This is a genomic window from Microbacterium sp. DWRC1-3 (assembly GCF_049896645.1).
GTDB lineage: Bacteria > Actinomycetota > Actinomycetes > Actinomycetales > Microbacteriaceae > Microbacterium > Microbacterium maritypicum.
Genome location: NZ_JAFCUS010000001.1, coordinates 2427364 through 2482251 on the forward strand (window position 1 = coordinate 2427364; position 54888 = coordinate 2482251).

General features: G+C 68.7%; 57 protein-coding genes (1 of these 57 only partly in view). 31 read left to right on the forward strand and 26 right to left on the reverse strand.

Annotated features, from left to right (window positions below; genetic code table 11):
* Positions 1-31 precede the first annotated feature (31 nt).
* A complete protein-coding gene (locus ACP699_RS11795) occupies positions 32-856 on the reverse strand; it encodes a shikimate 5-dehydrogenase (protein WP_268776192.1) in 825 nt (274 codons plus the stop codon).
* Between the two features lie 623 nt (positions 857-1479).
* Between ACP699_RS11795 and ACP699_RS11800 the strand changes: the two genes are divergently transcribed.
* Complete coding sequence (locus ACP699_RS11800; protein ID WP_017203899.1) at positions 1480-1686, forward strand: cold-shock protein; 207 nt, start codon at positions 1480-1482, stop codon at positions 1684-1686.
* 134 nt (positions 1687-1820) lie between these two features.
* On the opposite strand, the gene ACP699_RS11805 is transcribed toward ACP699_RS11800, so the two are convergent.
* Complete coding sequence (locus ACP699_RS11805) at positions 1821-2486, reverse strand: HAD hydrolase-like protein (RefSeq protein WP_055875546.1); 666 nt, start codon at positions 2484-2486, stop codon at positions 1821-1823.
* A gap of 145 nt (positions 2487-2631) precedes the next feature.
* Between ACP699_RS11805 and ACP699_RS11810 the strand changes: the two genes are divergently transcribed.
* Positions 2632-3024: a response regulator gene (locus ACP699_RS11810; protein ID WP_426171273.1), complete on the forward strand. Its 393-nt coding sequence runs from the start codon at positions 2632-2634 to the stop codon at positions 3022-3024.
* An 11-nt stretch (positions 3025-3035) separates the two neighbouring features.
* On the opposite strand, the gene nucS is transcribed toward ACP699_RS11810, so the two are convergent.
* Together nucS and ACP699_RS11820 are read right to left on the reverse strand one after the other, a co-directional pair.
* Positions 3036-3731, reverse strand: a complete 696-nt coding sequence (gene nucS, locus ACP699_RS11815; protein WP_055871644.1) for an endonuclease NucS — start codon at positions 3729-3731, stop codon at positions 3036-3038.
* A 57-nt stretch (positions 3732-3788) separates the two neighbouring features.
* Positions 3789-4664 (reverse strand): GAP family protein, encoded by an 876-nt coding sequence (locus tag ACP699_RS11820; protein ID WP_426171275.1) that lies wholly within the window; start codon positions 4662-4664, stop codon positions 3789-3791.
* 115 nt (positions 4665-4779) lie between these two features.
* Between ACP699_RS11820 and ACP699_RS11825 the strand changes: the two genes are divergently transcribed.
* Both ACP699_RS11825 and ACP699_RS11830 read left to right on the forward strand, forming a co-directional pair.
* A complete protein-coding gene (locus tag ACP699_RS11825; protein ID WP_426171277.1) occupies positions 4780-5976 on the forward strand; it encodes a sensor histidine kinase in 1197 nt (398 codons plus the stop codon).
* Positions 5973-6620, forward strand: a complete 648-nt coding sequence (locus ACP699_RS11830; RefSeq protein ID WP_055875555.1) for a response regulator — start codon at positions 5973-5975, stop codon at positions 6618-6620. The genes ACP699_RS11825 and ACP699_RS11830 overlap by 4 nt, the downstream gene beginning before the upstream one ends.
* A 3-nt stretch (positions 6621-6623) precedes the next feature.
* Here ACP699_RS11830 and ACP699_RS11835 read toward each other — a convergent pair whose 3' ends face one another.
* Positions 6624-7862, reverse strand: a complete 1239-nt coding sequence (locus ACP699_RS11835; protein ID WP_426171280.1) for an MFS transporter — start codon at positions 7860-7862, stop codon at positions 6624-6626.
* 60 nt (positions 7863-7922) lie between these two features.
* On the opposite strand from ACP699_RS11835, the gene ACP699_RS11840 reads away from it, so the two are divergent.
* Entirely contained in the window at positions 7923-8984 is a 1062-nt protein-coding gene (locus tag ACP699_RS11840; RefSeq protein WP_017829974.1) for a LacI family DNA-binding transcriptional regulator, read from the forward strand.
* Between the two features lie 21 nt (positions 8985-9005).
* On the opposite strand, the gene ACP699_RS11845 is transcribed toward ACP699_RS11840, so the two are convergent.
* On the reverse strand, positions 9006-10505 hold the full coding sequence (locus ACP699_RS11845; protein ID WP_426171283.1) for a hypothetical protein: 1500 nt from the start codon (positions 10503-10505) through the stop codon (positions 9006-9008).
* Positions 10506-10624: 119 nt separating this feature from the next.
* Between ACP699_RS11845 and ACP699_RS11850 the strand changes: the two genes are divergently transcribed.
* The 6 genes from ACP699_RS11850 to mnhG are packed head-to-tail and all read left to right on the forward strand — an operon-like array spanning position 10625 to position 16982.
* Entirely contained in the window at positions 10625-13594 is a 2970-nt protein-coding gene (locus ACP699_RS11850; protein WP_151487366.1) for a Na+/H+ antiporter subunit A, read from the forward strand.
* Positions 13594-14193: a Na(+)/H(+) antiporter subunit C gene (locus ACP699_RS11855; RefSeq protein WP_426171285.1), complete on the forward strand. Its 600-nt coding sequence runs from the start codon at positions 13594-13596 to the stop codon at positions 14191-14193. Before ACP699_RS11850 ends, ACP699_RS11855 begins: the two co-directional genes overlap by 1 nt.
* Positions 14190-15740: a Na+/H+ antiporter subunit D gene (locus tag ACP699_RS11860; protein ID WP_017829978.1), complete on the forward strand. Its 1551-nt coding sequence runs from the start codon at positions 14190-14192 to the stop codon at positions 15738-15740. The genes ACP699_RS11855 and ACP699_RS11860 overlap by 4 nt, the downstream gene beginning before the upstream one ends.
* Positions 15740-16330: a Na+/H+ antiporter subunit E gene (locus tag ACP699_RS11865; RefSeq protein ID WP_017829979.1), complete on the forward strand. Its 591-nt coding sequence runs from the start codon at positions 15740-15742 to the stop codon at positions 16328-16330. The genes ACP699_RS11860 and ACP699_RS11865 overlap by 1 nt, the downstream gene beginning before the upstream one ends.
* Positions 16327-16596, forward strand: coding sequence for a monovalent cation/H+ antiporter complex subunit F (locus ACP699_RS11870; RefSeq protein ID WP_017829980.1), 270 nt, complete (start codon positions 16327-16329; stop codon positions 16594-16596). The genes ACP699_RS11865 and ACP699_RS11870 overlap by 4 nt, the downstream gene beginning before the upstream one ends.
* Complete coding sequence (mnhG, locus tag ACP699_RS11875) at positions 16593-16982, forward strand: monovalent cation/H(+) antiporter subunit G (RefSeq protein WP_046748040.1); 390 nt, start codon at positions 16593-16595, stop codon at positions 16980-16982. The genes ACP699_RS11870 and mnhG overlap by 4 nt, the downstream gene beginning before the upstream one ends.
* 15 nt (positions 16983-16997) lie before the next feature.
* On the opposite strand, the gene ACP699_RS11880 is transcribed toward mnhG, so the two are convergent.
* The 5 genes from ACP699_RS11880 to ACP699_RS11900 all read right to left on the reverse strand — a co-directional run bounded on the left by ACP699_RS11880 (position 16998) and on the right by ACP699_RS11900 (position 22951).
* Positions 16998-17759: an alpha/beta fold hydrolase gene (locus ACP699_RS11880; RefSeq protein ID WP_141385580.1), complete on the reverse strand. Its 762-nt coding sequence runs from the start codon at positions 17757-17759 to the stop codon at positions 16998-17000.
* Between the two features lie 60 nt (positions 17760-17819).
* A complete protein-coding gene (locus tag ACP699_RS11885; protein WP_426171573.1) occupies positions 17820-20486 on the reverse strand; it encodes a penicillin acylase family protein in 2667 nt (888 codons plus the stop codon).
* Positions 20487-20812: 326 nt separating this feature from the next.
* Positions 20813-22258 carry an argininosuccinate synthase gene (gene argG, locus ACP699_RS11890; protein ID WP_055871670.1) on the reverse strand — a complete coding sequence of 482 codons (1446 nt, stop codon included), beginning with the start codon at positions 22256-22258 and terminating at the stop codon, positions 20813-20815.
* Positions 22259-22320: 62 nt separating this feature from the next.
* A complete protein-coding gene (locus tag ACP699_RS11895) occupies positions 22321-22737 on the reverse strand; it encodes a PIN domain-containing protein (RefSeq protein ID WP_426171290.1) in 417 nt (138 codons plus the stop codon).
* A complete protein-coding gene (locus ACP699_RS11900; RefSeq protein WP_426171292.1) occupies positions 22721-22951 on the reverse strand; it encodes an AbrB/MazE/SpoVT family DNA-binding domain-containing protein in 231 nt (76 codons plus the stop codon). The genes ACP699_RS11895 and ACP699_RS11900 overlap by 17 nt, the downstream gene beginning before the upstream one ends.
* An 84-nt stretch (positions 22952-23035) precedes the next feature.
* On the opposite strand from ACP699_RS11900, the gene ACP699_RS11905 reads away from it, so the two are divergent.
* Together ACP699_RS11905 and ACP699_RS11910 are read left to right on the forward strand one after the other, a co-directional pair.
* Entirely contained in the window at positions 23036-23521 is a 486-nt protein-coding gene (locus tag ACP699_RS11905) for a hypothetical protein (RefSeq protein WP_055871676.1), read from the forward strand.
* A gap of 136 nt (positions 23522-23657) precedes the next feature.
* The gene (locus ACP699_RS11910; RefSeq protein WP_055871679.1) at positions 23658-24365 is read left to right on the forward strand and encodes a ZIP family metal transporter; all 708 of its coding nucleotides are present in this window, start codon (positions 23658-23660) and stop codon (positions 24363-24365) included.
* 33 nt (positions 24366-24398) lie between these two features.
* On the opposite strand, the gene ACP699_RS11915 is transcribed toward ACP699_RS11910, so the two are convergent.
* On the reverse strand, positions 24399-24806 hold the full coding sequence (locus ACP699_RS11915; RefSeq protein ID WP_055875585.1) for a pyridoxamine 5'-phosphate oxidase family protein: 408 nt from the start codon (positions 24804-24806) through the stop codon (positions 24399-24401).
* 203 nt (positions 24807-25009) lie between these two features.
* Here ACP699_RS11915 and ACP699_RS11920 point away from each other — a divergent pair, with 203 nt between their 5' ends.
* Positions 25010-25981 carry an alpha/beta hydrolase gene (locus tag ACP699_RS11920; RefSeq protein ID WP_288968867.1) on the forward strand — a complete coding sequence of 324 codons (972 nt, stop codon included), beginning with the start codon at positions 25010-25012 and terminating at the stop codon, positions 25979-25981.
* Between the two features lie 70 nt (positions 25982-26051).
* On the forward strand, positions 26052-27047 hold the full coding sequence (locus ACP699_RS11925) for a hypothetical protein (RefSeq protein ID WP_235562655.1): 996 nt from the start codon (positions 26052-26054) through the stop codon (positions 27045-27047).
* A gap of 30 nt (positions 27048-27077) precedes the next feature.
* On the opposite strand, the gene ACP699_RS11930 is transcribed toward ACP699_RS11925, so the two are convergent.
* Genes ACP699_RS11930 through ACP699_RS11960 form a run of 7 tightly spaced genes read right to left on the reverse strand, consistent with a single transcriptional unit; the run spans position 27078 to position 33277 of the window.
* Positions 27078-28181: a DUF4064 domain-containing protein gene (locus tag ACP699_RS11930; protein ID WP_235563326.1), complete on the reverse strand. Its 1104-nt coding sequence runs from the start codon at positions 28179-28181 to the stop codon at positions 27078-27080.
* Positions 28178-28921, reverse strand: a complete 744-nt coding sequence (locus tag ACP699_RS11935) for a hypothetical protein (RefSeq protein WP_055875598.1) — start codon at positions 28919-28921, stop codon at positions 28178-28180. The genes ACP699_RS11930 and ACP699_RS11935 overlap by 4 nt, the downstream gene beginning before the upstream one ends.
* A complete protein-coding gene (locus ACP699_RS11940; protein WP_426171297.1) occupies positions 28918-29967 on the reverse strand; it encodes a VWA domain-containing protein in 1050 nt (349 codons plus the stop codon). The genes ACP699_RS11935 and ACP699_RS11940 overlap by 4 nt, the downstream gene beginning before the upstream one ends.
* On the reverse strand, positions 29964-30950 hold the full coding sequence (locus tag ACP699_RS11945; protein WP_229778768.1) for a VWA domain-containing protein: 987 nt from the start codon (positions 30948-30950) through the stop codon (positions 29964-29966). The genes ACP699_RS11940 and ACP699_RS11945 overlap by 4 nt, the downstream gene beginning before the upstream one ends.
* Positions 30941-31432, reverse strand: coding sequence for a hypothetical protein (locus ACP699_RS11950; protein ID WP_055875608.1), 492 nt, complete (start codon positions 31430-31432; stop codon positions 30941-30943). Before ACP699_RS11950 ends, ACP699_RS11945 begins: the two co-directional genes overlap by 10 nt.
* Positions 31419-32306 carry a DUF58 domain-containing protein gene (locus tag ACP699_RS11955; protein ID WP_314475957.1) on the reverse strand — a complete coding sequence of 296 codons (888 nt, stop codon included), beginning with the start codon at positions 32304-32306 and terminating at the stop codon, positions 31419-31421. The genes ACP699_RS11950 and ACP699_RS11955 overlap by 14 nt, the downstream gene beginning before the upstream one ends.
* Before the next feature lie 5 nt (positions 32307-32311).
* Positions 32312-33277, reverse strand: a complete 966-nt coding sequence (locus tag ACP699_RS11960) for an AAA family ATPase (RefSeq protein ID WP_055871986.1) — start codon at positions 33275-33277, stop codon at positions 32312-32314.
* Between the two features lie 260 nt (positions 33278-33537).
* On the opposite strand from ACP699_RS11960, the gene ACP699_RS11965 reads away from it, so the two are divergent.
* Together ACP699_RS11965 and ACP699_RS11970 are read left to right on the forward strand one after the other, a co-directional pair.
* On the forward strand, positions 33538-34113 hold the full coding sequence (locus tag ACP699_RS11965; protein ID WP_017829999.1) for an RNA polymerase sigma factor: 576 nt from the start codon (positions 33538-33540) through the stop codon (positions 34111-34113).
* Positions 34079-35227 carry a CU044_5270 family protein gene (locus ACP699_RS11970; protein ID WP_127481414.1) on the forward strand — a complete coding sequence of 383 codons (1149 nt, stop codon included), beginning with the start codon at positions 34079-34081 and terminating at the stop codon, positions 35225-35227. Before ACP699_RS11965 ends, ACP699_RS11970 begins: the two co-directional genes overlap by 35 nt.
* Before the next feature lie 6 nt (positions 35228-35233).
* Here the strand turns inward: ACP699_RS11970 and ACP699_RS11975 are convergent, their stop codons facing one another.
* A complete protein-coding gene (locus ACP699_RS11975) occupies positions 35234-35536 on the reverse strand; it encodes a DUF4190 domain-containing protein (RefSeq protein ID WP_127481415.1) in 303 nt (100 codons plus the stop codon).
* Between the two features lie 82 nt (positions 35537-35618).
* Complete coding sequence (locus ACP699_RS11980) at positions 35619-35930, reverse strand: putative quinol monooxygenase (protein WP_017830002.1); 312 nt, start codon at positions 35928-35930, stop codon at positions 35619-35621.
* 117 nt (positions 35931-36047) lie between these two features.
* Between ACP699_RS11980 and ACP699_RS11985 the strand changes: the two genes are divergently transcribed.
* The 3 genes from ACP699_RS11985 to ACP699_RS11995 all read left to right on the forward strand — a co-directional run bounded on the left by ACP699_RS11985 (position 36048) and on the right by ACP699_RS11995 (position 38659).
* Positions 36048-36410: a winged helix-turn-helix transcriptional regulator gene (locus ACP699_RS11985; RefSeq protein WP_017830003.1), complete on the forward strand. Its 363-nt coding sequence runs from the start codon at positions 36048-36050 to the stop codon at positions 36408-36410.
* Between the two features lie 77 nt (positions 36411-36487).
* Positions 36488-37036: a YbhB/YbcL family Raf kinase inhibitor-like protein gene (locus tag ACP699_RS11990; RefSeq protein ID WP_426171303.1), complete on the forward strand. Its 549-nt coding sequence runs from the start codon at positions 36488-36490 to the stop codon at positions 37034-37036.
* A gap of 198 nt (positions 37037-37234) precedes the next feature.
* Positions 37235-38659, forward strand: coding sequence for an NAD(P)-binding domain-containing protein (locus tag ACP699_RS11995; protein ID WP_036322945.1), 1425 nt, complete (start codon positions 37235-37237; stop codon positions 38657-38659).
* Positions 38660-38723: 64 nt separating this feature from the next.
* On the opposite strand, the gene ACP699_RS12000 is transcribed toward ACP699_RS11995, so the two are convergent.
* Both ACP699_RS12000 and ACP699_RS12005 read right to left on the reverse strand, forming a co-directional pair.
* On the reverse strand, positions 38724-39458 hold the full coding sequence (locus ACP699_RS12000; RefSeq protein ID WP_426171305.1) for a Pr6Pr family membrane protein: 735 nt from the start codon (positions 39456-39458) through the stop codon (positions 38724-38726).
* Between the two features lie 19 nt (positions 39459-39477).
* The gene (locus ACP699_RS12005) at positions 39478-40410 is read right to left on the reverse strand and encodes a DMT family transporter (protein ID WP_017830007.1); all 933 of its coding nucleotides are present in this window, start codon (positions 40408-40410) and stop codon (positions 39478-39480) included.
* 203 nt (positions 40411-40613) lie between these two features.
* Between ACP699_RS12005 and ACP699_RS12010 the strand changes: the two genes are divergently transcribed.
* Positions 40614-41900 (forward strand): adenylosuccinate synthase, encoded by a 1287-nt coding sequence (locus ACP699_RS12010; protein ID WP_031205880.1) that lies wholly within the window; start codon positions 40614-40616, stop codon positions 41898-41900.
* Between the two features lie 8 nt (positions 41901-41908).
* Positions 41909-43015, forward strand: coding sequence for a lactonase family protein (locus ACP699_RS12015; RefSeq protein ID WP_302794115.1), 1107 nt, complete (start codon positions 41909-41911; stop codon positions 43013-43015).
* Between the two features lie 143 nt (positions 43016-43158).
* Here ACP699_RS12015 and ACP699_RS12020 read toward each other — a convergent pair whose 3' ends face one another.
* Both ACP699_RS12020 and ACP699_RS12025 read right to left on the reverse strand, forming a co-directional pair.
* Positions 43159-44403 carry a beta-ketoacyl-[acyl-carrier-protein] synthase family protein gene (locus tag ACP699_RS12020; protein WP_426171308.1) on the reverse strand — a complete coding sequence of 415 codons (1245 nt, stop codon included), beginning with the start codon at positions 44401-44403 and terminating at the stop codon, positions 43159-43161.
* On the reverse strand, positions 44400-45935 hold the full coding sequence (locus ACP699_RS12025; protein WP_426171310.1) for a class I adenylate-forming enzyme family protein: 1536 nt from the start codon (positions 45933-45935) through the stop codon (positions 44400-44402). Before ACP699_RS12025 ends, ACP699_RS12020 begins: the two co-directional genes overlap by 4 nt.
* A 48-nt stretch (positions 45936-45983) precedes the next feature.
* Here ACP699_RS12025 and ACP699_RS12030 point away from each other — a divergent pair, with 48 nt between their 5' ends.
* From ACP699_RS12030 to ACP699_RS12060, 7 genes are all read left to right on the forward strand, one after another.
* The gene (locus tag ACP699_RS12030) at positions 45984-46574 is read left to right on the forward strand and encodes a biotin transporter BioY (protein WP_426171312.1); all 591 of its coding nucleotides are present in this window, start codon (positions 45984-45986) and stop codon (positions 46572-46574) included.
* Between the two features lie 167 nt (positions 46575-46741).
* A complete protein-coding gene (locus tag ACP699_RS12035; protein WP_426171314.1) occupies positions 46742-48178 on the forward strand; it encodes a dihydrolipoyl dehydrogenase family protein in 1437 nt (478 codons plus the stop codon).
* A gap of 161 nt (positions 48179-48339) precedes the next feature.
* Positions 48340-48642 (forward strand): DUF427 domain-containing protein, encoded by a 303-nt coding sequence (locus ACP699_RS12040; RefSeq protein ID WP_055875637.1) that lies wholly within the window; start codon positions 48340-48342, stop codon positions 48640-48642.
* A gap of 60 nt (positions 48643-48702) precedes the next feature.
* Positions 48703-49575 carry an ABC transporter ATP-binding protein gene (locus tag ACP699_RS12045; RefSeq protein ID WP_017830018.1) on the forward strand — a complete coding sequence of 291 codons (873 nt, stop codon included), beginning with the start codon at positions 48703-48705 and terminating at the stop codon, positions 49573-49575.
* Complete coding sequence (locus ACP699_RS12050) at positions 49572-50255, forward strand: ABC transporter permease (protein ID WP_017830019.1); 684 nt, start codon at positions 49572-49574, stop codon at positions 50253-50255. Before ACP699_RS12045 ends, ACP699_RS12050 begins: the two co-directional genes overlap by 4 nt.
* Positions 50252-50977, forward strand: a complete 726-nt coding sequence (locus ACP699_RS12055; protein WP_031205882.1) for an ABC transporter permease — start codon at positions 50252-50254, stop codon at positions 50975-50977. The genes ACP699_RS12050 and ACP699_RS12055 overlap by 4 nt, the downstream gene beginning before the upstream one ends.
* Positions 50978-51041: 64 nt before the next feature.
* Entirely contained in the window at positions 51042-51956 is a 915-nt protein-coding gene (locus tag ACP699_RS12060; protein WP_055875640.1) for an ABC transporter substrate-binding protein, read from the forward strand.
* Positions 51957-52029: 73 nt separating this feature from the next.
* Here the strand turns inward: ACP699_RS12060 and ACP699_RS12065 are convergent, their stop codons facing one another.
* Entirely contained in the window at positions 52030-53247 is a 1218-nt protein-coding gene (locus tag ACP699_RS12065) for an AI-2E family transporter (protein WP_426171318.1), read from the reverse strand.
* 62 nt (positions 53248-53309) lie between these two features.
* Between ACP699_RS12065 and ACP699_RS12070 the strand changes: the two genes are divergently transcribed.
* Together ACP699_RS12070 and ACP699_RS12075 are read left to right on the forward strand one after the other, a co-directional pair.
* Positions 53310-53609, forward strand: coding sequence for a chorismate mutase (locus ACP699_RS12070; protein ID WP_055871763.1), 300 nt, complete (start codon positions 53310-53312; stop codon positions 53607-53609).
* Between the two features lie 164 nt (positions 53610-53773).
* Positions 53774-54888: the 5' portion of an ROK family protein gene (locus ACP699_RS12075; protein WP_426171321.1), read on the forward strand. It continues 52 nt past the right edge of the window; 1115 of the gene's 1167 nt are visible here — the first part of the coding sequence; its start codon is at positions 53774-53776; the stop codon falls past the right edge of the window.

Consider the following 54888-nt stretch of genomic DNA (forward strand, 5'->3'; position numbering starts at 1 on the left):
AGACGCGGTCTCCGCGATCAGAACGCTCCGATCACGCGTTCCCGGCGCGCATGAACTCCTCGGCCTCGCGCACCTGCTCCGCCGACGGCCGGATGCCGGTGTACAGCACGAACTGCTCCAGTGCCTGCAACGTCGCGACCTCGGCCCCTGTGATCACGGGGGTGCCTGCGGAGCGCGCGGCGGCGATCAACGGCGTCTCCGCGGGAAGAGCCACGACATCGAACACCACGGATGCCGCGGCGATCGCCTCTTCCGAGAACGCGAGCGTGTGCTCCTCCGCGCCACCGGCCATGCCGATCGGGGTGACGTTGACGAGGATGTCTGCGGTGGCGTCTCCGACCTCGGCCAGCCAGGAGAAGCCGTAGAGGTCGGCGAGCATACGGCCGTTCCGCTCGTTCCTGGCGACGATCGTCACGCGCGTGAATCCGGCGTCGCGGAACGCGGCGGCGGTGGCCTTCGCCATCCCTCCCGACCCACGCAGCAGCACCGAGGCCGCGGGATCGAGGCGATCACGTTCGATGAGCTGCGCGATCGCGGAGTAGTCGGTGTTGTGTGCGGTGAGCACGCCGTCATCGTTGACGATGGTGTTGACGGAGTCGATCGCGCTCGCCGAAGGGTCCATCCGGTCGACGAGGGCGATGACGTCCTCCTTGTAAGGCATCGAGATCGCGCATCCGCGGATGCCGAGTCCGCGCACGCCTGCGATCGCCTGGGAGAGGTCAGTGGGGGCGAAGGCCTTATAGATCCAGTTCAGCCCGAGCGCCTCGTAGAGGTGGTTGTGGAAGCGCGTGCCGTTGTTGCTCGGCCGTGCCGAAAGCGAGATGCACAGCGTCATGTCCTTGTTGAGCAGAGTCACCGGATCAGGCTACTCGCGAGCCGGTCGTCGCGTGCGATGTCGCCGACGCGACCACCCGTGACACACCTGGACGAGACCCGCGGACCCCTCAGGGTCAAGTCCCGACCGCGCCGGTCTCGCCCGGGTGAAATTCGATGGCAGGACGGCGCTTCCTCCCCTATGGTGAAGGTGCATGCACGAGGGGATTGATCGTCTACGTCTCTCCCCACGAGGCGGCGGCCTACCCCAGGGGCAGACGATCTGTGCGTGCGATTGGGCCCTCTCGAGTAGTTCAGTCCCCAATGGGCTACTCGAGGGGGCCGCTATCGTTCGCCCTCGCGACGAAGTTCAGATTTGTCCCCCAAAAGGGGGACAAGGACGTCGAAAAGGAGCTAAGCTGTCTCTGACGCACCCTCCGGTCGTCTTCGGCCCTCATCGCTCCCCCCGCGGTGAGGGCCACACCATTTTCTGGGCGCCTTCTGGGCCGTGCGCCTCCGAACGCGCCGGATGACGGCCGCGTGCCGCTCGTGCAACATTTGGATTACCTTCTTGCAGGTGCTATTCCGCTCGGGGCCTCCTCCACTAGCGTTAGCGATGTCGGGGCATCCCTGCGTCGGCTTCTTCACCAGCAGAACAGGCAGTACATGAGCACCCAGGGCACGGTTAAGTGGTTCAACTCGGAGAAGGGCTTCGGCTTCATCTCCCCCGACGACGGAGGCGCTGACGTCTTCGCGCACTACTCCGCCATCCAGTCATCCGGCTACCGGTCTCTCGAAGAGAACCAGCGAGTCGAGTTCGATGTGGCGCAGGGCCCGAAGGGCCTGCAGGCAGAGAACATTCGCCCCGTCTGAGACGGGCGAGACACAGAACTCCCCACCGGATCGCGTCCCGATGCGTCATCCGGCGGGGAGTTCTGTGCTTTCCGGGTCCGATTCGGCTCCCTGCATGTGGCGTGTGGTCTGCAGGTCGCGCACCAGCGCGCCGGTCAGGTCAGCAGCAGAGAGCGGAGTTCGGCCACGGAGGCCACCCGGAACGCGGCCTCGTCACCCTCGTGGGCGTCGCTGAAGCCCCACTCGACGAAGATCACCGGGACGTCGTTGGCGTTCCCACCCTCGACATCGTGGTGCCGATCGCCGATGAGGACGGGGCGTGAGGTGTCGGCGCCGTGCTCGCGCAGCCGACGAAGAGCTTCGGCGACGATGTCGGTCTTCGAGGCGAGGGTCGACTCGTCGGGCGTCGCCCCGACGGTCGTCAGGAATGCGGGCCGGAGTCCGAAGTGGTCGACCAGTGCGTCGACCTGGTTCTCGGGCTTCGAGCTGGCTGTCGCCTGCGGCACTCCCGTAGCGTGCAGTTCGTTGATGAGGTCCACCACGCCGGGGTAGGTCGCGGCGTCGGTCGTGTAGCCATCGGCCTTGCCGAGCGTGCGGTAGAAGGCGACCGCCTCGGCGGACTGCTCCGGCGTCATGCCCGCCTGGTCCTGGAAGGACTGGAACATGGGCGGGCCGATCCAGTGCACCAGTTCCTCGCGTGTCGGTGCCGGACGCCCGAAGTGGGTGAGCGCGACATTCAGCCGGCGAAGGATGCCGACGGACGCGTCGACGATGGTGCCGTCGACGTCCCACAGCACGCAGGAGTATGGGGAGTGAGGCATCTCTCCAGCCTATGGGCCGGGACGGCGATGGCCGCTCTTCCTGCACAGGTGTGCAACTGAGTCACTTCTGCACGCCTCATGTGAACGCCTAGTGTCCACATATAAGGTCGTGACAGCGGTGGATTCGCGGGCGAGAATAGGGGGCATGTACGTGTCGGTGGAAGTCATCACGATGCTGGCGACAGCAGTGACGCTACTGGTGGCGATCATCAGCGGTTTCGGTTGGATGATCAACCGGATGGACGCGCGATTCGCGGAGGTGGTGGCGACGTTCAATGCGCGGTTCGAAACGCAGGACTCGAAGCTCGATGCGCGGTTTGAAGCGCAGGACGCGAAGCTCGATGCGCGGTTTGAAACGCAGGACGCGAAGTTCGATGCGCGGTTTGAAGCGCAGGACGCGAAGCTCGATGCGCGGTTTGAAGCGCAGGACGCGAAGCTCGATGCGCGGTTCGACCGTATCGAGCAAGAGATCGTCGAGGTGAAGATCGCGATCGCGCGCCTTGAGGGCCCGACACCCCGGCTCATCGCCGCGCGCTGACGGGCGACGCCTCAGAACAGGCGGGGGATGCCCGACTCGATGCCCTTCATGTCGTCGTAGTCGAGCACCAGGCAGCGGATTCCGCGGTCCTCAGCGAGCACACGTGCCTGCGGCTTGATCTCCTGCGCGGCGAACACACCCTGCACGGGGGAGAGGTGCGGGTCGCGACCCAGAAGTTCGAGATAGCGGGTCAGCTGCTCCACGCCGTCGATGTCGCCGCGTCGCTTGATCTCGACCGCGATCGCGGCGCCGTCGGCATCGCGCACCAGAAGGTCGACGGGGCCGATGGCCGTCGGGTATTCGCGGCGCACGAGCGTGGCGCCCTCGGAGATGCGCTCGACCTGCTCGGCGAGAAGTCGCTGCAGGTCGGCCTCCACGCCGTCTTTCTGGAGCCCGGGATCGATGCCCAACTCGTGCGAGGTGTCGTGGATGATCTCGTAGATCTGCACACGCAGCGCATCGCCGGTCTTCTTGTGCGTGACGCGCCAGACTTCGACCACGCCGGCGCTGGCCTCTTCCTCGCCCGGCTCTTCGCTCGAGAGCGAACACGGCGGGCTCATCCAGTTGAGCGGCTTGTAGCTGCCGCCGTCGGAGTGCACGAGCAGACTCCCGTCTCCCTTGTGCACGAGCAGACGCGTGGCGAGCGGGAGATGGGCATTGAGCCGACCGGTGTAGTCGACCGAGCAGCGGGCGATGACGAGACGCACCCGTCGAGCCTACTTCGTCGGGGGGTGCGCCGCGGTCGCACTCCGCGGGCGCGGCGGTCATCGGTCGAGGAAGGATCCGATCGCCTGGAAGAGCCCGAGCTCGGTGGCGGCGGAGCGCGCGATGAGGAATCCGATGATGCCGATGATCCATGCGGTGTTCTCGGCGCCGGTGCGCTCCATCCAGGCGGCGAATCGTTCGAGCGGCCTTTGCGCCAGCGGGGCGGCGACCAGGCGGAGGACGAGCAGCACGACAGCGGGCAGGATCATCAGCGCGCAGTAGCCGACGAGCGAGAGCACGCGCAGCGGGGTGTCGATTCCGGCATCCGCGAGCATCGTCATCGCGACGATGTAGGGAAGCATGGTGGCGACCTCGACTAGCCCTGCCGCGACAGCCACGGCCATCACCGCGGTGCCGCGGGTGCGGGGGTCGAGCAGTCGCTCCCGCCACCGGGTGATGCGACCGGCGCGCGCCCGAGGCTCCGCCACTGCGGCTGGCGCAGGAGGCGGGGTCGTGATCGACGATCCGCTCGCCTCGTGTGCGGTCGGCAGGTCCGTTCCCGGCAGGACCGACGCGGAGGCGGGCAGCGAGGCGGACAGGGAGGCCGCTGCGGCACTCTTGTCACCGGTCGGCATCACGAAGGCGGTGATGAGGAGCGCTCCGCCCACGAGGAGGCGGATGATCAGTCCGGCGGGCGAGGCCAGGAAGTCGGACGCGACGTCGACGAGGTTCACCAACCCCCAGAGGAACAGGAGGCCGACGAGCAGGTAGAACGCGGCGATCGTCACCAGGTACAGCAGGATGCGTCGGGCGTGCACCCGTCCCGGATGCAGGAGCAGGAAGACGGGGATGAGGAGTGTGCCGACGCTCAGCCCGTCGATCAGCGCCAGGAGAGCGAGAGAGAAGGGGAGCGGCAGTCCGCCGAAGAGTTCCATGTCTCCACGCTCGCCGAGCCGGGGCCGCGGCGGATCGGGCGAAAGTACCGTTCCCTCCGACCTCCTCATCCCTTCGTCGGATGCGCGGTGGCGCGCACCGTGATTGCATGAGGGCATGCACGAGCAGGTCGAAGGCGGATTCGGCGCCTGGTACCGTCGGCACCGCTGGTGGGCGGACCCGTTGGGGATGGCGCTCCTGTCGGTCGTCATGGCCTGGTTCGGGTTCCGCGGGATCTGGGGTCCGTTCTCGATCCTCCAGGAAGCCGTCTCCCCGTGGTGGTCGCTGGCGCTCGCCCTGCCCGCCTGCACCCTCGCCCTCGTCAAGAGGCGCCTGCCCGTGACGGTTCTCGTGCTCGTCACGCTCCTGTTCGTTGTCGATCTGCTCACCGTCGGGGGCATCGGCACCCTGGTGGTGCTCCTGGACGTGCTGTGGACGGCGTCTTTCCTCGCAGGGCCGCAGGGGCGACGGGTGCTGCTCATCGCGCTGGCCCTGTCGACGGCCGTGCTGTTCCTCGCCGCCTGGCTCTTCACCGATGTGTCGCTCGCCGTGGCCTTTCTCATCGGGGTCCAGTTCGGTGCGATCTTCGGTACCGACTACTGGTGGGCGGTGGCCGTCTCCCAGGCGCACGAGCTCGCCGAGCTGCACCGCCAGCGTGCGGAGGCCGCGGCTGCCGTCGCCGAGCGTGACCGCGCCGAGGCGGTGCAGCGGGAGCGCGAGACGATGGCGAGGGAGCTGCACGACGTGGTCGCAGGTCACGTGATGGCGATGGCGATCCGGGCCGAGGCCGCACTGTCGACCGTGCCCGACCGCACGGCGGACCGAGAAGCCCTGCAGGCCGTGCGTGATGCGGGGCTCGATGCCCATGGGGCGCTGCGATCCATGATCTCGGTGCTTCGGCGAGGCGACGGCACCCTCGCCCCCACGCCGCGGTGGGCGGATCTCGGGGCAATCGTGCAGGAGGCGGAACGTGGAGGGCTGGTGGTGCGCATGGTCGTCGATGACGTCGACGATCTCGGAGCGGCACGCGAACAAGCCGTCATCCGCATCGTGCGGGAGGCGCTGAACAACTGCGTCCGCCATGCGAGCGGTGCCGACGTCGAGGTCGGGATCCGTGGGAGCAGCGCCGAGGTGCGGGTGGAGGTGCGCTCGCGTGGTGGCGTCGCCAGCCGTGCAGCCGCCCACGGCGACGAGGGCTGGGGGCTGCAGATGCTGCGGGAACGCGTCGGCGCACTGGGTGGTGTCTTCGCAGCGGGTCCGGTCGCCGGCGGATGGTCGGTCCACGCCCGGATCCCGAGGGAGGCGACGGCATGACGGCTCCGACTGTGCTGCTGGCGGATGATCACGGCGCGATCAGGGCGGGGCTGCGCATCATGCTCGAGGCGCAGGGGATCACCGTGGTCGGGGAGGCCGCCGACGGCGACGTCGCTGTGCGCAATGCCGCGGCGCTGCGTCCCGACGTCGTCCTCATGGACCTGCGGATGCCGGGGCGAGACGGGATCTCAGCGACCAGGGAGATCGTCGAGCGCGGTCTGGGCGATGTCCTGGTCCTGACGAGCTTCGACGAGGACGACCTCGTGTTCGGAGCGATCCGTGCCGGCGCGGTGGGCTTCCTGCTGAAGACGGTCGACGCTCCCGCTCTCGCACAGGCCGTGCGCGCGGTCGCGGCGGGGGAGGGCGCGCTGGATCCGCGGGTGACCCGACGCGCGCTCGCCGCGGTCGCCCAGAGTGCGATGCCGTCGGTGCCCGTCTCGCGTCGGGGGGATTTCTCCGACCTGACGGTGAGGGAGCAGGAGGTGCTCGACGGGATACTGCAGGGGTGGTCCAACGCCCAGCTCGCCGCGAGGCTGCGCATCTCGGTGCCCACGGTCAAGACGCATGTCTCGAACGTTCTCACCAAACTCGGAGCGCGCAGCCGCTCGCACGCCGCAGCCCTCGTGCGGGGTCGCGAGGGCTGAACGTCAGTCCTGTGACGCCGTCGTGACCGGGATCTTCTCGTCTTCGCGCAGCGGACGCGCTGCACCTGAGAACAGTCCGGACATCACGACCAGAGCGACCAGGATGAACAGGGTGTTCAGCAGGCCGATGTGCTCGCTGATGATTCCGAGGACGGGCGGTCCGCCGAGGAACGCGATGTAGCCGATCGTGGCCGCAGCGCTCACCCGGGCCGCCGCCTTCGCGGGATCGTCCGCCGCGGCGGACATGCCCAGCGGGAAGCCGAGCGATGCGCCGATACCCCACAGCGCCGCCCCGACGAGCACGAGCGGGAAGGTGGGAGCGAGGATGAACAGCAGGATGCCCGAGGCCGCCGCCACTGCGAGGACGCGCAGCACCAGGACGCGTCCGAACCGGTCGACGAGGGGTCCGCCGAACAGGCGCACGATGGTCATGCCGACCGAGAACACGGCGAGCGAGACGGCGCCGGTGCCCTCGGCGAAGCCGTGACCCTGTTCTGTGCCCAGGGCGATCCAGTCGTTCGCGCCGCCCTCGGCGAACGACATGCCGAGCATGACCACGCCGATCAGGTAGGTGCGTGGTTCGCGCCAGGCTTCGAGCGCGGTGTGCATGCGTGCGCGGAACGCCGGCTTCTCGTGCGGCGCCGGGTCGAGGGCGGCCTCGCGCACGGGCACCTGGAAGAAGCAGACGACGGCGATCACGGCGATCAGTGCGCCCATGATCGCGGCGTGGGTGGCGACGTCGATCGTGAGCTGTGCCGCGAGGGCGCCGATCCCCGCGCCGATGACCGTGCCGAAGCTGAAGAACGCATGGAAGACCGGGAGGATCGTCCGGCCCATCTGCTGTTCGATCGCGGTCGCCTCGACGTTCATCATGACGTCGACCGATCCGTTGCCGAAGCCGAAGAGCACCATGCCGATGAGGACGACGGGGACCGAACCGAAGACGTTGGCGCCCAGACCGACGAGCACGATGCCGAGCGCGAACGTCAGCATCGTCAGCAGCATCCCGCGTCGAGCACCCAGGCGCGCCATCACGGCCGGGCCCGTCGAGATGCCGATGATCGACGACACGCCCATGCCGAGAAGGATGAGACCGACCTGCGCGTTGTCCAGACCCAGCGCCTCTTTGATCCCGGGGACGCGTGACGCCCAGGTCGCGATCGAGAGGCCGCTCGCGAGGAAGATGGCGAAGATCGCGGCGCGCCAGCGCACGAACTGCGAACGGGAGAGGGCTGTTTCCATGTCGGACAGCCTATCGAATCGATTCGACCCGAGGGAAGCGAAGGGAGCTATCCTCGAAGTATGAGCAGTCAGGAGACGCCGCGTCGGCCCACGATCGCCGACGTCGCACGCGAGGCGGGCGTGGCGACATCCACCGCCTCGGTCGTCTTCAGCGGCAAGGCGAACGTGGCGGCTGCCACACGGGAGCGTGTGCTCGCCGCCGCTGCCGACCTCGGTTACGCCGGTCCGGATCCTCGCGCGGCATCCCTGCGCCGCGGACGCAGCGGCATCGTCGCCGTCGTTCTCGAAGGGCATCTGCGCGCGGCATTCCTCGACCCGGTGACCACGGCCATGATGGACGGGCTCACCGACGGGCTCGCCGACCTCAGCGCCGGCATCCTTCTGATGCGGGACGAGCCGGGGGAGGAGGGTGCCGCGATCACGCACGCACCCGTCGATGCCTTCGTGCTGATCGGCTGCTCCGGGCGGACGAAGGCCTCGCTCGAAGTGGTCGTCGGTCGTGGTCTGCCTGTCGTCGTGATCGAAGGCGATGCCGGAGGGGAGATCCCGCGCATCACCCTGGACAACGTCGCCGCCTCCGCCGACGTCGCGCGACACGTTCACGATCTCGGCCACCGCGATGTCGCCCTGGTCACGCTCCCGCTCGACAGCGAGCGGGAGCGGGCCGCGGTGACGCCGGAGCGGATCGCGAACGCCACCGTCGACGTCACCGTGCATCGACTCGAGGGGATGCGCCAGGTGTTCCCCGACGCCCCGGCGATCTCGGCATCCGGCAGCCTCATCGACGAGGGGGTGCTGGTCGGCAGGATGCTCCTGACGGACCCCGCCACTCGACCGACCGCCGTGCTCGCACAGAGCGACCTGCTCGCCGTGGGGGTGATCCGCGCGGCGGAGGAACTCGGGCTGCGCGTGCCCGAAGATCTCTCCGTGGCCGGTTTCGACGGCATCGAGGTCGACGGACTCGGCGGTCTCACCCTCACCACCAGCGTGCAGCCGGCCGTCGAGAAGGGCCGCGCGGCGGGGGAGCAGGTCGCCCGCATGCTCGGCGGTGAGCCCGGGATGACGCAGCACCTCACGTGTGTGTTCCGCGCCGGCACGACGACCGGCCCCGTTCCCCGCTGAGCGGCTGGGACGACCGTCGCCTCAGCTGTGCTGCGGGCCGAGCGGCACAGTGGCGTCGCCGAAGTCGATGATGCGATATCGACCGCAGCCGATCACCTCGTCGGGGATCTCCGATGTGGGAAGACGCCACTCGACGGTCTGCGCATCCTCCACGAGGAACGACACCTCGCGGGCCTCGAAGTCCTCTCGGTTCACGAGCCATGCATAGCCGTTGAGCTCATGATCGACCTGCACGAGACGGGCGGGATCCTCCACATGCAGCTTGGGCAGGCGCACCGTCCAGAACTGGCCGGCACCGGTGCGACCCGAGGCGTTCACCCAATCGGTCACGCACGTCAGATCGGGATCGGGGCTCGCGCTCGCGCCGACCAGCCGGGGAACGCTGAGCGCGCCGCCGATCAAGAGAAGCGCGGACACGGTGGCCGCGACGACGGGCTGCACCCGGAACGGCGCTCGCCAGGAACGCGGCGCCGCCACCAGGGCGAGCACCGGGGCGAACGCGAGGGGCTGCAGGTAGCGGGCGGCGTGCGTGCCCAGGACGATCGCGCCGATGATCACGAGGACGGGCATGGTCCACGCGACGGTGGAGACGAACCGCGACCCGAAGTCTTCCGCCCGTGCCGTGCCCACGACCGCGAGCACGATGAGTGCGATCACGATCAGAATGCCGATCACCCCGGCCGGCGTCCCCGCGCGCGTGGTGAGGAGGGCTCCGTAATACCCCACCGACTCCGTCCACTGCTCGGGCTGGATGTAGTCGGCTCCGGTGTTGCTGATCCATGCCCGAAGCGGAATGCGACCCAGGAAGCCGAGGGCGGTGCCGGTGATGAGAGCGACGAGGATCATCGTCGGGCGGATGCGGTGGGGCGCGCGAGGGAGCATCAGGGCGAGGACCAGGGTGATCGGAACCGTCGCCCAGACGGCGTAGAGCGGGTTCGAGAGCGTGGCGATCGCGGCCGTGGCACCGAGGACGACCAGGAGCGCTCCACCGAATCGATCCCGGTCGACGAGCCGCCGCACCAGGCCGACCGACAGCACGACGGCGACGACGGTCGCCGAGTAGTAGGTCGTCGTCAACACGAGGGATGCGAGGTCCAGAGCGTCCCTCGATCCCGACACGTCGGTCATGGCCAGGACGCCGAAGGTCACCAGTCCCACGAGAGCCCACGCGACCGGAGCCGTGCCTTTCCGCCGCCGGCCCGCGACCAGCCGGAGGGCCCCGTAGAGCGCGAGCATGTTGATGACGGCATTGACGGCGAGCAATCCGTTCACGTCGAGCGGAAGCAGCGTGTCGAGGCCGGCGAACACCGCGGACTCTGGCAGGAACAGCACGCTCGACATTGCCCAGTCGAGGGGTGCACCTGAGAGGACGGATCTCGCGAAAAGAGCCACGATCAGGGAATCCCCGTCACGGAACAGCAGCTCAGAGCGGGCGGACGAAGCGACCTGTGCCGCCGTGATCAGCGCGACGGCCAGCGCCCCCGACCAGCCCGCGAGCTCTCGAACCCAGACCCGCCGCATGGGCCTACTCTCGCACGATCGTGCAACGGTGGACCTCAGGAACCTCTCGCGCCGGTAAACTGTATGTACACCCGCCCGCCTGAGCCAAACGGCCGACGAGCCCTGAGGGAGCCGCGTATATGCTGATGCTCCTCGCTGTGTTCCTCCTCGGGTCGCTGTTGATGCCCGTTCTGGTGCGCTGGCTCGGAGCTCAGGCCTTCGCGATCGCCGCCCTCGTTCCGACCGCCGCCTTCGTGCACGCGCTGGTCATGACGCCGCAGGTGCTCGACGGGCCGGTACCGTTCGAATCGGTCGAGTGGATTCCCCAACTGGGTCTGAACCTCTCCATGAACATGGACGTGCTCGGGTGGGTGCTCACCCTGATCGTCACGGGCGTCGGCGCACTGGTTCTCCTCTACTGCCGCTGGTACTTCTACGAGGACTCGGCGGGCGTCGGGCAGTTCGCCGGGGTGCTGCTGGGCTTCGCGGGCGCCATGTACGGACTCGTCCTGACCGACGACCTGGTGATCCTCGTGATGTTCTGGGAAGTCACGAGCATCCTCTCCTATCTCCTCATCGGTCACTACCGCCGTCGCGCGGCCAGCCGTCGTGCGGCGCTGCAGGCCCTGCTCGTGACCACGCTCGGCGGCCTCGTGATGTTCGTGGGCGTCGTGCTGCTCGTGGTCGACACCGGAACCTCGAGCATCCGCGAGATCCTCGCGATCGCGCCCAGCGGCCCCCTCGTGGATGCCGCGATCGTGATGCTCCTGATCGGAGCGATCAGCAAGTCGGCGCTGTTCCCCTTCCACTTCTGGCTTCCCGGTGCCATGGCCGCTCCCACGCCGGTGAGCGCCTATCTGCACGCGGCCGCGATGGTCAAGGCCGGCATCTACCTCATCGCCCGCTTCGCACCGATCTTCGCTTTCAGCACGACGTGGCGCCCGATCGTCATCACCCTCGGCATCGTGACGATGCTGCTCGGCGGCATCCAGGCACTGCGCGAGACCGACCTCAAGCGCATCCTCGCGTTCGGCACGGTCAGCCAGCTCGGCTTCTTCGCCATCGTGGTCGGCTACGGCACGCAGGCCACCGCGCTCGCGGGACTCGCCCTGGTCATCGGGCACGCGCTGTTCAAGTCGGCGTTGTTCCTCATCGTCGGCGTCATCGACCGTCAGCTGTCGACGCGTGACATCAACGAGCTCTCCGGTGTCGGGCGGCAGGCGCCGGTCATGGCGACAGCGGCATTCATCTCGGTCGCCTCGATGGCCGGCATCGCCCCCACCATCGGCTTCGTGGCCAAGGAATCGACTCTCACGGCCCTCCTCGACGACGCGCAGGGCGGTTCTCCCTGGGGCCTCGTCGCCCTGATCGGGATCGTCCTCGGATCCATGCTCACTGCGGCATATGGCGTGCGCTTCCTCTGGGGGGCGTTCTGGAAGAAGCGCGACGAACAGGGTGGGCAGCTGCCGGACACGGCGTGGCCTGACCCGCCGGTCGGCTTCCTGTCCGCACCGATCATCCTCGCCGGCGTCACACTCGCCGCGGGTATCGGCGCCCCCGCACTTGACACGGCTCTGCAGGGCTACGCCCTCACCGCGACACCCGGGCTCGACCACGCCGGTGAGGCCGTCGAGGGCCCCGGCCACCTCGCGCTCTGGCACGGATTCGAACCCGCGCTGGGCATCTCGATCCTGTCGATCGTCCTCGGCATCGGGCTCTTCCTGCTCACTCGGAAGACCGGCTGGGACCGCAAGGCGCGGTTCCTGCGCTTCACCGCGGCCGACGTGTACTACCTCGTCATGCGCGGGGTCGACCGGCTCTCGGTGCTCAGCACCACGCTCACGCAGCGCGGTTCGCTGCCGGTCTACGTCGGCACGATCTTCGTCGTGTTCGTCGCCGCCGAGGTCACGGCGCTGATCGCGAGCGACATCGATCGGTACCACTTGTCGGCCTGGCACACCCCGGCGCAGATCGTGGTCGCGCCGATCATGGCGATCGCCGGCGTCTTCGCCGTCCGCGCGCAGAAGCGGTACACCGGGGTGGTGCTGGTCTCGGTCACCGGCCTCGGCATGGTGGTGCTGTTCGCGACGAGCGGCGCCCCTGACCTCGCGCTCACGCAGATCCTCGTCGAGACGGTGACGATGGTCACCTTCGCGCTCGTGCTCCGTCGCCTCCCCGCACGCATGGGTGAGCACAACGCCTCGGTCGGACGCATCCCCCGGGCGCTGCTGGCCATCGGGGTGGGTGTCACGATGGCCTTCGTCGCGGTCGTCGCCACCCAGTCCCGTGTGGCCACCCCGATCTCGGAGGCCTTCCCGAGGCTCGCGTACGAGATCGGCCACGGCAAGAACGTCGTCAACGTGGCGCTGGTCGACCTGCGTGGCTGGGACACCATGGGCGAGCTCTCGGTGCTGGTGCTCGCCGCGACCGGTGTGGCCTCCCTCGTGTTCGTCACGCACCGCGCCGACCTGCTCGCCGCCACCAAGAACCTCCCGCGCGCCACGCGCAAGGCCGCGCGCAGCCGTCCGCTCGTCGAGACCACCGAGGGCATCCGCTTCCAGACCTCCGAGAACGAGAGCAGCCCCCGGGCCTGGCTCGTCGGCGGGCAGAAGATGAAGCCCGAGAACAGATCGATCCTGCTCGAGGTGATCGTCCGCATCCTGTTCCACACCATCATCGTGGTGTCGATCTTCCTGCTGTTCGCCGGCCACAACCTGCCCGGCGGCGGCTTCGCCGGCGGTCTCGTCGCCGGCATGGCCCTGGTGATGCGCTACATCGCTGGCGGTCGCTGGGAGCTGGGCGCCGCGGCCCCCACCGATGCGGGTCGGCTGCTCGGCACCGGCCTCATCCTGGCCGTCGGCACCGCCGTCGTCCCGCTGTTCTTCGGCCTGGCGCCCCTGACCAGCACCTTCTGGGAGTGGGAGATCCCCGGCATCGGGCACATGGAGTTCGTCACCTCGACCATCTTCGACGTGGGCGTATATCTCGTCGTGATCGGGCTCGTGCTCGACGTGCTGCGCAGCCTCGGTGCCGAGGTCGACCGTCAGGCGGCACTTCGCACCACGCCGGGTCCTGAAGGATTCCTCTCCCGGGGCGGGAGGAGCAGCTGATGGACGTCTCCCTCACCCTCATCGTCATCATGGCCATCCTCTTCGCGTGTGGTGTGTACGCGATGCTGGAGCGCAGCCTGACCCGCGTGCTGATCGGCTTCCTGCTGCTCGGCAACGCCACGAACCTGCTGCTGCTGATCGTGATGGGCGTCCCCGGCAATGCCCCGTTCTTCGGGACGGAGGGCGAGATGAGCGATCCGCTCCCGCAGGCGCTCACCCTCACCGCCATCGTGATCACGTTCGCGGTCTCGGCATTCCTCCTCGCCCTGATCTATCGCTCCTGGCAGCTGGGCCAGGCCGACACGGTCGAGGACGACGAGGCCGACATCGCGCTCCGCGAGCGCACCGACGCCGACGAAGACCTCATGGACGACGAGTCCGAGACCGACGACGACGAGGCGACGACGGACTTCGTCGGCGTGCAGACCGCGCCGATCACGGTTCTGCACATGCGCGACCACCCGTCGATCCACGACGATGCTCCCTTCGACGCCCCGACCGGATGGGGGAGCGAACCCGCTGCGCGCTCAGACGAGGGCCGTGAACCGAGCCCCGACGAACCCCATGACCGCGACGAGAACGAGGAGGGCAAGCCATGACCGCCCTCGTCCCGCTCCTGGTCGCGCTACCTCTGCTCGGGGCCGCCGTCACGCTCGTGTTCGGTCGGAACCCGCGCCTGCAGGTCGTCGTCACGGTCGCGACCCTCGCTGCCGTCTCGGTGATCGCCGCCGTGCTCCTGGTCGTGGTCGACTCCGGTGCGCCGCTGGCGGTGTCGGTCGGCGGCTGGCCCGTGCCCTTCGGCATCGTGCTCTACGTCGACAGGCTCGCCGCGCTCCTGGTGCTCATCTCCAGCATCGTGCTGCTCGCGGTGCTGCTCTTCTCCATCGGCCAGGGCGCCGCGGACGGCACCGACGAGACCCCGATCTCGATCTTCAACCCCTCGTACCTGATCCTCGCGGCCGGCATCTTCAACGCCTTCATCGCGGGCGACCTCTTCAACCTCTACGTCGGCTTCGAGATCCTGCTCGTCGCCTCGTATGTGCTGATCACGCTCGGCAGCACCGAATCCCGCATCCGCACCGGCGCCGTCTACATCGTCGTCTCGCTGGTCTCGTCGATCCTGTTCCTCGCGTCGATCGCGATGATCTACGGGGCTCTCGGCACGGTCAACATGGCTCAGATCGCCGAGCGGATGTCGGAACTCCCGCAGGAGACGCAGCTGGTGCTGCACCTCATGCTCGTGGTGGCGTTCGGCATCAAGGCGGCCATCTTCCCGGTGTCGTTCTGGCTGCCGGACTCGTATCCGACCGCACCGGCTCCGGTCACGGCGGTGTTCGCCGGCTTGCTGACGAAGGTCGGCGTGTACGCGCTGATCCGCACGGAGACGCAGCTGTTCGCCTCGAACAGCATCGACACCGTGCTGCTGATCATCGCCCTCGCGACCATGATCGTCGGTGTGCTCGGCGCCGTGGCGCAGGCCGAGCTCAAACGAATCCTGTCGTTCACTCTGGTGAGCCACGTCGGCTACATGATCTTCGGTCTCGCGATCGCGACGCCCGCCGCGATCGGCGCCACGGTGTACTACATCGTTCACCACATCGTGGTGCAGACGACTCTTTTTCTCGCCGTGGGGCTCGTGGAACGCCGAGCGGGAAGCACGTCGATCCTGCGCGTCAAGGGACTGCTGAAGGTCGCGCCCCTGATCGCCATCCTCTACTTCGTGCCCGCGATCAACCTCGGCGGCCTGCCGCCCTTCTCGGGGTTCATCGGCAAGTTCGCGCTGTTCGAGGCGGCGGCGTCGGTCGGCACTCCGATCATGATCGTGCTGATCTTCGGCGGCATCGTCACGTCGTTGCTGACCCTGTACGCCCTGATGCGCGCCTGGAACCTCGCCTTCTGGCGCGAGGAGGAAGACTCCACCGAGACCGAGGGGCGCATCTCGTACCTTGGCAATGCACCGGCCGCCGATGAGCAGCAGGAGCGTCGCCGCATCCCGAAGATCATGACCCTGGCGACCGGCGGCATGGTCGCGGTCACACTGGCCCTGACGATCTTCGCTGGCCCTCTCTACGCACTGTGCGACCGCATCGGCGCCTCGTTGCTGCAGCCCGTGAGCCTCGTGCAGCTGGAACAGGAGGTGGGCTGATGGCGCGTGACACCCGACGTCACCTCTGGCGCGACATCCGCGTGCAGCTGCCGTTCCTCGCGTGGCTCGTCGTGCTCTGGATGCTGCTGTGGGCGCAGTTCACCGTGCTGTCGTTCCTCACCGGACTCGTCGTCGCGATCTTCGTCACCCGCGTCTTCCGCCTGCCGACCGTCGCGCTTTCGGGCCGGATCAACCTCTGGTACGCCGCGCTGTTCGTGGTGCAGTTCCTGTTCGCTGTGCTGAGGGGCGCCCTCTCGGTCACGGTGCAGGTGTTCGACTTCCGTCGTCAGCCGGGCACGGCCATCATCGCGGTGCCGCTGCGCTACGCCGACGACCTGGTGATGACGCACGTCGCTGTCGTGTCTTCGCTGATCCCCGGATCCCTGGTCGTCGACACCGATCGCGATCGGCAGATCCTCTATCTGCACGTGATCGGCGTGCGCGACCTCGACGACGTCGAGAAGCAGCGCGCCGGGGTGCTCCGCTGGGAGCGACGCGTCGTGCGAGCCCTCGGCGACCCTGCTCAGTACCGTGCCCTCAAGGCAGACGAGCGTGCGGGCGTCGGAGCGACGAAGGGCGGTGCCCGATGAACATCCTGCTGCTGCTGATCATGGTGGTGTTCGGCCTCGCCGCCGTCCTCGCCCTGATCCGCATCGTGCGCGGGCCGTCGATCCTCGACCGCGCCGTCGCCTCCGACGTGCTCCTCACCGAGGTGATGTGCGTGATCGGTGCCGAGATGGCCATCAACGGCCACACCCGCAACATCCCCGTGCTCCTGATCATCGCGGCCGTCGGAGTGTTCGGGTCGATCGCCGTCGCCCGGTTCGTCGCGAGAAGGGACAACACGACACCATGAACGTGTTCGGTCTCATGATCCCCGATGCCGTCATCGACGTGGCGGTGCTGGTGCTCATCCTGCTCGGCGCCGTGCTGTGCCTGTCGGCGGCCGTCGGGCTGCTGCACTTCCGCGACGTGCCGTCCCGTCTGCACGCGGCGACCAAGCCCCAGGTGCTCGGACTGCTGCTCATCTGCATCGCGATCGCGCTGTCGCAGCGTTCGATCGGCGGCATCCTGCTCGGCTTCGTGCTCGTCGCCCCGGTCGTGCTCATGCAGTTCGCGACCGCCCCGCTCTCGGCGCACATGGTCGGGCGGCAGGCCTACCGCAACGGCACCATCGAGCAGCGGGGCCTCGTCGTGGACGAGCTCGCCGAGTCGAAGCAGACCCCGCCCGCCGCAGGCTGACCCGCGGCCGCCGTCTCAGAGGCGAGCGGTGAACTCGTGGATCAGGCGCGCCGCCGGCTCGGAGTCGCTGATGAGCGTGCCGTGACCGTGGTCGGGGATGACCTCGAGGTCGGCGCCCGGGATGGCGTCGATGATCTCGCGGCACCAGCTCATCGGGGCGAGCGGGTCGCTCTCTCCCCGCAGCACGAGCACGGGGCACTCGATGCGCACGAAGGCGTCTTCGGGCTCGTGCACGATGGTGGCGCGCATCTTGCGGAAGAGGTGGGGGCCGCCGCGGAGGTACTCCCTGGCTCCGCGCCAGAGGACGAGCGGTCGTTCTCCGACGAGGTCGGTCAGCAGATACCGCGCCTGCGCGCCGATGTTGCGTGCCGCCTTGTTGACGGTCGGGCCGGCGAGCACCACCGCCTCGACGAGGGACGGATGCCGCGCGGCGAGCTCGGCCGCGATCTGGCTGCCCATCGAGTGACCGATCACCACGACGGGGCCCGAGTCCACGTGTCGGAGGTAGGCGGCGACGAGGTCGGCGTGCCGTTCCATCGTGAGGGTCCGCGTGGGCTCGGGCGCTTCGCCGAAGCCGGGCAGATCGACCGCGATGACCCGCCCCTCCAGGCGCTGCACGACGTCGAGGTAGACGCTGCGACCCATGCCGATGCCGTGCAGGAGAAGGTACGTGTGCGGTCCATCGCCGAACGTCTCGGCGATGAGCGTCGCACCTCCGTGCTCGAACTCCAGGAGCGTGACGGAGGTGCCCTTGGGGGCGAGATAGCTGGATGGCACCCGTCAACGGTAGCCGAGCATCCTGAGGCGCCGCTCGGGACGCCGTCGCGCGCCCTTCGCTCAGCCGGCCGGAGTCAGCACCAGAGTGTCGACGGCAGCCGCCTTCACCGCCTTCGCCGAGTACGCCCACGGCTTCTGGATGCCTGCTGCCCAGTCCGCCGTCTGATCCGTGTAGTGCTCGTTGTAGGCATGGCCGGAGGCACCGGTGAGGTGGTTCCACGTCGACGCGTCGAGATCCGACAGATCGATCACCATGCGCATCGACGGCACGGTGGTGGTCGCGTACGAGACGCCGAGCTCCCACCCGGTCGCATTCACCACGGACGCACCTCCGCCCACCGGGAACGGCCCTCGGTTGAAGAGCGCTTCGATCGGCGCGATGCCCGACGAGCCGAGCGTGTCGCTGGTGAGGGTGATCGCGTGCAGGTCGCCCCAGTTCCAGCGTGAGACGGTGGTTCCCTGCAGTGCCGCGAGCTCGTCGTAGGCCTCTTGCGCCGACAGCGCCAGCATCTGCTCCATCCCGTCGACGTCGATCTGCTCGTTGACCCAGAGCGGGTCGGAGGGATCGGCCAGCATCGCGGAGACGACCGTGAAGAGGCGGGCCTGACCGTCGATGGGGAGGGGCTGGGCGCGCTCGGCGAAGATGTTCTGCACCAGGTTCGACCACAGCACGTTCGCATAGGCCGCGGCAGGCGACGATGCCGTGTTCTGGGCGTCCCATCCCTGCAGCAGTTCGACGGCCTCGGTCGGACCGGCGCCGGACACGTCGACGTCTCCCATGACGCTCGCCAGCTGCGTGCCGATCCACATCTCGTTGTCCATCTGGATCTCGCGCATGTCTTCCGCGGTCAGGGGCGCGACGGCCGCCCGCCGTTCGATGAGGTGGGCGATCCGTGCCGCTCGGTAGCCGTAGTCCCAGTCCCGGGAGAGGAAGTACTCGTAGTCGTCGGTCACGATCGCGTTGTTCGCGGTCACGATGTACCCGGAGTTCGGGTTGTACGACACCGGCAGTTCCTCGAACGGGATGAAGCCCGTCCAGTCGTAGCTGCTGTCCCATCCGGGCTGAGGCATCCACCCATCCCCGGCGCCGCGGATGGGGAGGCGACCGGGCGTCTGGTACCCGATGTTGCCCTCGGTGTCGGCGTAGATGAGGTTCTGCGCCGGCACGTCGAAGAGCGAGGCGGCGTAGCGGAAGTCGTCGAAGTCCTGCGCGGTGGAGAGCGCGAAGATCGCGGTCGCCGCGGTGCCGGGGTCCAGGGCCGTCCACCGGAGGCTCACGGCGTACTCGGCGTCGTCCTCGGAACCGGGGACCGGGGCGGTCGGGGCGGCGGCCTCAGCCTCGAGCGCGGGTTCGGGGTCGCCGGCGATCGCGGTGAAGTCGTCCGTGAGGCCCGAGATGAGGGGCCCGTGCACGGTCGAGCGGATGGTGAGCTCGATGTCGTCACCGCCCGCGACCTTGATCGTCTCGGTGCTCTCTTCGAGGGGTACCAGTGCCCCGTCGCGCCAGTACTGGTCGCCTTCGACGCGCTCGATGTAGAGGTCGGTGACGTCGGTGGTGAGGTTCGTGAACCCCCAGGCCACCTTCTGGTTGTGGCCGATCACGATGCCGGGGAGCCCTGAGAACGAGAAGCCTCCGACATCGAACGGGCACGCCTCGTCCACCGTCGAGCACTTCAACTGCACCTGGTACCAGACCGAGGGGAGGGATGCTCCGAGGTGCGGGTCGTTCGCGAGCAGGGGCATCCCGGTCTCGGTGAGGGCGCCGGAGACGACCCAGGAGTTCGAGCCGATGCCCTCGCCGACGTCGCCCACCAGAACGCTCGCTGCCTCGATGACGCTCGACGTCTCCTCCCATTCGATGGTCGTGGAGGCCTGCTGGACTTCTCCCTCGGTCTCGGTGGGGGTGAACGCCGCAGGCTCCGCGTCGGTTCCGAGCGTCGGAACGGTCGAGATCTTCGGGACGATCACGGGGTTCTCGTCGAACGGGTAGTCGGGGTAGAGCTTGGCGAGAGTGTCTTCGGTCGCCGTGGGATCCGTGCCCTCGCCATCCGTGTCGCCGCTCAGCTCGGCTGCCAGGAGCGATCGTTCGGTCTCGTCCTCGATGTTGCCGCGGAGGTCCCAGGCCATGGCCTTGAGCCAGGCCACGGAATCCGCGGGCTCCCAGGGCTCGGGCGCGTAGTCGGGATTCTGCAGGCCGATCACGGCGTACTCGAGCGACAGTTCGGCGCCCGACCGCGAGGCCAGATAGGCGTTCACACCATCCGCGTACGCCTCGTAGTAGCTACGGGTGGTGTCGTCCATCGCCTCGACCTCGGCCTCGGCGACCTTGCGCCAGCCGAGCGTGCGCAGGAACGCGTCGGTCCCCGCCTGCGACTCCCCGAACATCTCGGCGACGCGGCCGGCGGTGACATGGCGACGGAAGTCCATCTCGAAGAAGCGGTCCTGCGCGTGCACGAACCCCTGAGCGTAGAACAGGTCGTCGGTCGAGTCGGCGGTGATGGTCGGGATGCCGCGGTCGTCGCGCTGCACCGTGACCTCGGCCGTGAGTCCGTCGAGCTCGACGGATCCGACGGTCTGCGGGAACGAGCGCTGGATCGTCCACGTGACGAAGAACGCCGCAGCCACGGCGATCACGATGATTCCGGCGACCACGAGGAACGCGATGCGTCCGATGCGAACGCCCAGCGAGGGGCGAGAAGGTACGGCGGATTCCTGCGAATCGGTCATCATCGTCGAGAACTCTTTCGGGTAGACAGGTGGAACTCAGTCCCACCGAGCCCCAGTGCGCGTTTCAGGGTCGCGCCTTCGCATCATATCCGCACCGGCGCTCGCCGCGAGGCGTTCGGCGACGGGTGCCCCGCCGGCTCCGTCCGCGTCGTGTGGTGTCACGCGTTGCGCAATGGGGGCGTACCGCGCTCCTGTTCCTGTTCGACGACGTGCTCCCGGGCATCGATCGCTCTGCGACGCGGATCGCCGAGGCGAGCAGAGTGGCCTGACGCACGAATGCGCCGACACCCTCAGGGCGTCGGCGCATCCGTCGTTCGTTCGTCGGGTCAGTCGGTGCCGGAGTCGAAGGCCGCGCCCTCGGATGCGGAGTCGACGGCGCCGGCCAGAGTCTCGTCGGCTTCGGAGATCGAACCGGGGACCGAGTCGGTGATCTCACTCGACTCGCCCGCCGTCACGCGGCCGACGAGCTCACCGGTTGCACCTCCGACGAGACCGAGGCCCGCGTACTGCTCGAGGCGTGCGCGCGAGTCGGCGATGTCGAGGTTGCGCATCGTGAGCTGGCCGATGCGGTCGACCGGTCCGAAGGCCGCGTCGCCGACGCGCTCCATCGACAGCTTCTCGGGGCCGTACGAGAGGTTCGGCGAGACGGTGTCGAGGATGGTCCAGTCGTCGCCGCGGCGCAGACGGATCGTGACGGTGCCCGAGATCGTGAGGCCGACCCAGCGCTGGATCGACTCGCGCAGCATGAGCGACTGCGGCTCGAGCCAGCGTCCCTCGTACATGAGGCGACCGAGGCGGCGACCCTGCTCGTGGTACGTCGCGAGGGTGTCTTCGTTCAGGATGCCGTTGACCAGGCGCTCGTAGGCGATGAACAGCAGCGACATGGCCGGGGCCTCGTAGATGCCGCGGGACTTCGCCTCGATGATGCGGTTCTCGATCTGGTCGCTCATGCCGAGGCCGTGGCGTCCGCCGATCGTGTTGGCCTCCATGACCAGGGCCACCGGGTCGCTGTACTCGACGCCGTTGATCGCGACGGGGCGGCCGGCCTCGAAGGTCACGGTGACGTCTTCGGTCTCGATGGCGACGGCCGGGTCCCAGAACTTGACGCCCATGATGGGGTCGACGGTCTCGAGCGACACGTTCAGGTGCTCGAGCGTCTTCGCCTCGTGCGTCGCACCCCAGATGTTGGCGTCGGTCGAGTAGGCCTTCTCGGCGGAGTCACGGTAGGGGAAGTCGCGGGCGACGAGCCAGTCGCTCATCTCCTTGCGGCCGCCGAGCTCGGTGACGAAGTCGGCGTCGAGCCACGGCTTGTAGATGCGCAGGCGCGGGTTGGCGAGCAGACCGTAGCGGTAGAACCGCTCGATGTCGTTGCCCTTGTAGGTGGAGCCGTCGCCCCAGATGTCGACGCCGTCCTCCTTCATGGCGCGCACCAGCATGGTGCCGGTGACTGCGCGCCCGAGGGGCGTCGTGTTGAAGTAGGTCTTGCCGCCGGAGCGGATGTGGAAGGCGCCGCAAGAGAGGGCGACGAAGCCCTCTTCGACCAGGGCGGTCTTGCAGTCGATCAGCCGCGAGGCCTCGGCGCCGTACTCCAGCGCGCGACCCGGGATCGATGCGATGTCATCTTCGTCGTACTGACCGAGGTCGCCGGTGTAGGTGAAGGGCACTGCGCCCTTCTCGCGCATCCAGGCGACGGCGACGGAGGTGTCGAGTCCTCCGGAGAAGGCGATGCCGACGCGCTCGCCGACGGGCAGGGACTGGAGGACCTTGGACATGGCTCCCAGTCTATCCGCGGGCGGCGTGTCGCCCTGTCTCGCATGACAGTGACGAAAGCCCGTCAGGCGAGGAGGACCTCCACCCGCAACGCGGCATACGTGCCCATGGCGCGGCGGTCGCACGTGAGAAGCGTGACGGCGGCATCACGTGCGGCGAGGCCGACGAGTCCGTCGTATACCGATCCTCCTGCGATTCCCGCGTCGGCGAAGGTGGCGATCGCGGCCTCCGCCGACGTCGGCGAGAGCGGTGCGGAAGCGGGGAACGACCGCTCGATGATCTCCTGCGCGCGACCGGGACTGACGCGCGCGGCGCCCGGCATCCGCGTCAGTACCGAGTACATCTCGACGGAGGCGTGCCCGGCGAGGCCGATGAGGCGACCGTGGGTGAGTTGGAGTATGCGTTCGTGTGCCGGATTCTGGTCGTGGACCAGCGCGATCGCGGCGCTGGTGTCGAGGAGGAGATCAGCGCTGATCGGCAAGTCGGAGCTCCCGGATCTCATCCACGGTGAGTGTCGGTCCTCCTGTGATGATCAGACGGCCATCCTTCTCGACGACGTTGTCCGGGGTATCGATCTCGATGCGAATACCGTTGCCGTCGAGGATGAGATCTACCGGACCGGGGATCAATCCGACGCGCTCGCGAAGCGCGGCCGGAATCACGATCCGGCCTGCCTTGTCCATGGTTGCTCTCATGCCATGACGGTACCATTTGAAAGGCGGATGCGGAGTGCTTCATATCGGCGGCATACGCGCAGGACGCATCGATACAGTGCCCGCATGCAGAGAGCACGGTTGCGTGGACTGTGGTGGTTCGTCGCGGGAGGCGTGATCCTCGCCGTGCTTCTCGTCGCGGCGTTTCAGACCTTCCGCGGGTCGACGCTCGCGCGGCAGGACATGGCGGCGCACCTGTCGTTCCCCGCGACGTATCACGGCTTCGAAGAGGCCTCGGAACTCGCCGGTTTCACACTCAACGATGACGGCACAGCCGAGGTCTCGGCGCTGATGCTCGGCACCGAGGAACGGGAGCTCGACGACGGGCGGGTGTGCCTCGACGGCGACGTGACCCCGGTCGTCGGGAAGGCCAGCTGGCGGACGGACGATGCGGGGTGGGTCGTCATCGAGGCGGGCGACCGGCAGACGCGTCTGAGCCAGGACGATCCGATGCTCATGGGCTGGGGTTGGGGCAAGGTCTATGTCCTGACGCCCTGCACCGAGGAGTACACGGCGACGTTCGTCACCCCGAACGCCGACTACTCCGACTGAACGACATCTTCGTGGCGCGCCAGGCGCAGCGGGGAAGGAACTCCCGTCGCCGTCACGCGACACGTCGCCGTCCTCGGCGACGCCAGGGTGGCAGAGCGCCGGAGGAGTGGAAGAGTAGGGCGCACGGAGGTCGGACATGGGTGGAGCGATCCTGTGGGGTCTGGTCGCGGCGGCGCCGCTGTTCGTCGGTGCGGTGCTCGCGCTGCTGCGCACCTGGCCGCCGCGCTGGCTCGGCATCGTGCTGGGTTTCGGCGCAGGCGCGCTGATGGCCTCGATCGCCTTCGAACTCTGGGAGGAGGGACTCGACCTCGCCGGTCCCATCCCTCTCGTGATCGGCGTCGCGGCGGGAGCGATCAGCTACTACATCGCCGACCGCATCCTCGACGCCCGAGCCGCGAAGGCCAAGGAGAAGGCGGGCGGAGGCCAGCTCGCCGTGGGGGCGCTGCTCGACGGCATCCCTGAGCAGCTGGTCCTCGGCATCGGGCTCGCATCCGGCGAACCCGTCAGCATCGCGCTCGTGGTCGCCATCCTGGTCTCGAACCTGCCGGAGTCGATCGGTTCGGCCGCCGACCTGCTCGAAGGCGGCATGGCGAAGTCGCGGGTGCTGCTGCTCTGGGCGGGCGTGGCCGTGATCTGCGCTGTCGCGACGGTTGCGGGATTCGGTCTCGCGAGTGTCACCGGCGACGAGTTCCGTGCGGCGGCGAGCGGCTTCGCTGCCGGGGCGCTGCTGGTGATGCTGGTCGACTCGATGGTCCCCGAGGCGCAGTCCAAGGCCAAGGAGTCGACAGGACTCGCGACCGTGCTGGGCTTCGCGCTCGCCGCGGGGTTGGCTCTCGCGTCGTGAGAGCAGATCCGTGAGCCGAGATCCGGCCCCGGGTCAGTCCTTGCCGCGGAACTGGTCCCGTTTCACACTGCGACCCGTGATGGTGTCGATGTGCAGGCTCAGCGGAAGGCTCCGGTCGTCGCCCGCCCACGGGTGCACGCGAGCGGCGTCGCCCGCGGCCTCGTCGTCCGGCACCCGCGTGAGCGAGCCGTGCATCAGCACGCTCCAGGCCGTGCTGCCGAGGGGGTCGTGGTAGTCGACCTCGAACGCGACCTCCAGCGGCTCGCTGCTCAGGGCGCCCAGCACGCCGTCGGGCGTGGTGCGAAGAAGTAGATCGTGCCCCGAGACGGCGAAGTTCACGGGAAGGATCTGCACTCGTCCCTCATGGACGAAACCGACGCGGCCGATGGTGGTGGTGGTCAGCAACTCGTAGGACTGCTGCTCGTCGAGCACTCGAATCATTTCGCGCACTCCTTCCCTCTGGCGCCAGGCTATCCAGCGCGGCACACGCCCTCAAGGGGTTCTCCTTGCAGGACACTCTGCCCCCGCCATCCGGCGGACTCCGGGCCCCGGATCGGCCCCGGCTGGCGGGTTAGCCTCGAGTGCGGCGTGCGCGAGGCTGGCGGAACGCCGTCGCGATGGCGGCCGAGGACAAAGGAGTTCTGATGACTGACACCACGCTGAGACGACCGCCCTTCGATCCCGAGCTCGAGGCCGCCCTCGCCCTCGTCGGCGACCAGCTGCCGTCGACCTTGACGCCCGAGATGATCCCGCTGATGCGCCAGTCGCCGGTGAGCGGTGAGGAGGAGATCTTCGCCGTGCTCGCCGAGCGGGGCTTCACCCGGCGCGATGTCACGATCGCCGGCCACGGTGGCGACGAGATCGTCGTATCGGTGGTCGAGAAGGAGGGGCGTACGGGCACGGGCCCCGGCTTCTTCCACACCCACGGCGGGGGCATGATCATCGGCAACCGCTGGCTGGGTGTGGCCGGGTTCCTCGAGTGGGCCGAGCGTTTCAACGGAGTGATCGTCACGGTCGAGTACCGGCTCGCCCCCGAGTTCCCCGATCCGTATCCGGTGGAGGACTGCTACGCGGCCCTGCTGTGGACGGCCGAGAACGCCGAGGAGCTCGGCATCGACCTCTCGCGGCTGCTCATCGGCGGGGGCAGCGCGGGCGGTGGTCTGGCTGCGGGCACAGCCCTGCTCGCTCGTGACCGCAAGGGGCCTGAGCTGATCGGTCAGCTGCTCATCTACCCGATGCTCGACGACCGCGACGAGTCGGTGTCCACCCATCAGATCGACGGGATCGGGGTCTGGGACCGCGGGTCGAACGTGACGGGGTGGACGGCGCTGCTCGGCGACCGCAAGGGCACCGACGACGTCTCGATCTATGCCGCCCCCGCCCGCGCGACCGACCTGAGCGGCCTGCCGCCCGCGTTCATCGACTGCGGCAGCGCCGAGGTGTTCCGCGACGAGGACGTCGCCTACGCCACGAAGCTCTGGGAGGCCGGGGTGCAGGCCGAGCTGCACGTGTGGGCAGGCGGCTTCCACGGCTTCGACATGTTCGCCCCGCACGCCGCCGTCGCCCAGGCCATGCTCGCCGCGCGCGACAACTGGGTGAACCGCCTGCTCTCCTGAGTCCGGACTCCGCTCTACGGGGCCGTGCGCCGACCCCGTAGGGTGGAATCCCTGCGTGATGGAGCCCGACATGCAAGATCTGCTGGGGCGTCTCACCGCCCTCGACCCGGATGCCAGCGAGACGCTCAAGGTCGTCACGTACTTCGATGCCCTCGTCGCCCGTTCTGTGGGCGTCGAGAGCATGGTGCGAGGCGCGGCGGTGCTGAGCGGCGCGACGGTCGGACAGCGCGACGGTCGACAGATCGTGCGCGTGCGCCCCGATGGGGTGCGTGTGGATCCGCTCGAGCCGTCCCCTGCCTGGCCGGTCAGGGAGAGCGGACCGGATGCCGTCGCCTGGATCGAGCGCGAGGGAGATGCGCACACGAACGACGCGATGATCCTGGAACGGTTGAGCCTCGCGCTCGGCATCATCCGCGCGCGCCGCTCGGTCGGACCCGAGAGCGCTGTCGAGCTCGCCATCAGCTCCTACGCCGGCGCGGAGGAGAGGGCCGCCGCACTGCCGCGGCTCCGACTCGCCGCGAGGTCGCTGCGGCTGGTCGCCTCTCCTCCCGACCCCGCACCGTTGCCGACGCATCCTTCTGCCGTGGTCGCCACCCGGCACGGCCTCACGCGCGCGACGATCCTCGACACTGCGACGGACGCGCCGGATGCCTGGCCGCAGGGCGTGGACCTGCGCCTGGGGCTCGGCATCCCGGGCCCCGGGGATCGTCTTCCCGCGTCGTGGGCGTCGGCGCTCGTGGCGGTGCGGCTGACGAGCCCGGGGGAGCCGGTGGTCGATTCCGCCGACCTCGGGGCGCTGCTGCTCGTCGCCGAGGCAGCCGAGTCAGGCCCCCTCCACCCCGACGCCGCCGCGCTCGCGGCCCTCGACCATCGCAGTCGCGAGCTTCTGGATGCCGTCACCGAGCAGCAGAGCGTGCGCGCGGCTGCCGCGCGGCTCGGGAGGCACCACTCCAGCGTGCAGGAGCGCTTGACCGCGCTCGTGGAGACCCTGGGGTACGACCCGCGCACGTCGCGGGGTCATGCCCGCTACGTGCTGGCCAGGATGCTGTTGACGCTCGGCTCCTGAACCGTGCCCGATCCGGGGCGCTGACGCCGGTCACTCGAAGCCGGGATAGTCCTGCAGCCTCGTCTGGAACTCCTCGCGATCGGCTTCGCTGAGCACGGCGCTCGCGATCACGGTCAGCTGCAGGCCTTCGAGAGGCTCGCCGGTGCGGGCGTTCTGCGCTTCGCGGGCGGCTAGGAATCCGCCGTCCGGATCGTTGGAGAGGTCGTTGATGGTGGCGTAGAAGCGCAGCGGACCGGGGAAGTTCTCGGTGTAGTACTCCCACGTGGTCTGCGTGCGCGGGTCGTCGCTGCCGTAGAGCTTGGCGATCATCGCGGGGTCGATGCCCGACGCGGTCGGATCGTTGAACGAGTACAGAGCCCACAGCCCGTGATCGGTGACGACCTCGCTGATCGCGGCCATCACCTCGAGCTTGCGTTCGTAGTCCTGGATGGGCTCGACGGTCGCCCACGACGCAGAGGTGAACTCGACCAGCATCGACTCCCCGCCGTAGCCGTTGCGCTCGGGTCGAAGGTCTTCGTCGCCCACCTGCACCCAGGTGTAGCCGAACTCCGCGGTCAGCCGCGTGCGGATGTCGGCGAACATCGTCTCCGCCTGCGCGCGCACCTCCTCGAGCGACTCCTGCGAGAGCGTCTTCTGCGGATCGGTGCCCTTGATGGCGGGATAGGCCTCCGCGTGCTTCTGCGCGGCCGTCTTCGTGCCCTCGTAGTTGCCGGAGGCCGAGGTCTGCAGCGCACTCATGCCGCCGACGGTGGCAACGTTGAACAGGACCGTCACGACCAGGGCGATCGCCCCGAGCGTGCGGCCACGTGCCGAGAACAGCGCAGCGACGATCGTGCCGACCACCACGAGCTGCAGTGTGAGCATCGTGACGCCGTAGAGGATGTCGGTGCCGCCGGCGATGAGCGTGCCGAGCAGGATCAGGGCGAACAGGATCGATACGGTGAGGGCGATCCACCCGAGGGCGTTCGCCGGCTTCTTCGGTTCCTCCGGCAGCGCAGTGCTCACGACGGTCGGGCTCGGCGTCGATCCGAACGCCTCGCGCCGCGCGCCGCGGTAGCCCCCGGGCGGTGGAACGGGAGGAGCCCCCTCCGTGCCCGCGATGTACCGCGCTCGCTGCCTTTCGTGATCGCTCACCACGGCTTCTCCGTTCCCGAACCGCCCTGGTCGTCGCCCTGTTGCTGATCGCGTTCCTGCGTGCCCTGTTCGAGCTTGTCCTGGAGCCCCTTCAGCTTGTCCTCGGAGGGCTGCTCCTTCTCTCCGGGCTGAGGCTGGGGCTGCTGTTGCTGCTGCTGCTCCTCCTGCTGCTTCTGCTTCAACCGATCTGCTGTGCCGTCGAGGGAGTCCGCCATGTCACGCTGCGGGTCGGACGACTGCAGCTGGGCTTCCTTGCTGCGGCACGCCTCGGGAGTCTCGATCGTGATCGTGAGCGCCTCGCCGTAGAGCTCGGCCGCGCCCGCGCCGTCGCCGTCTGCGCGGGCGGCATCGCCCATGCGCTCGACGACGAGGGCGAGGTTGATCCGCACCCCGCAGACCTCCAGCCCGGTCGCGAGGTCGAGCGCCTCTTCGAGCTGTGCTCGTGCGTGCGGCAGCTGCTCCGCCGCGCCCAGTGCCGTGCCGATGTTGAACGGCGCCTTGTACGGCTCGAACCAGTTCAGGAAGCCCTGTCCGCGTGCGGATGCCTCCGACCCGGCGAAATCGTCCACCACGTAGGCGGTGATGGCCTGATGCGCGAAGGCGTACATGCTCAGCAGCTTGCCCACGAAGAGGAGCGCCACGAGGGTGAGCGGGATGGTGCCGATCGCGACCCAGCGACGGATGCGTCGGCGACGGCGGTTGGACCGGAGGAGGGCGGCTGCTTCATTCGGCATCGTCATGAGGTTCCTCCCCGCCCTGAGCGCTGCCGTGGCGCGCGCAGCCACCGGAGCCGTGCGATCAGCATCGTGGCGCGCGTGAGCTCCACGCCGAGGATGCCCAGGATGACGAGCGCTGCGATCCAGTACAGCTCGGTGACGTTGCCGACCTCGCCCGAATCGGTGTAATCGGTGGTGGTCGAGGGGGCCTCGGGGAGCGCGGGCGCGGCATCCGCCGTCCGGTGCGCGTACTCGACGCCGAGCTCGCCGGCGATCGCTTCGAGGTTCGACTCGTCGACCACCGAGAGCGCGTCGGCGCCCTGGTACTGGATGTAGCCGCCACCCTGATCCGAGACGCCGCCCGTGGTGATGCGCATCGGTCCGCCTTCGGCCGTGCCGTACCCGAACACCGCTCCCGAATCGGTGTACTTCTCACTCGAGCGGAAGGACTCCGGTGGTGTGTCGACCGTCTGCTCCCCGTCGCCGAAGTAGAAGACCATGCGCGAGCGGTCGGGGGAGGATTCTGCCGCCGAGGCGAGGGTCTCCGACAGCAGCGGAGCCGCGATGCCGATGGAGCTCCCTCGGGACTGGCTGGTGACCTCGGGGCGCAGCACTTCGAGCGAGCTCATGAGCGCGGTGGTGTCGGTGGTCAGCGGCATGCGCAGCTGGGCCGCCGCATCCGAGGTTATGAGGGCGAAACGTGCTCCCGGGTACTCCTCGACGAGCGCGCGTACGTCGTCGCGGATGCCGTCGAGCCGCGGTTCGCCGTCGCCCCAGTCCTCGGCCACGATGCTCGCCGTGGTGTCGACGACGAGCACGATGTCGGTGTCCGTCGCGAGGGTCTGGGTGGCACCGCCGGGGATGCCCGGGCGCAGCAGCATCGCGAAGCAGGCGAGCACGAGCAGCAGGCGCAGGGCCCACAGGCCACGATGCCCGGCGAGCGCCCGACGATCGGTGATCGGCACTCCGGCCGACTTCGGCGGACGCACCAGCGCCCAGGCTGCGACGACGGCGACCGGCGCGCACAGCAGCGCGATCAGGAGGGGGTTGAGCACGGGTTGGAAGATCACAGTCGCACCCTCCACAGCACCACGACGAGACCGAGCAGGCAGATCGAGAGCAGCACGATCCACAGGTTCGGGGTATCGGTCCAGACCACCTGCGCCTCGCCGCGCAGCTCGGTCGCCTCCTGCTCCTGCACCTGGGTGACGATGTCCGAGACAGTCGTCGTGTCGCGCAGGCCGAATGCGGCACCGCCCGTCGCCTCGGCCGCGGCGCTCAGCTCGGCGCTGACGTCGGCATCCTTGCCCTGCACCGGATTCAGCGCGAAGACGCGCACGTTCTTCGAGGCCGCGTAGGCGGCAGCCTCTTCGAGGGTGACGATCGAGGCGCCGTTGACCTCGTTGTCGGTGGCGAAGATGACCGAGCGCGAGCGGTCGTCGTCCGGGTGGTCGAAGCCCATCGCACACGCGGCCAGCCCGTCGCCGATCAGGGAGGCGCCGTCGCCGTTGAGGGTGCCGACCCAGTGCTCCGGGACCCGGTCGACGTAGTCGAAGCTCTGGGTCATGCTCGCCAGGTGCTCGCGCACGAAGTCGTAGTCGTCGGTGAGGGGGAAGATCTGCACCGGCGAGCTGTTGAAGATCGTCAGGCCGATCCGCTCGCCCTCGAAGCTGTCGAGCAGCTCGTCGAAGACGGTCAGCACCTCGACGTCGACCTCGGTCATGGAGCCGGAGACGTCGAGGCACAGCATGATGTCGCGGCTCGTGTCGACGGGCTGCACGGTCTGCGCCGACATCGGCCGTGCGGCCACAACGCCCGCGACGATCGCGGTGGTCGCGCCGAGGGCGAGGATTCCGGAGAGGGCGAGCGCCCGTCGAGCCAGTGCCCGGCGGAAGGAGGGCAGCGTGCGCAGGCGCTCGGCTCGGGCGATGCGCGCCGCGTCCCCGCCGCTGGTGCGCCCGCTCCGTCGGAGTCCGACGACGAGGCCGATCGTCAGCGCGATCAGCACGACGGCGACGGCGGCCACCAGCATCCAGATGTTGGCTAGTGCCACGTGCGCACCACCGTCCTGGCCGCATCAGCGCCGGCCACCGGGTCGATCACCGGTCCCTGACGGAAGATGCTCGGGTAGTAGTGCCTGCCCAGTGCGTCGATCAGGGCGGGATGCACGCCGCGCGCCACGAGATCGTCGAGCGCCAGCACCGGAGCCTCCAGGCCGCTGTACTCGTTCACGAAGGCACGGACGACCCGGCTCAGCTCGAGGTTCGCCTGTCGGGCGGAGATGCGGCGTTCGAGGTACTCGGTCTCGATCTGCTGGATGCGCGCCTGGTATTCGGTGCGCAATTGCGACAGCACGTCGATGATCAGCGGAGCCTGGCCGGCATTCGCGTCGGCGGTCGCCAGCGTGCGGCGCGGGCGGGTGAGCACGATCAGCAGCCAGGCGCCCAGCACCAGCAGAGCAAGGATGCCGATCGCCAGCAGCATCCAGCCCCAGCCGTACTGCGCCGGCGGGTAGAGGTCGTCAGAGCCGGGCATTCGACCTCCGGTTCAGCAGCGTCAGCAGCTGGGCGACGGCGTCGTCCTGCCCGTCCAGCGTGGAGTGGCTGATCTCCATGCGGGTGAGGAGCTCGGTGAGGTGCGCGGCATCGGCCTCGCGCTGCGCGGTCAGCTCCTGCACGATCTCGCGGTTGCCCTGCACGAAACCCGGCACCTGCCAGCGGCTGTCGACATCCGAGCGGATGCGTCCGGTGGCGTGGTCCAGCACGGGCTCGGCGTCGCGGAGAGTGAGCCAGAGCACGTCGTGCTGCACGCGCAGCCGGCGCAGCATCCGCTCCGTCTCGCTCGTGACCGGGGCCTCGTCGGTGATCACCACCACGATCATGCGGCGGGCGATCGTGCGTGTGACGAACGACAGCAGTGCGTCACGGTCGCTCGGAGCACTGCTGTCGTCGATGGCCCTGTCGATCGTGCGCAGCGCATGTTCGAGCGCACCCTCGCTGCGGCCGGGCGCGAGCCGGCGCACCTTCGCGGAGTCGCCGTAGACCGTGGTGAAGTCGTCGCCGTGGCGCAGCGTCAGCACCCCGAGCACCCCGGTCGCGAGGATCGCCAGCTCCTTCTTCGACCGCTCGTCGGCGGCGAGGGCCGACATCGAGCGCCCTGTGTCGACCACGAACAGCACGGTGTGCATGCGCGTCGCGCGCGAGCGCTTGACCAGGGGCGTTCCCAGTCGCGCGGTCGCCCGCCAGTCGATGTCGCGCACCTGATCGCCGTACTCGTACTTGCGCAGGTCTTCGAAGTCGAGGCTCCGCCCGCGCAGCAACGACGCGTAGGCGCCGTCGAGCGCGTGCAGCGACTTGCGCGTCGAGTGGATGAAGAGCTTGCTCTTCACCTGCGTGATCAGGCTCGGCATGGGGATCAGGGCGTGGGGACCGACGCGAAGATCTGGTCGATGATCTCCTCGCTGCGGACGCCCTCGGCGTCGGCCTCGAACGTCAGCAGCACGCGGTGGCGGAGGACCAGGTGCCGCAGCTCCCGGATGTCTTCGGGCAGCACGTGCGAGCGCCCCTTGAGCAGGGCCAGCGCTCGCGAAGCCTGCAGGAACGCGATGCTCGCACGCGGGCTCGCGCCGTACTTGATGAAGCGGGCCCGCTCCTCGCCGATGTACGGCGCCGGGTTCCGCGTGACGTAGGCGATCGACACGATGTAGTTGCGGATCGCGGGGTCGACGTAGATGCGGCTGGCCACATCCTGCAGCAGGCGCACGTCGTCGAGGCTGACCGCGCTGGCCACGTGCCGGTCGGGGTCGAGCACTCCCGAGTCGATGCGGCTGAGCACCTCGAGTTCTTCGGCGGGGCTCGGATACTCGACGATCTCCTTGAGGAGGAACCGGTCCATCTGCGCCTCGGGCAGCTCGTATGTGCCCTCCTGCTCGATGGGGTTCTGCGTCGCGATCACGAGGAACGGCTTCGGCAGGTGGTGGATCTCCCCGCCGATCGTGGTCTGATGCTCCTGCATCGCCTCGAGCATGGCGCTCTGGGTCTTGGCGCTGGAGCGGTTGATCTCGTCGAGCAGCACGAAGTTCGCGTGCACGGGGCCGAGCACGGTGCGGAAGGATCCGGTCGCCGCGTCATAGATCTGGTTGCCCGTGATGTCGCTGGGCAGCAGGTCGGGCGTGCACTGGATGCGCTTGAACTGCGCCTTCACCGTGTCGGCGAGGGTGCTGGCGGCGGTGGTCTTCGCCAGCCCCGGCACGCTCTCGAGCAGGATGTGGCCGCCGGCGATGAGCGAGACGAGCAGGCTCGTGCGCAACCGGTCCTGGCCGACCATCTTCGCGGAGTACGAGGCGGAGATGATCCGCAGCACCTCGGAGGCCCTGGCCATCTCGGCGTCGGTCGGTGCGCCGTTCGTCGCGGTGGGCGGGGCTGCCGGCGCTGGGGCCTGCGCAGGGGCGGGCGGAGGCGGCGGTGCCGCGGGCTGCGGGGCTGCGGCGTTCAGATCGTGCATGCTCTCTCCTCCTGGGGAGCACGGTGCTTCTCCCCCCAGGCCAGGGTAGTCGCCGCATCCGGGAGGACACTCCGCCAGAATTGCCGTGAACCTGATCGAAGGAATCGAGCAATACGGATGTGAGCCCCGATAACGAGGTGATTGAGCGCTCGATCCGCGAACCGGCGGTGTTCGAGTCGCTCTACAGCCGGCATGCGACGTCCGTGTACCGCTACGCGGCGCAGCGCCTCGGCGACCATGCCGCCGAGGACGTGATGGCGGAGACGTTCCTGGTGGCCTTCGAGCGACGCTCGGCGTACGACGTCACGGTGCAGAACGCCCGGCCGTGGCTGCTGGGCATCGCGACGCGGCTCATGCGCAAGCACGTGCGCCTGGAGGCCACCGCGTGGAAAGGGGTGTCTGCAGACCTTGCGGCCCAGATCGTCCCGGACTTCATCGAGCAGGCGGGCGCGCGTATCGACGCCCAGCGGCTGGCTCGACGGCTGAAGAAGGCGCTTCGCCGGCTCTCGAAAGCTGACCGCGACACTCTGCTGCTCTACGCCTGGGGCGACCTCGATTACGCATCGATCGCCCTCGCGATGCAGGTGCCGATCGGCACGGTGCGTTCACGGCTCAACAGGGCACGGCGGCATCTGCGCCGTGCCGCCGGAATCCCCGCCAACGAACAGGAGAAGGATCATGGACGAGTTGACACTGCTCCGCAGCACACGTGATCTGACCCGCGAGCCGAGCCGCGAGGCGCTGATGCGCGGGCGTGCCGCGCTCGTCTCCCAGATCGACGGTGAGCTTCCGGTGGCGCTCTTCGCAGAGGTGGGCGAGCAGACCGCGTTCACTCCTCTGAAGACCCGTCGCCGTCGTCGCACCGTCGCCTGGGCGGGATTCTCCGTGCTCGGTGCGGCGAGCGTGGTCGTCGCCCTCGTGGCCACCAATGTGCTGGGCGTCGCCGGGTGGAACGGTGGCGCCGAGCCCGCGGCCGCGAGTGCGCTTCGTTCGGCTGCGGCCGCCGCGATCCAGGTCAGCGACCCCGTCGTAGGCCCTGGGCAGTATCTGTTCGTCCGAACCGACGGCGTGTACGCCGGTGTGGGGTCCCTCGAGGAGGACGCGGACCGGATCAGAGCAGAGGGCGGTGATGTTCAGCCCTCCGACGAAGTGGCCATCCTGGCCTCCACCCGCGGCGAGCTCTACGTGCCCGCCGATCGCAGCGACGCGTGGGTGTGGATCACGTGCACGTCCCAGCCCTCGCAGACCTTCGGACCCCGATCGGAACGGTACGCGCAGGAATATGCCGACGCCATGAACACCTACGACCTCGACGTCATCCGCCGATTCCCCGGGGGCATCACGCCGGGTGGCGGCAGCTTCGGAGGCTACGCCGAGGGGACGACGACCAGCATCGACTACGACGCTCTCCCTCGAGAGCCGCGCCCGCTTCTCGACACGATCTACGAGCTGAACGGAAACTCGGGGCAGTCGCGCGATGGTCAGGCGCTCGAGTGGATCATCAGCACGCTTCAGTGGGGCATCGTGCCGGCCGACTTCCGCGCGGCCCTCTATAAGGCCGCAGCGGAGATCCCGGGCGTGGAGATCACGGACGATCAGGCCACGCTCGACGGCTCCACGGGCATCGCGATCGGCCGCCTCGAGACGGCCTCCAACACGCGCCAGGAGTTCATCATCGACCCCGAAACGGGGCAGTACATCGGCGAACGACGAGTTACCCTCGACGGGTACGCCGGCATCCCTCCGGGGACGGTCACCGGCTGGACGGCCGTGACCACCAGCGTCGTCGCGTCCGCACCGACGGATGCCGCGTCGTGCGACGGCTAGGTGTCGTCACTGGCCGAACATCGCCGAGGTGGCTGCGATCCAGCCGAAGGTGAGGGCGAGGAGCGTCAGGATGATCCAGATGCTCATAGCGATCGCGTTGAGGGTGATCCCCCACACCGCCTGCGTGCGTGCACGGGGCTCTCCTCGCAGCGACACGATCCCGAGGATGAGCCCGACGGCGGGCGCGAAGAAGGTCCAGCCGGCGAACACGGAGCAGATTCCGAGCACGAGGCTGGCGGTGCCCTTCGCGGTCGACATCGCGGGATCGGACGGCGTGGCTGTGGCTGACGCGGAGACGGTGGTTGACATGACATCCACGCTATGGCGGGGGCCTGTCGACGGGCATCCGTCGGAAGTACCCGGCTCGTACTCCCAGCGGATGATTGTGCGACTACTCCGAGCGTCGGTCGAGGAACAGCAGTTCGAGCGGTGAGGCGAGCAGCGCATCGACTCCCTTCGCGAACGCCTGGAAGTGCGGTGTGGCGAAGTGGGTGTCGAGCGCGGCCTGGTCGTCGAACGCCTCGCGCATGTAGAACGTCCCGGGCTCGCTGCGCGATTCGAACAGCACATAGTCCTGGTTGCCGGGCTCCGCCCTGGTCGGCTCGATTAGCCCCTGCAGGGCCGCGAGCAGTTCGTCTCGGCGGTCGGGAAGCGCGCGCAGGATCGCGAGGCTGTACAGCGGGTCTGACGAGCGTGAGGCCATGGTGGGGTCCTTCTTTCGGGGATGTCGAGTGCGACGGGACCGCCGCGCTCCCATTACTACTCGAAAGGGAGCAGTTACCCGCAAGGAGTGCTGGTAACTTTCGGATACCATGAGGGGATGACCACCCTCAGCACCTGCGCCGCCGGCAGGCCCCACGATGTCTACGACGCTCAGTGCCCGTGCCGCGGGATCCTCGATCTGCTCGCCGACAAGTGGAGCGCACTCATCCTCGGCGCGCTCGAGGACGGCCCGATGAGGTTCGGTGAGCTCAAGCGCAAGCTCGAGGGGATCAGCCCGAAGGTCCTGACCTCGTGCCTTCGGCGGCTGGAAGACCGCGACCTCGTCGCCCGCGAGATCTTCGCCGAGGTGCCGGCCCGCGTCGAGTACTCGCTGACCGGCCTCGGCGCCGATGCGGCGAAGCCGCTGCAGAGCCTTCGCGACTGGGTCGAGTCGAACATCCAGCGCTTCCCCGACATCTGAGAGCGCGCCAGGGTGGTTACCTGAGGGTGACCTGCACCCCTTGCGGGAAACCACGTGCCCGTCGGTACCGTCCTCGCATGACAGATCAGACACAGACGAACAACGATCCCTACTACGCACTGCCGGAGGTGCCGGGCTTCGAGCTGCGCAGCTCCACCGTCGCCGACAGAACCCCCTTCGCGCCGGCACAGTACTCCGGGGTGTTCGGCGTCCCCGACGGGCAGGACATCTCTCCCGAACTCACCTGGTCGGGTTTCCCTGATGAGACCCGGAGCTTCATCGTCACGGTCTTCGACCCGGATGCCCCCACCGGATCGGGGTTCTGGCATTGGGTCGTCGGGAACACCCCCGTGAGCACGACCCATCTCGTCGAGAACGCCGGATCCGAGACGCAGGAGCTGCTGCCTGCGGGTGCCGTCGCGTTCCCGAACGACGCCGGGCTCGCACGCTACATCGGTGCCGCGCCGCCCGCCGGATCGGGCGTGCACCGGTACTACATCACCGTGAGTGCGCTGGATGTCGCGCGGCTCGAGCTGGATGCGGGTGCATCCCCGGCGTTCCTGGGCTTCAACGCCGGCCCGCACACGATCGCGCGGGCCACGCTCGTCGCCTACGCGGGGGAGTAGACGCCGGGTGCGGAGTGCGGACCCCCGGTCGGGTCCGCACTCCGAGTCCTCGCCTCCGGCCCCGGTGGCCGACCCTGCTAACGTCGAAGAGCAGCCGCTTTCCGGGCAGGTCGAGCATTCCGCTCCCACCGGGACAGAACTGTTCCTCGCTCGGATGCGGCCGTGCCGATACATGACTGAAGAGTATGAGGACAATACGTGACGAGCAGAGAACGAGTAGCGATCATCGGCGCCGGCCCCTCGGGGATGGCGCAACTGCGGGCCTTCGAGTCCGCGGCCCGCGCGGGGGCGGAGATCCCCGAGCTGGTCTGCTTCGAGAAGCAGGCGGACTGGGGCGGACAGTGGAACTTCACCTGGCGCACCGGGCTGGACGAATTCGGTGAGCCGGTGCACTCCAGCATGTACCGCAACCTCTGGTCGAACGGTCCGAAGGAGGCGCTGGAGTTCGCGGACTACAGCTTCGACGAGCACTTCGGGCGTCCCATCTCGTCCTACCCGCCGCGCCCCGTGCTGTGGGACTACATCGCCGGCCGCCTGGAGAAGAGCGATGTGCGGGAGCTGATCCGCTTCCAGACCGTGGTGCGCTGGGTCGAGTTCGACAGCGAGCGCGAGGTCTTCACCCTCACCAGCGAAGACCTGCCGACGGGCCAGTCGACCGTGGAGGAGTTCGACCGGGTCATCATCGCCAGCGGGCACTTCTCCTTCCCGAACGTGCCGGACTTCCCCGGTATCGAGACGTTCCCGGGCTACATCAGCCACGCCCACGACTTCCGGGGCGCCGAGGCCTTCGAGGACAAGGATGTGCTCGTGATCGGCGCGAGCTACTCCGCGGAGGACATCGGCAGTCAGGCGTTCAAGATGGGCGCCCGCTCGGTGACGGCGAGTTTCCGGTCGGCGCCGATGGGGTACGACTGGCCTGACGGCATCGAGGAGCGCCCGGTCGTCGAGCGCTTCGAGGGCAGCACCGCGTTCTTCGCCGACGGCACCTCGAAGCACATCGACGCGGTCATCCTGTGCACCGGATACCTGCACAAGTACCCGTTCCTCCCGGACGACCTCGCCCTCTCCTCGCCGAACAACGTGTACCCCGACGGTCTGTACCGCGGTGTGGTCTGGCAGGGCAATCCGCGCCTGACCTACCTCGGCGCGCAGGACCAGTGGTTCACGTTCAACATGTTCGACGCGCAGGCCTGGTACGTGCGCGACCTGATCCTCGGTCGCCTCGCGCTGCCCGCCGAGCAGGAGCGCGCGGCATCCATCGCCGAGTGGCGCGCGCGCTTCGGCCGGATCGACTCGGCCGCGGCGGAGATCCGCTTCCAGGCCGACTACATCCGCGACCTGCTCGAGCTCACCGACTATCCGGAGTTCGACATCGACCGGGTCGTCGAGATCTTCCTCGCGTGGAAGCGCGACAAGAAGGACGACATCATGGGCTATCGCGACCGCACCTACGAGTCGGTCATGACCGGGACCATCGCCGTGGTTCACCACACGCCGTGGCTCGAAGAGCTCGACGATTCCCTCGAGCGCTACCTCGACGTCGATCCGGATGCCACCGAGACGGCGCGCATGATCGCTGGTCGGCCGCATGACGACGACCGTGAGGCGCTCGCGACCGCCTGAGCATCGTGTGAATCGACGACGCCCCTCCGCCCGTTCCCGCGTGCGAGGGGCGTCGTCGTGCAGATCAGGAGAGGACGGGACGCGGCACGGCCCCGCGGCGGCGACCGATCCAGACGACGCCGGCCGCCACGACGATGATCGCGACCGCGATGCCGACGATGTACCCCGAGACGCCGAGGTAGCCGCCCGGTACGGTGTAGGGATTCAGGAACGGATACGGGTACCAGTAGGGCTGACCGGTCGCCGGAGCGATGATGAGATTCGCGCGGATCAGCGTGTACACCGCCCAGACCAGCGGGAAGATCGCCGTCACCGCGATCGTGCTCCAGCCCAGTGCCCGGCGGCGGGGGGCGAGCAGCACGTCGGCCAGCAGGAACAACGGGATGACGACGTGCAGCACCTCGTTCGACCAGGGGACGGTGACGCCTTGGGAGAGCTCGACGTTTCGCAGCAGCGTGTTGTAGACGATGCCGGTCACGATCATGTACGTGCTGACGCACACCAGCAGCACCGCGAGCCAGCGCGGTTCGGCGTCGGTGGTGCGGCGGTGGCGCAGTGCCCAGATCGCGGCGACGAGCAGGACGATCGCAGCGAGGATGTTCGACTCGATCGTGAAGAAGCTGAGGAAGTTGGCCGCCACTGTGGGCAGATGCCCGCCCCACTCGGTCGTCGCATCAAGGGCGTTCTGCACCGAGCGGTTCAGCTGCGCGATGACAGCCGCGAGCGCGAGCAGGGCTGCGGCGATGCGCAGATAGGGCCACCAGGTCGTCATTTCGCCTCCGGTCGCAACTGTAGTCACCTCCGGATGCTCGCGAGCGTCAGGCGCGTCTGCGCCACCGCAGGCGCGTGATGAGCACGCCGAGAAGACACAGCGCTCCGCCGAGGAACATGAGCGGTGTCGGCACCTCGCCGAGGATCGCCCAGGACATGAGGATCGCGATCGCCGGCACGACGTAGGTGGTAGCCGACGTCTGCCCCGCGGTGCTGCGCTGCAGCACGTAGGCCCAGGTCGTGAAGGCGATCGCGGTGGGGAAGATGCCGAGGTAGACGACCCACAGCGTGGCATCCAGCGGTGCCGTCTGAAGTGAGCCGATGAGGTTGCCGATCCACGGCAGCAGCGCGATGGTGCCGACGCCTGCGCCGAGCCAGGTCAGCGTGGTCGGGTCGACCCCCGAGGTGAGCAGGCGCTTCTGCACGAGGGTGCACCCGGCGTACATGACCGCCGCGAGGAGGGCGAGGAGCAGGCCCGTGATGTCGGGGCCGGCGCTGGTGGAGGAGTTCATGCCGATCAGCACGACGCCGAGGAACGCGATGGGCGCCCCGATGACGAGCGGCTTCGGGAATCCCTCCCGCAGGAACAGTCCGCTGAAGACGACCACCATGAGGGGTGCGAGGTTGACCACCATCGCGGCGGTGCCCGCATCGAGCGTGAGCTCGGCGCTGTTGAGGGCGAGGTTGTAGACGCAGAACCAGCCGACGCCCCACACCGCGATGAGGAGCCAGTGGCGACGGGCCGGGATGCGGATGCCGTGCCGCAGCGCGATGAACGTCAACACGACGGTGCCTACCGCCATGCGCAGCAGTGCCAGAGCGCCAGGGTCGTAGTGCGGGCCCGCGCCGCGGATGCCGATGAAGGCCGAAGCCCACAGCACCACGGTGACCAGCGCGGCGGCGAGCACGAGTGCGCCCTGCTTCTTCGGCGCTCCGGTATCGGTGCGGATCCCGGGGTCGCCGGATGCGGCTGCTGACATCCTTCGATCCTGGCAGTGGCGTCCGACATCGGGCGAGCTGCCGCAGCGCCATCCGCCGTCGCTTTCCCGCCGACTCCTCCGGTCTGCGCCCGCTGCGCTCACCTCACGGAAGGGCGCTGCGAATCGCTTCGATAGGATGGGACCGCCCGAAGAGGGCCAGCTCATCGGCCGGTGCAAACCCGGCGAAAGCCAGGGGGTTACCCATGCCAGGAATCGTTATCGTCGGCGTGCAGTGGGGCGACGAAGGAAAGGGCAAGGCCACCGATCTTCTCGGTGAGCGCACCGACTGGGTGGTGAAGTTCAACGGCGGCAACAACGCCGGGCACACCGTCGTCGTCGGCGACGAGAAGTACGCGCTGCACCTGCTGCCCTCCGGCATCCTGTCTCCGGGCGTGACGCCCGTGATCGGCAACGGCGTCGTGGTCGACCTCGAGGTGCTCTTCTTCGAGCTGGAGGCGCTCGCCGCCCGCGGCATCGACGTCTCGCGCCTCAAGGTCAGCGCCAACGCGCACATCATCACGCAGTACCACCGCACGCTCGACAAGGTCACCGAGCGCTTCCTCGGAAAGCGCATGATCGGCACGACCGGTCGCGGCATCGGCCCGGCATACGCCGACAAGATCAACCGCGTCGGCATCCGCGTGCAGGACCTGTTCGACGAGAACATCCTGCGCCAGAAGGTCGAGGGTGCCCTCGATCAGAAGAACCACCTGCTGGTGAAGATCTTCAACCGTCGTGCGATCACCGCCGACGAGGTCGTCGAAGACCTGCTCTCGTACGCCGAGCGGCTGCGGCCGATGGTCGCCGACACCGGCTACCTGATCGCGCAGGCTCTGGACCGCGGCGAGGTCGTCGTGTTCGAGGGCGGCCAGGCCACGATGCTCGACATCGACCACGGCACCTACCCGTTCGTCACCTCTTCGTCGGCAACCGCCGGCGGCGCGGCGACGGGCGCGGGCGTGGGCCCCGGTGCGCTCGACCGCATCGTCGGCATCGTCAAGGCGTACACGACCCGCGTCGGCTCCGGTCCGTTCCCGACCGAGCTCTTCGACGAGCAGGGCGAGTGGCTGCGCAAGCAGGGCTTCGAGTTCGGCACCACCACCGGTCGTCCGCGCCGTGTGGGCTGGTACGACGCGCCCATCACGCGCTACGCCACGCGCATCAACGGCATCACCGACCTGGTGCTCACCAAGCTCGACATCCTCACGGGCCTCGAGCAGATCCCGGTGTGCGTCGCCTACGACGTCGACGGCGAGCGGTTCGACGAGGTGCCGGTCAACCAGACCGACTTCCACCACGCGAAGCCGATCCTGGAGTACTTCCCTGGTTGGAGCGAAGACATCTCCGTCGCGCGCACCTTCGAGGACCTGCCGCAGAACGCACAGGACTACGTGCTGGCGCTCGAGAAGATGAGCAACACGCGCATCTCGGTGATCGGTGTCGGGCCCGAGCGCGATCAGGTCGTCGTCCGTCACGACCTGCTCGACTGACCCGCGTCGTGACGCGCTTCTGGCTGGGCGGCTACGGGGCCGCGATGGACGGCTCGGCCGAGGGTATCGGCCTGCTCGCGGGGGATGAAGGGCGCGAGGCCTCCACTCTCGCCTACCGCGGCGCCGTGGTCGAGACGCCCTCGCCCTCGTGGCTCGCGCAGCACCCGACCCTCGACGTCGTCTATGCGGCACTCGAAGGTGACTCCGCGGTGCAGGCGTTCTCCCGCGCGGGCGAAGCCGCTCTCGCGCCTCTGGGGCCGCCCGCAGCGGTCGGCCAGTACGTCTGTCATGTCGCGGTCGCCCCGAACGGTTCGGCCCTGATCGCCAGCTGTTACGGCGATGGCCGCGTGGTGCGGTTCGATCTGGATGCGGACGGTCGCATCGTCGCCCCGAAGCCGGATGCCGCGGCGGCGCTTCGCGCGGCCCTGTTCGGCGACGCCGACCCCGATGCTCCGGCCGCGACTCCTCCCGGAGACGGCGTCGCGGCGGTCGATCCGTACGGGGTCGGCGGTGACCGCGTCTCGCACGCGCACGCGGCGACTTTCCTCCCCGACGGCCGTGTCGCGACCACCGACCTCGGGTTCGACCTCGTGCGGTTCTGGCGGCAGAGCGGCAGCGGGCTCACCCTCGACCACGAGGTGGTGCTCCCGCTCGGCACCGGTCCGCGGCACATGGTGCTGCACCCCAGCGGGCACCTGCACGTGGTCACCGAGTACTCGTGCGAAGTGTTCACGCTCGCGCCGGCGGCGGATGGCACCTGGAGCGTCGTGTCGGTGACGCTGACGAGCCCGATCGCCGAGGTGGGCAAGGACTTCCCCGCGGAGCTCGCCCGCACGCGCGACGGACAGTTCCTGTACACGGCCCTGCGCGGCAGCAACACGATCGCGGCGCTGCGGGTACGTGGCGGCGGCGAGTCTCTGGAGTCCGTGGCGCTCGCCGACGCGGGGGTCGACTGGCCGCGGCACCACCTCGTCCACGAGGGCAAGATGCTCGTCGCGGGGCAGCGCTCCGACACGATCACGCTGATCGACCTCGATGAGCGTACGGGCGCGCCCCTCGGCATCCGCCACGAGGCGCAGGTTCCGACCCCCACGCACTTCCTTCCGGTGCGCTGACCGCGGCTCGTGCGGCCGGGTCGGCCTTGCCTGCCGGGGACACTTGTCGGGAGCATTCACGGATGTCGGGCGACACGCCGCGCCCTGCTCCGACATCCGTCCGTTCTCCCGACACCTGGCACGGGTACGGGCGCCGGTCGGGCTCACTCGCACGCCGTGAGCAGCAGCGCCGCGTTGTGACCTCCGAATCCGAACGAGGTCGACAGCACCGTGCGGACCGGATGCGGTCGCTCCCGGTCGCGGACGAAGTCCCACCCATCCGCGCACGGATGCGACAGGTTGATGGTCGGAGGCAGCACCTGATCGCGAAGAGTCATCGCGGCGATGACCGCTTCGGTGACGCCCGCTGCGCCGAGCAGATGCCCGGTGGTCGACTTCGTCGCGGTGAGTGGAACGGATGGCGCTCCTGATCCCAGCGCCCGTGCGAGCGCGACGAGCTCGGCTTCGTCGCCGAGAACCGTGCCCGTGCCGTGGGTGTTCACATGGTCGATCTGCGCGGCGCGGATGTCGGCGTCGGCGAGGCACGCATCGATCGCTTTGATCGCCCCGGCGGCGTCCGGGTCCGGTGCCGTGGCGTGATGCGCGTCGCTGGTCGCACCGAACCCGGCGATGGTCGCGAGGGGTCGAGCGCCGCGCTCCCGTGCGAGGTCCGCGGCCTCCAGCAGCACGGCGGATGCGCCCTGTGCCATCACGAAGCCCGTACGTGCGCGGTCGAAAGGGCGTGAGGCCGCCGAGGGGTCGTCGCCGAAGCCCGTGGCGAGCGAGCGGAGGTTGGTGTGCGACGCCAGGTGCAGCGGGCCGAGGCAATCCTCCATCCCGACGACCAGCACTGCGTCGGCGTAGCCGTGACGGATCCTCCGGAGACCTTCTCCGATCGCGACCGCGCCACTCGCGCACGCCGCGGCGATCGCGTGGGTCTGGCCGAGGAATCCGTATCGTCTGCTGAGCACTGTCGCGATCGCATCCGCAGTTCCGTAGACGGTGAGCCCGGGCGGTACCCGGCGGGGGCCGCGATCTCGCAGCGCGACTGCCGCCTGCACCGTCGCATCCACCGGGCCCGACCCTGTCGCGATGATCACCTGCGCGACGTCCGCGATCCCCGATGGCGCGCCCAGGTCCGCATCGGCGAGTGCTTCATCGGCCGCGGCGATCGCCCACTGCTGCATCGGCGTGAGGCGACGCGCGAGGGATGCCGACAGGTCGGAGGCGCCGGTGAATCCACGCACCACTCCGCCGACCTGCACCGGCCCTGACCCGGCGATCTCCCGGGGGATCCGCGTGATCCCGCCGCGTCCCGCGCGCACAGACGTCCACAGTTCCGGTGCCGTGAGGCCGCTGGGGGTGACCGCCCCGACGCCGGTGACGACCACGGAGCGCCCGGCGCTCACGATCGTCCCCGTCCGACAGCCACGAGATCCGCGACCGCGGCGCGACGGATCTTCCCGCCCGCGGTCCGGGGGAGCTCCGCCACCGTGTGCCAGCGACGGGGCCGGGCGGCCGGAGCGAGACGCTCGCGCGCCCATCGGCGCAGCTCTGCGGCCGGCGGCGCATCGCCCTCGGTCACCAGCGCGATCCGCAGACCCAGGCGATCGTCGCTCTCGGCGATGGCGCACCACGCGCTGAGGCCCGGCATGCCGTCGAAGGCGCGCTCCACCTCGTCGAGTGCGACGGTGTGCCCGCCGGTGGTGACGACGTCGCCTCCTCTGCCGACGAACGTGAAGTCCCGGCCGCGCAGCCGCCCCTGATCGTGCACGCTCGCCCAGCCGTCGCCGTCCGTCAACGGCGCCGACGGTGTGCCTGCCAGGTAGGCGGCCGAGCATGAGGGGGAGCGCACCCAGAGGTTGCCGAGCGCGCCCGGTTCCAGGTCACTGCCGTCGTCGCCGCGCACCCGCGCCTCCACCTGCGGGTAGAGCCGGATGCTGTCGTGGCCGGCGCGGTCGTCACCGATGAAGCCGAGTTCGCCGGTGCCGAAGTAGCTGATCGTCCGGGCGTGGGGGAGGGCGTCGGCGACGGCCGCTCGCGCCGATGCCGGGAACCCCGCACCCCCGGTGACGATCAGATCGATGCCGTCGTACCGCGCCGGGTGGCGCCGCGCCGCGTCGGTGAGAGCCGTCACCGCCGCAGGAACCGCGACCAGGCGTGTGATGCGCTCGTCGTGCACCCGCGAGCTGAGCCAGAGCTCGTCGAGGCGGTCGGCGACGTGCATCCGACCGCCTGTGGCGAGCACCTCGAACAGCGTGTACAGGGTCAGGCTGTACGACATCGGGCCCGGGGCGAAGGTCGCCACCCGTTCTCGCGCGCCCAGGTGGTCGCGGGAGACGTCGATGTTCGCCGCGTACTGCCTGCGCGTCTTGAGGAAGGCCTTCGGTGGGCCCGTCGTCCCCGAAGAGGTGAGCATCAGGAATGGCGCATCGTCGGCCGATGCTTCTGCGTGGGTCGAGGCGAGGGAGGGGGTTCGTGCGAGATCGTCGAGCCCGACGACGAGTCCCCACCATCCGGCCGAGTGCAGAGCGGCCCGGATCGTCGGAACATCCGTGATGACGGCGGCCGCTCCGGTCGTGACGATCAGCTGCATCTGGAGTGCGACGGGCCAGTGCGCGTCGACGACGGTGAGGATGCGCGCGCCCGCCTCCACCGCGACGACGGCGCGCGCGGTGTCGAACGCGGTGGACAGGCAGATGGCGACGACCGGCGGCAGCGGTGGGTGAGCTCCTGAAGTCGCCGTCGCGCAGGCATCCGCGAGGGTGTGCGCCAGGGCCGTGGAGGTACGGCGCGAATCGGTGTGGAGCTCGCCATAGGTCATGCGGGCGTCGCGGCCGACGATCGCCAGCCGGTCGGGGTCTTCGGCGGCGACGCGTCGCAGCATCGGGGAGAGGGACGTGAGGACTCCGGGGGCGGGTTTGCGTGGGGACGAGGGCATCCCTATTCTAATGAACACCGTTCAGGTGAACGGTGTTCAGGAGGAAATATGACCACGTCTCGCACCACCGAAACCAGTGCCGCACTCGGCCGCATCGCGGTCTTCGCCGCACTGATCGTCGTGCTCGGCACCGTGATCGTGCCCCTGCCCAGCGGCGTGCCGATCACCGCGCAGACCCTGGGGGTTATGCTCGCCGGTCTCGTGCTGGGGCCGCGCCTCGCACCGCTCGCCGTCGTGCTGGTGCTGGCGCTCGCCGCGGTGGGGCTTCCGGTGCTCGCGGGTGGCCGCGGAGGGCTCGGCGTGTTCGTCGGCCCCAGCGCCGGGTACCTCCTCGGCTGGATCGCCGGTGTCGTGGTGATCGGCCTCCTCATGCGCACCGGGCGCTTCACGTGGTGGCGTTCCGCTGGCGCCGCGCTCGTCGGCGGGGTGTTCGTGGTCTACGCGTTCGGCATCCCCGTGCAGGCCCTCGTGACGGCAGTGCCGCTCGGGCCGACGGCTCTGTCGAGCCTGGCGTTCCTCCCGGGGGATCTGATCAAGGTGACAGCAGCGACGCTGGTCGTTGTCGCGCTCCGTCGTGCCTACCCTCGTGCTTTCGCCGACAACCGGCGGGTGCGGGAGGCCGCGGTGGCGGCGGTGTAGGTTCGGCCGGCGCTCTTTCCCCGTGCCCGACAGCACACGGAGAAGCCCCATCGCAAGCCGGCATCCTCGCCACCCGCGCCACGCCGCAGGGAACAACACACCCGTGACTCGACGTTGCTCATGAGCGAGACTGGGCCACGTAACCGGCTCATGGAGAGGTGCGACGCATGAACGCTGCGGAGAAGACCGACGAGTACGACCTGATCGTGTTGGGCGGAGGGCCGGTGGGCGAGAACGTCGCCGACCGAGCCGTACAGGGCGGACTCACCGCGATCATCGTGGAGAGCGAGCTCGTCGGAGGCGAATGCTCCTACTGGGCGTGCATGCCGTCGAAGGCGCTGCTGCGTTCGGCGCAGGCGCTCCGTGCCGCGCAACACGTGGGCGGGTCTTCGCAGGCGGTGACCGGAAAGCTCGATGTGCGCGCGGTGTTCGACCGCCGGGACTCGTTCACCAGCAACTGGTCGGATGACGGCCAGGTGAAGTGGCTCGATTCGGCCGGCATCGACCTGGCCCGCGGCCACGGCCGCATCACGGGCGAGCGCGAGGTGACGGTGACGGATGCCGACGGCGCAGAGCGTGTGCTCAAAGCTCGGCACGCGGTGGCTATCAGCACCGGATCGGATGCCGTCATCCCGCCCATCGAAGGCCTGCGCGAGGCCACCCCGTGGACCAGCCGCGAGGCCACCAGCGCCGAAGAGCTGCCCGAGAGCCTGGCCATCATCGGCGGAGGCGTCGTGGCCGTCGAGATGGCGACCGCCTACGCCGCACTCGGCTCGAAGGTCACCGTGATCGCCCGCAGCGGCCTGCTCGGCGGGATGGAACCCTTCGCGGGCGAGCGCGTCGCCGCGGGGCTCAAGGAACTCGGCGTGGATGTGCGCACCGGTGTGGGAACGACATCCGTGCACCGCGACGCGGACGGCGTCACCATCACTCTCGACGGTGGCGAGGAGATCACTGCGACCGAGGTGCTCGCCGCGACCGGTCGCTCGCCGCGCAGCGGTGACATCGGCCTCGACGTCGTGGGGCTGGAACCCGGCCGCTGGATCGAGACGGATGACACGCTCCGCGTTCCCGGATCGGACTGGCTGTACGCGGTCGGCGACGTCAACGGGCGCGTGCTCCTCACCCATCAGGGCAAGTACCAGGCGCGCGCCGCGGGCGACGTGATCGTGGCCCGCGCCCAGGGGGAAGACGTCGACGATGCCCCGTGGGGCCGTCACGTCGCGACCGCCGACCAGGCCGCCGTGCCGCAGGTCACGTTCTCGATTCCCGAGGTCGGCTCCGTCGGTCTCACCGAGGCCCAGGCGGTCAAGGCCAGCATCGCGGTGAAGGCCGTCGACTACGACCTGGGCTGGGTTGCCGGCGCGAGCCTCTACGAAGACGGCTTCGAGGGCCAGGCACGGCTCGTGGTCGACACCGACCGCGACGTCGTGGTCGGTGCGACGTTCGTCGGTCCCGAGGTGGCGGAGCTCGTGCATGCGGCCACCGTGGCGATCGTCGGCGAGGTCCCGATTGCCCGCCTCTGGCACGCGGTGCCGTCGTACCCCACGATCAGCGAGATCTGGCTGCGGCTGCTCGAGGGATACGGCCGCGACTCCGCCTGATCCGTGGAGGGAGTCGATCCCGACATCGGGAGCAATCCGTTCGCGTGATCGTGCCGAACAGGAACGGGATTGTTTCTCATATTGACGGCCGCGACGCAACCCTCATCCCCGATGTCGCAGCCGTCTTATACGCTCGAACTCACATCCGAGGAGGCAGGACCATGAAGGCTGTACTCGCAGGAACCGTCATCGCCGAGGCCGACGAGAGCGATCTCGCCCGCATCGAAGGGAACTGGTACTTCCCGCCCGCGTCCATCACACCCGGGGCGCTCGTCGAGAGTCCCACGCCGTACACCTGTCCGTGGAAGGGCGCGGCGCAGTACTTCTCGGTGCAGACCGACGGAGACCTCTACACCGACTACGCCTGGTCGTACCCGAACCCCTACCCCTCTGCGTTCGATCGCGTGGGCAAGGACTTCTCCGGGTACGTCGCGTTCGATCCCCGCGTCGAGGTCGGCCCGTAGCCATCTGAAGAGCCAAGACTCGTCCCCTCGCACATCGATCGACCGACTGGAGACCAGCCCATGATCGAGTTCCGCAACGTCACCAAACGGTTCCCCGGTGGTGCCCTCGCCGTCGACGACTTCAGTCTCGTGCTGCCGTCGCGCAAGACCACCGTGTTCGTCGGTTCGTCCGGCTGCGGCAAGACCACCCTGCTCCGCATGATCAACCGCATGGTCGAACCCACCTCCGGCGATGTCGAGATCGACGGCGAGAACGTGCTCCAGGGCGACCCCGTGGCTCTGCGCCGCCGCATCGGCTACGTCATGCAGAACTCCGGCCTCATGCCGCACTTCACGGTGATCGACAACGTGGCCACGGTGCTGCGGCTGACCGGCGTGAAGAAGACAGCTGCCCACAAGCGGGCGCGTGAGCTGCTCGACACGGTGGGCCTCGACCAGGCGCTCGCCGACCGCTACCCCAGCCAGCTCTCCGGTGGGCAGCAGCAGCGCGTCGGTGTCGCCCGCGGGCTCGCCGCCGACCCGAACATCCTGCTCATGGACGAGCCGTTCGGCGCGGTCGACCCCATCGTGCGGGCCGACCTGCAGCAGGAGACCCTGCGGCTGCAGCGCGAACTCGACAAGACCGTCGTGTTCGTCACGCACGACATCGACGAGGCGTTCCTGCTCGGCGACCAGGTCGTCATCCTCGACAAGGGCGCGCGCATCGTGCAGGTGGGCAGCCCGAGCGAGATCATCGAGAATCCGGCAGACGATTTCGTCGCAGCCTTCATCGGCGCCGATCGAGGTCGCCGAGCCCTGCACCTCAAGCAGACACCGCGCGGCACCGTGGTGGTCGACGCCGACGGCCGCACCCAGGGCTCGATCGTCGATGTGCCGGATGCCGTGACCGACGCTCTCCTGAGCGAGGAGAGCGTCACGAAGGGCGCTCCGTGAACTGGATCGTCGACAACCTCGGCCTCATCCTCGAGCTGACCGGGATCCACCTTCAGCAGAGTGCGATCGCGATCGTGCTCGGCTTCGTGCTGTCGGTGCCGCTGGGCTGGGTCGCCTGGCGCTATCAGCTGGTGAAGGGGCCGGTCATCGTCCTCACCGGGCTGCTCTACACGATCCCCTCGCTGGCGCTGTTGATTCTTCTCCCCTCCGTCGCCGGGTATCCGGCCCGCAGCCCGGTCAACCTCATCATCGGCCTCACCATCTACGCGGTCGCGATCCTCGTGCGCGCCGTGTCCGACGGCCTCGACTCGGTCGATCCCGCCATCCGGCAATCGGCCACCGCGATGGGCTACGGCGGCTTCCGCCGGTTCTGGACCGTCGACTTCCCGCTCGCAGGTCCCGTCGTGCTCGCCGGTCTCCGCGTCGCGGCCGTCAGTACGATCTCCCTCGCCACGGTCGGCATCCTCGTCGGTGTGACCAACCTCGGCTATCTGTTCACCAACGGACTGCAGCGGCGCATCCTCGCCGAGGTCTTCGCCGGAGTGATCGCCGTCGTCGTGATCGCTCTCGTGATCGACCTGCTGCTCCTTCTTCTCGGGCGGGCACTGATGCCGTGGACGCGCGCCGCGAAGACGCCGTCCGCCGCGCGACAGACCGCCACCCTGAGGGCCGCCGCATGAACGTGTTCACCGAGGCCTTCGCCTGGCTTTTCTCCCCCGACCGGTGGGAGGGGTCGTACTCGCTGCCCATCCTGTTCGGCCAGCACATGTACTACACGCTGATCTCGGTGCTGATCGCCGGGGTCATCGCGATTCCTCTGGGCTGGCTCATCGGTCACACCGGCAAGGGGCGCGAGATCGCGGTCGCCGTCTCCGGGGCAGCGCGCGCCATCCCGTCGTTCGGTCTCATGGTGCTGCTCGTACTGATCCTGGGCGTCCTGCGCATTCCCGAGGCCGCCGTCATCACGTTCGTGCTCCTCGCGATCCCCTCCCTCCTCGCCGGCGCCTACACCGGGCTCGAGGCCATCGACCGTCGAGTGCTCGACTCCGCGCGTTCGATGGGCATGACCGAGTGGCAGGTGTTCTGGAAGGTCGAGGTTCCCCTCGGACTGCCCCTGCTCGTCGGCGGCATCCGGGCGGCTCTCCTGCAGGTGATCGCCACGGTCACGATCGCGGCCTATGTGAATCTCGGCGGGCTCGGATGGCCGATCATCCAGGGCATCCCGCTGCGAAAGTTCGATCAGGTGCTCGGTGGGGCGATCCTCGTCGCTGTCCTCGCGCTCGCTGTCGACCTGATCTTCGCCCTCCTCCAGCACGCCGCCGTCCCCGCCGGGGTGCGCGCGCCGACCACCACACGCCGGTCGCGAGCCGCAGCCTCGTCTCCGTCGCCCGCCACAGCCTGACCTCCACAGCCCCGACAGAGTTCCACAGCACCATCCCTGTTGTCCCAGAGAAGAGGAAGTCCTCATGTTCACAGCACGTAAATCACGACTCGCCCTTGCCGGTGGTGCCGCGCTCGCCGCGGTGCTCGTCCTCGGCGGCTGCGCGAACAGCAACCCGCTCGACGCCCCGAGCGAGGGCTCGAGCTCCGCCGACGACACGATCGTCATCGGCTCGCAGGCCTACTACTCCAACGAGATCATCGCCGAGATCTACGCGCAGGCTCTCGAGGGCGCGGGGTTCAAGGTCGACAAGCAGTTCAACATCGGACAGCGCGACGCCTACATGCCCGACGTCGAGTCCGGCGCGATCGACCTGTTCCCGGAGTACACCGGCAGCCTTCTCGAGTACCTCGACAAGAACGCGACCGCGACCAGCCCGGAAGACGTGTACACGGCGCTGAAGGAGGCGCTGCCCGAGGGGCTCACCGCTCTCGACTACGCGGAGGCTTCCGATCAGGACACGTACACGGTGCTGAAGAGCTTCGCCGAGGCGAACGATCTCACCTCGATCGGCGACCTCGCCAAGGTCACCACCCCGGTGACGATCGGTGCCTCACCGGAGTTCGAGGAGCGTCCGTACGGCCCCGCCAAGGCCAAGGAGGCCTACGGTGTCGACCTGACGTTCTCGGCCACGGGGCCGACCACCCTCGAATCGCTGCTCGCCGGCGAGATCCAGGTGGCCGACATCTACACCGCCGACCCGGCCTTCCAGACGGAGGAGATCGTTGCGCTGGAAGACCCGGAGAACCTGATCATCTCGTCGAACGTCGTGCCGATCGCCTCGAGCGACGTCGCTGACGAGATCGCCGATGTGATCAACGCCATCAGCAAGAAGCTCACCGCCGAGGAGCTCGTGGGTCTGAACGTGCAGAGCACGGTCGACCAGAAGTCGGCTGTGGACATCGCCAAGAAGTGGCTGGCCGACAACGACCTCATCTGAGTCGGACAGCCCGAAGCGCCCGGACCCTCACGGGGTCCGGGCGCTTCTGTGTGTGCGAGACGCGAGGAGACGTCTAGAGCCGGGCGTCCTGCTTCGGCACGAGCACCTGCTTGATGATGATCAGGATCGAGGCGGTGACCGGCACGGCCACGAGAGCCCCGAGCAGGCCGAGCAGCGTGCCGCCGGCGAGGGCGCCGATCACGACGAGTGACCCCGGGACCGAGACGGCGCGGTTCATGACGCGCGGCGTGATCACGTAGGCCTCGATCTGCATGTAGACGAGGTAGATGGCTGCGAAGATCAGCGCCGCGATCGGGTTGGAGAACAACGCGAGGCACGTGCCCAGGATCCAGAACAGCACCGAGCCCACCAGGGGGATCAGGGTGACGCAGAATGCGATCGCCGCCATCAGCGGGGGGAACGGCAGCCCGAGGAAGAAGTAGAGCAGGAAGGCGAGCGTCGCGTTGCAGAACGCGAGAACCACCATCCCCATCACGTAACCGCCGACCGAGTCGGTGATCTGCTCGACGATGTCTCCGGCGCGAGCGCGGTCGCGGGCGGGAGCCAGACGCAGCATCCCCTGCTTCATGGAAGGGAGAGAGGCGAGGAAGTACAGCGTGAGCACGAGCACCACGATGGCGCCCGAGATGCTGGTGGCGATCGAGGCGCCCACAGCCAGAGCGCCGCCGCCGATCGTGGCCAGGTTGCCGAAGTCGGTGAGGAACGACTGCACCTGGGAGACGAGCTCCTGGAACTGCTCGCCGAACTGGGCTTCGAGGGTCGCGTAGAGGTCGCTGCGGGTGAAGTCCCTGATCATGCCGGGAACCGACTGCACGAAGCTCACGATCTGGTCGATCACCACGGGAACGATCATCCACAGCACGAGGGCGAACACCACGAGGAGCGCGAGGATCGTGATGACCACCGAGATGACGCGCGAGAGGCCGCGACGTTCCAGGAACCGCACGGCGGGATCGAGGCCGAGCGCAGCGAACAGCGCGAGGGCGATGTAGATGAGCACGGTCGACAGGTTCGACAGCGCGAGGCCGATCACGATCGCCCCGAGTCCTCCCAGCGTCAGCAGGAAGCCGAACACGAACGGGCGGTCGATGCGTGTCCAGAACGACCGGCTCGGGGTCATCGGCTCGATCACGACGGGGAGCGGAGCGTCTGTCGTGGCGGTCACGGGGGCCCGGCGAGCTGTGCGTCGGGCGGTCGCGGATGCGGCGGGAGCTGCGGCGGATGCGTCGTCGTCGTGGGGCGCGGATTCCGGCGACTCTTCGTTGCTCATGTGCTCACGATAGCGGTGCCACGGATCGAAACCAGGATGTCACGCGGCTCTAGAGTAGGGGCATGACCGCCGCCGAGGATCCGAAGGCCGAACTGCTCCGGCTTCGCGCCACCATCGACAACATCGACGCCGCACTGATCTTCATGCTGGCCGAGCGCTTTCGCGCCACCCAGCAGGTCGGGCATCTGAAGGCCGAGCACGAGATGCCGGCGTCCGACCCTGGTCGGGAAGAGCAGCAGGTCGCGCGCCTGCGGGCTCTCGCCGAAGAGGCGCATCTCGATCCGGAGTTCGCGGAGAAGTGGTTCAACTTCGTGGTGGCGGAGGTCATCCGTCATCACACCGAAGCGGCCGAGAGTCGATGAGGAGGAGGAGCCGGACGGGCGACGGTGTGTGCAGCACTCGCCCGTCCGGAGCTTTGTGAGGTCGGTTGACCAACTAAGTTCAATGAATAAACTTAGGGAGAGACTACGGATCGCGTCACGATCTGTCAACTGCTCGCGACGGACGAGCGTCGGAACGGAAACGCATGCTCAGCACGGATGATGGCTTCGACACCCAGGCGTCGGTCCGGCGCGCGAACCTTCGGCGGGCGCTGCAGCTGGTCTTCCTGAATCCGGGGACGCAGACGCGGGCCGGCATCGCGAGGGCGACCGGTCTGACCGCCGCCACCGCATCGTCTCTGGTGGCCGAACTCATCGAGAACCGACTGATCATCGAGGGGGAGCAGGCGGCGAGTACAGGCGGCAAGCGGGCGACCACGCTGAGCGTCGACGCGAGCCACCACCTGATCCTGGTGCTGGTGATCCAGCCCCGGCACGTCGACATCGCCCTCGTCGCCCTCGACGGCACCGAAGTCGACATCCGGCGGGTGAGCTACTCCGTCGAGAACCGCGATCTCGCCCTCGATGAGGCGGTGTCCGCGGTGGCCGAGGAATTCGGGGGACGACTCCTCGCCGCCGGTGTGCAGCTGCCGGGCACGACGGATGGGCGGTCGGTGCTCGAGAGCGTGCAGCTCAAGTGGGAGGACGTGCCTCTCGCCGAACGGTTCGAGCGCGTGCTGGGTGCGCCCGTGCTGCTCATCAACGACGTCGACGCCGAGGCCATCGCCGAAGCCGGCATGGAGGAGTCGCCGTCCGGCTATCGGCTCTTCATCCACCTCGGTGGCGGTGTCGGTGCGGCTGTCACGCTCGACGGCGAACTGGCGCCGGGGCCGCGTGATCGGGCGGGCGAGATCGGGCATGTGCAGGTCGTCTTCGGCGAGGCGGCGCGCGCCTGCCGATGCGGTCAGCGCGGATGCCTCGAGTCGGCCGCCGCGCTCGGGGCGATGCTCGGCGAGGAGTTCTACGACGCCATGGATGCGCCGGAGATCCGTGAGCTCGCAGCCCAGGCCGATGAGGAGCATCTCGACGAGGGTGCTCGCGCGTTGGCACGGGCCGTCAAGCTCATCGGCGCGCTGCTCGACCCGATCGAGGTCGTCATCGGCGGACCGGCGACGCAACTCGGGCCCCGCTTCCTCGACCGTGTCCGTCGGGAGACCGAGTACCCCGCCCGCGGCACGGCGCAGGTGCCCGTCCGCTATGCCGACCCTCGCGTATCGCTCGCGGCCGGAGCCGCCCAGGCCGCCCTGACCGCGGCGCTCGG

What these genes read in the sequence shown, in the direction of transcription:
- ACP699_RS11800 (WP_017203899.1), top strand. Translation starts at nt 1,480, where the DNA reads ATGAGCACCCAGGGCACGGTTAAGTGGTTCAACTCGGAGAAGGGCTTC.
- ACP699_RS11805 (WP_055875546.1), bottom strand. Translation starts at nt 2,486, where the DNA reads ATGCCTCACTCCCCATACTCCTGCGTGCTGTGGGACGTCGACGGCACC.
- ACP699_RS11810 (WP_426171273.1), top strand. Translation starts at nt 2,632, where the DNA reads ATGTACGTGTCGGTGGAAGTCATCACGATGCTGGCGACAGCAGTGACG.
- ACP699_RS11820 (WP_426171275.1), bottom strand. Translation starts at nt 4,664, where the DNA reads ATGGAACTCTTCGGCGGACTGCCGCTCCCCTTCTCTCTCGCTCTCCTG.
- ACP699_RS11825 (WP_426171277.1), top strand. Translation starts at nt 4,780, where the DNA reads ATGCACGAGCAGGTCGAAGGCGGATTCGGCGCCTGGTACCGTCGGCAC.
- ACP699_RS11830 (WP_055875555.1), top strand. Translation starts at nt 5,973, where the DNA reads ATGACGGCTCCGACTGTGCTGCTGGCGGATGATCACGGCGCGATCAGG.
- ACP699_RS11835 (WP_426171280.1), bottom strand. Translation starts at nt 7,862, where the DNA reads ATGGAAACAGCCCTCTCCCGTTCGCAGTTCGTGCGCTGGCGCGCCGCG.
- ACP699_RS11840 (WP_017829974.1), top strand. Translation starts at nt 7,923, where the DNA reads ATGAGCAGTCAGGAGACGCCGCGTCGGCCCACGATCGCCGACGTCGCA.
- ACP699_RS11845 (WP_426171283.1), bottom strand. Translation starts at nt 10,505, where the DNA reads ATGCGGCGGGTCTGGGTTCGAGAGCTCGCGGGCTGGTCGGGGGCGCTG.
- ACP699_RS11850 (WP_151487366.1), top strand. Translation starts at nt 10,625, where the DNA reads ATGCTGATGCTCCTCGCTGTGTTCCTCCTCGGGTCGCTGTTGATGCCC.
- ACP699_RS11855 (WP_426171285.1), top strand. Translation starts at nt 13,594, where the DNA reads ATGGACGTCTCCCTCACCCTCATCGTCATCATGGCCATCCTCTTCGCG.
- ACP699_RS11860 (WP_017829978.1), top strand. Translation starts at nt 14,190, where the DNA reads ATGACCGCCCTCGTCCCGCTCCTGGTCGCGCTACCTCTGCTCGGGGCC.
- ACP699_RS11865 (WP_017829979.1), top strand. Translation starts at nt 15,740, where the DNA reads ATGGCGCGTGACACCCGACGTCACCTCTGGCGCGACATCCGCGTGCAG.
- ACP699_RS11870 (WP_017829980.1), top strand. Translation starts at nt 16,327, where the DNA reads ATGAACATCCTGCTGCTGCTGATCATGGTGGTGTTCGGCCTCGCCGCC.
- mnhG (WP_046748040.1), top strand. Translation starts at nt 16,593, where the DNA reads ATGAACGTGTTCGGTCTCATGATCCCCGATGCCGTCATCGACGTGGCG.
- ACP699_RS11885 (WP_426171573.1), bottom strand. Translation starts at nt 20,486, where the DNA reads ATGACCGATTCGCAGGAATCCGCCGTACCTTCTCGCCCCTCGCTGGGC.
- argG (WP_055871670.1), bottom strand. Translation starts at nt 22,258, where the DNA reads ATGTCCAAGGTCCTCCAGTCCCTGCCCGTCGGCGAGCGCGTCGGCATC.
- ACP699_RS11900 (WP_426171292.1), bottom strand. Translation starts at nt 22,951, where the DNA reads ATGAGAGCAACCATGGACAAGGCAGGCCGGATCGTGATTCCGGCCGCG.
- ACP699_RS11905 (WP_055871676.1), top strand. Translation starts at nt 23,036, where the DNA reads ATGCAGAGAGCACGGTTGCGTGGACTGTGGTGGTTCGTCGCGGGAGGC.
- ACP699_RS11910 (WP_055871679.1), top strand. Translation starts at nt 23,658, where the DNA reads ATGGGTGGAGCGATCCTGTGGGGTCTGGTCGCGGCGGCGCCGCTGTTC.
- ACP699_RS11915 (WP_055875585.1), bottom strand. Translation starts at nt 24,806, where the DNA reads ATGATTCGAGTGCTCGACGAGCAGCAGTCCTACGAGTTGCTGACCACC.
- ACP699_RS11920 (WP_288968867.1), top strand. Translation starts at nt 25,010, where the DNA reads ATGACTGACACCACGCTGAGACGACCGCCCTTCGATCCCGAGCTCGAG.
- ACP699_RS11925 (WP_235562655.1), top strand. Translation starts at nt 26,052, where the DNA reads ATGCAAGATCTGCTGGGGCGTCTCACCGCCCTCGACCCGGATGCCAGC.
- ACP699_RS11935 (WP_055875598.1), bottom strand. Translation starts at nt 28,921, where the DNA reads ATGACGATGCCGAATGAAGCAGCCGCCCTCCTCCGGTCCAACCGCCGT.
- ACP699_RS11950 (WP_055875608.1), bottom strand. Translation starts at nt 31,432, where the DNA reads ATGCCCGGCTCTGACGACCTCTACCCGCCGGCGCAGTACGGCTGGGGC.
- ACP699_RS11955 (WP_314475957.1), bottom strand. Translation starts at nt 32,306, where the DNA reads ATGCCGAGCCTGATCACGCAGGTGAAGAGCAAGCTCTTCATCCACTCG.
- ACP699_RS11960 (WP_055871986.1), bottom strand. Translation starts at nt 33,277, where the DNA reads ATGGCCAGGGCCTCCGAGGTGCTGCGGATCATCTCCGCCTCGTACTCC.
- ACP699_RS11970 (WP_127481414.1), top strand. Translation starts at nt 34,079, where the DNA reads ATGGACGAGTTGACACTGCTCCGCAGCACACGTGATCTGACCCGCGAG.
- ACP699_RS11975 (WP_127481415.1), bottom strand. Translation starts at nt 35,536, where the DNA reads ATGTCAACCACCGTCTCCGCGTCAGCCACAGCCACGCCGTCCGATCCC.
- ACP699_RS11980 (WP_017830002.1), bottom strand. Translation starts at nt 35,930, where the DNA reads ATGGCCTCACGCTCGTCAGACCCGCTGTACAGCCTCGCGATCCTGCGC.
- ACP699_RS11985 (WP_017830003.1), top strand. Translation starts at nt 36,048, where the DNA reads ATGACCACCCTCAGCACCTGCGCCGCCGGCAGGCCCCACGATGTCTAC.
- ACP699_RS11990 (WP_426171303.1), top strand. Translation starts at nt 36,488, where the DNA reads ATGACAGATCAGACACAGACGAACAACGATCCCTACTACGCACTGCCG.
- ACP699_RS12005 (WP_017830007.1), bottom strand. Translation starts at nt 40,410, where the DNA reads ATGTCAGCAGCCGCATCCGGCGACCCCGGGATCCGCACCGATACCGGA.
- ACP699_RS12010 (WP_031205880.1), top strand. Translation starts at nt 40,614, where the DNA reads ATGCCAGGAATCGTTATCGTCGGCGTGCAGTGGGGCGACGAAGGAAAG.
- ACP699_RS12025 (WP_426171310.1), bottom strand. Translation starts at nt 45,935, where the DNA reads ATGCCCTCGTCCCCACGCAAACCCGCCCCCGGAGTCCTCACGTCCCTC.
- ACP699_RS12030 (WP_426171312.1), top strand. Translation starts at nt 45,984, where the DNA reads ATGACCACGTCTCGCACCACCGAAACCAGTGCCGCACTCGGCCGCATC.
- ACP699_RS12035 (WP_426171314.1), top strand. Translation starts at nt 46,742, where the DNA reads ATGAACGCTGCGGAGAAGACCGACGAGTACGACCTGATCGTGTTGGGC.
- ACP699_RS12040 (WP_055875637.1), top strand. Translation starts at nt 48,340, where the DNA reads ATGAAGGCTGTACTCGCAGGAACCGTCATCGCCGAGGCCGACGAGAGC.
- ACP699_RS12045 (WP_017830018.1), top strand. Translation starts at nt 48,703, where the DNA reads ATGATCGAGTTCCGCAACGTCACCAAACGGTTCCCCGGTGGTGCCCTC.
- ACP699_RS12055 (WP_031205882.1), top strand. Translation starts at nt 50,252, where the DNA reads ATGAACGTGTTCACCGAGGCCTTCGCCTGGCTTTTCTCCCCCGACCGG.
- ACP699_RS12060 (WP_055875640.1), top strand. Translation starts at nt 51,042, where the DNA reads ATGTTCACAGCACGTAAATCACGACTCGCCCTTGCCGGTGGTGCCGCG.
- ACP699_RS12065 (WP_426171318.1), bottom strand. Translation starts at nt 53,247, where the DNA reads ATGAGCAACGAAGAGTCGCCGGAATCCGCGCCCCACGACGACGACGCA.
- ACP699_RS12070 (WP_055871763.1), top strand. Translation starts at nt 53,310, where the DNA reads ATGACCGCCGCCGAGGATCCGAAGGCCGAACTGCTCCGGCTTCGCGCC.